We start from the raw sequence: 55,404 nt of genomic DNA on the forward strand, positions 1-55,404 counted from the left end.
GTTCGGTGGCTCTGTCACGCTCGCCCCAGTACCCACCTGGCACCGAAGCATTCAGCCCCGCCCAGGTCGCCCCCCGATTCGGCGGCGAGCCGGTGCTTCCCCAAGCAGGCGGGTGGCCGTCAGGCGGACCGAGCCGTCAGGCGAGCTGGACGGTGGCGCGGGCCCGGGACAGGACGCGCGAGTCGCCGGACCTGGCGGTGAGCGCGATGACCACGCGGTCGCCGTCCAGCTTCTCCTCCACGAGGCCGCTCACCGTGATCACGGCGCCCTCGTCGTTGTCCGGGACGACCACCATGGACGAGAAGCGGACGCCGTAGTCGACGACCGCGCCGGGGTCGCCGGCCCAGTCGGTGACGAAGCGGCCGGCCTGGGCCATCGTGAACATGCCGTGCGCGATCACGTCGGGCAGGCCCACGGCCTTGGCGTGCCGCTCGTTCCAGTGGATGGGGTTGAAGTCGCCGGAGGCCCCGGCGTACATCACCAGGTTGACGCGGTGGACGGGGTACTCGACGGCCGGGATCTCCTGGCCGACCTCGACCTCGTCGTACTTCACGGTCGCCGTCATCGGTTACGCCGCCCCTCCGCGCTCGATCAGGGTGTTGTAGGTCCTGCACACCGGCTCGCCCTGGACGGTCGTCACCTCGCTGGTCACCGTGAGCAGCTCGTTGCGGCCGACGCTGCGGATCTCGGAGATGGTCGAGGTGCACAGCAGCTCGTCGCCCGCGTAGATCGGCCGGGTGTACTCGAAGCGCTGCTCGCCGTGGACCACCATGGCGAAGTTGAGACCGAGCTCGGGATCGGCGAGGGCCGCACCGACGCCCGTGACACTGAACACGATGGGAAAGGTCGGCGGGGCGACGACGTCGGGGTGGCCGGCGGCCTTCGCGGCCTCGGGGTCGCGGTAGATCAGGTTCTGGTCGCCGATGGCGGCCGCGAACTCCTTGATCTTGACTCGGCCGACCTCGTAGGAGCCGGACGCCGGATAGGTCCGTCCGACGAAATCTCGGTTCAAAGCCATCGTGCCGGTGCCTTTCGACGCGCGCGCGGAGCTGACGGAGGCGGTGCCCACGGACGATTCGCCGGTCCGCCCGCCGAAGGCTGGTGGACATCGCGCCAGCCCGACCGTAACAGAACAACCTTCGGCCGTCGCGAACCACCGGTGCGGCCGGGCGTGCGGGCGTGGGCCGTTTCCGGACGCGACAAACCGGCGCCCTCAGGGAGAACGCCGGTCGTGCGTGATGGTGACCAGGGGTGGCCGAAGGCGCCGGGCCTTCGTGCTCACCATGCCCTGTCGCCGCCCGTCCAGTGAACGGCGGCGTCCGTCGCGGCCCTGCGGCGCGGCGGGCGGTGGGACCCTAGCGGGTCTCGCGGTGCGGGCGGTGGCACCTGCAGTTGGGGCAGTACTTCTTCAGCTCAAGCCGGTCCGGGTCGTTGCGCCGGTTCTTCCGCGTGATGTAGTTGCGGTGCTTGCACTCCTGGCAGGCCAGCGTGATCTTCGGCCTAACGTCGGTGGCAGCCACGTGGGAGTGCCTTTCTACGTTTGGGACACATGGACAACCCGAACCCGGTCACCCTTCACAGGGGACCCGGCAGGGTAGTAGCGGAGGCCGGACTTGAACCGGCGACACAGCGATTATGAGCCGCTTGCTCTGCCTGACTGAGCTACTCCGCCTCAGGCCGGCGAACTGGACCGGCCACGAAAGGATACCCGACCCGTCTGACGATCGCGCACGCCCATCGCGCGCCCGATCGGGACCAGGCGCTCCCAGTATGCCTGATCACGGGACCCCCATACTTCCCCTATTTCAGGCGACCGGCGAGCACTGGTATCCCACAAGCGAAAAGCCCCACCCGGAATTCCGGGAGAGGGCGATTACGCTGTGGAGCCCCTTTACGGAATCGAACCGTAGACCTTCTCCTTACCATGGAGACGCTCTGCCGACTGAGCTAAAGGGGCCGGCCTCGCCGCGTTTCGCGTTACCGCTCCGCGCTTCGGACAGGTGTAACCATACACTCCCCCAGCGGTCGACGCGAATCAGAACGTCCACCGCAGCCGCCTCCGCGACGGCCCGGCGGGGGGCTAGCGCAGGGCCTCGGTGCGGGCGCGCGGGGAGCGGACGCCGAACGGCACGGTGATCACTTCGCACAGGTCGGCGAGGTCCAGATACAGGCGCAGCTCGTCGACCGCGGAGCAGTCGGTGACGAACTCGCCGTACCGCCACAGGCGGAGCACCTGGCACCCGCCGCGCGTCGCGGCGGTGATCTCGTACCCGTCCGGTCCGACCCAGCGCGTCTCCATAGCCGCACAGAGTATGCCTCATGCCCGACAGTTGCCCGAATTATCGGCATTCGCTCTATCACCATCGTCACCGCCGGACACGGTGGTAGTGGCGCCGGTCCACGCCGGCATACGGCCGCGAAGACGGGCCCCGCAGGAGGCTTGTGGAGTTGTTCAACAATACTTACATTTGAGGATACTCCGTACGAGCGCCACCCCCATCTCACAGCGGCTCTACCTTGGAGGCCCTCATGTCCGTGCGCGCCGTATCGGCTTCCGTGGCGGCGGTCGTGGCCGTCATCGCCGCCATCGTCAGCGTCATCGGCCTGCTCAGCGGCTACGAGAGCACCGACGGCGGCGAGGTGGCGGTGGTCCGCGACGGCGGGCCCCTCGACGACAACCGGGTGCGCGGCGTGATCGACCCCGCCTCGAGCCTCACCTGGACCGGCTGGTGGTCCGAAGTGCACCGATATCCGGCGCAGCAGCGCTTCTACACCATCACCGCGGATCCCAAGCGCAGCACCCTGCTCGGCGTCGACGTCGTGACCGTCCCGAGCAGCGACGGCGTCAACATGGGCATCGAGGGCACGCTGTACTTCACCCTCAACCTCGACCATCAGACCCTGCGGCTGTTCGACGACAAGTTCGGCACCCGCAGGTTCCGCGGCCAGGACAACGAGATGCGCTACGCCTACGAGGGCGAGGAGGGCTGGTCCGGCTTCTTCGGCCAGGCCATCAGGCCCGTCGTGGACAACGCCCTGCGCAGCCAGATCGGCGTGTTCCGCTGCGCCGAGCTCGTCTCCTCCTGCGCCTTCGTGGAGAGCGGCGCGGCCCAGAAGGCCGTCCAGCTCACCCCCCGGGACAACAACGCCGCCCTGGTCAAGGTGCAGAACGCCGTGAACAGCACCCTCGCCGGCGACCTGCGCCAGATGCTCGGCGCGGACTTCCTGGTCGACCTGCGGTTCAACCTGGTAAGGATCACCCTGCCCACGCAGGTGCAGTCGGCGGTGGACCGCGCCCAGGCGGCCTTCGCCGGAGTGGCCGAGGCCCAGGCCGCCGTCGCCCAGGCGCGCGCCCAGGCCGACGCCAACAAGGCCCGCCAGGACGGCTACGACCGGTGCCGCACCTGCGCCGAGATCGAGAAGCTCAAGGCCCTCCCCCAGGGCATCACCGTCTACGCCCCCGGCAACGGCGCCGCGCTGTCACTGCCCACCAAGTGACGGGGGACGGCGTCAGACCTGGCCGAGATGGGTGGCGGCGAGGTCGTTGAAGCGGTCGAGCATGCCGGCCAGCAGCTCGACGTCCTCCTGCGGCCAGGCGCCGAGCATGGCGTAGAAGCGCCGCTGGCGGGCCGCCCGGGCCCGGTGGAGCCTGGCCTGGCCCTCGCCGGTGAGGGCCAGGAGCTGGGCGCGGCCGTCCAGCGGGTCAGGCTGCCGACCGACCAGGCCGAACTCCTCCAGCACCTTGATCTGGCGGCTGATCGTCGCCTTGCCGACGCCGAAGTAGGCGGCCAGGTCGCTCGGGCGGGCCGGCGCGGCCTCGTCGATGCGGACGAGCAGGCTGTAGGCGCCCGGTTCGAGCTCGGGGTGCACCTCGCGGGCCACCTCGGCCGACAGCGCCCGGGAGCGCCGGAACAGCAGGCCGAGCTGGCGCTCCAGCGCGCAGTATGCCTCGTACTGCTCGACGGGCACCGCCGTCTGCGTCTCCATCGTGGTCATCTCGGCCTGCCTCCCCTCACGCGCCGCGCACGGCGTCCGCGCCGGAGGTTCGGGCGCCCGCGCCGTTCGGAGACTCATTGTCGCGTACCGCCTGGACGTCGAGCTCCACTTTCAGTGTCGCTCCTATGAGCGCGATGCCGGCCTGCACCACCTGGTTGTAGTTCATCGCGAAGTCCTCCCGGCGCAGCTCGGTGACCGCGTGGAAGGCGGCGCGCAGACCGCCCCACAGGTCCGGCCCGGCGCCGAGGTAGGAGAGCGCGAGGTCCACCGGACGGGTGACGCCAGCGAGGGTGAGCTCGCCGCGCATGGTCCAGCGGTCCGGGCCGGCCGGGGACAGTCCTGTGCTGCGGAAGGAGATCCGCGGGTGCGCGGCCACGTGCAGGAAGTCGGCCGAGCGCAGGTGCTCGTCGCGCGTCCGGTTGCCGGTGTCGATGGACGCGGCGTCGATCTCCGCGACGACCGAGGAGCTCTCGGCCGTCGCGCCGATCTGGATGCGACCCGCGAACTCGGCGAACCTGCCCTGCACGCTGGACAGCCCGAGGTGCTGCGCGGTGGCGGCGACCTTGGAGTGGGCCGGGTCGATCGTCCACAGCCCGGGCGGCGGCAGCTCCACACCACCCTGGCGGGCGAGCTCGATGACCCCGAGGTCGGCCGATCCCGAGGCGGAGACGATGGCCGTCACGGCGGCCGGGGCGTAGCCGACCGCGGTGACCACGACGGTGTGCACGCCGGAGGGCAGCGGCGCGGTCGCGACCGCGCCGTCCGCGTCCACCTCGGCCCGGACCACCTGGTGACCGGACATGTCGGTCACGGTGAGCACCGCGTGCCCTACCGCCCACCCGTCCTTGCCGCGCACCACGGCCCGCAGCCCGTGCGATCCGGTGGCGCCGGCGACGACGCCGGGCCCGGTGGTGTTCCACTCGCCGCTCATTCGGGGTGACCGAGCCAGACGTCGTGGGCGTCCTCGCCCTGCCCGTTGAGGGTGACCGTGCTCGCCACGGGCGGGTACCCGGTGGCGATGACCGTGTACTGGCCGCCGGTGAGGTCGGCGAAGGCGTACTCGCCGTCCTCGCCGGTGGTCGCGGAGCCGACCACGTTCCCCGCCGCGTCGAGCAAGGTCACGCGGGCGTCGGCGAGCGGCCGTCCGTCCTGCTGAACCCGGACGGTGCCCCTGACCCGGGCGCCGTGCAGCAGGACGACGTCCTGCCTGGTCTGGCCGGTGCCGACCGCGACCGGCACCGCCGCCGGGCGGTACCCTTCGGCGCTGACCGCGAGGGTGTAGTCGCCCGCGACGATCCCGGCGAAGCCGAAGTCGCCGCCCTGGCCGGTCAGGCCGGTGGTGACGACCTCGCCGCGCACGTCGGCCACGACGACCATGGCCGCGGGGACGGGGGCGCCGTCCAGGTCGCGGACCGTGCCCGCGAGCCGTCCGGACCCGACGAGCGTCAGGTCGAAGTCCAGCGGCCGTTCCCCGACGGCCAGCGTGGCCACCTGCGGGTCGTGCTCGCCCGCGGAGGCGATGAGGACGTAGGTGCCGGGGCCGGGGGTCCACATGCTGTACCCGCCGTCGGCCTGCGTGACGGCCCGGCCGAGCTGGTGGCCGCGCAGGTCGATCAGGGTGAGCGTCGCCTGGGCCACCGGGGTGCCGTCGCCGCCGCGGATCACGCCGCGGATGCCGCTGCCCTCCTGCGGCTCGGCGCCGACCTCCTCACCGGGGAAGGCCGCGGTGGCCTGCGCCGTCCGGGTGGCCGACAGCGCCGCGCCGGCCTGCGCCATCCCATTGGCGGACAACGCCGCGGTGACCGGCGTCGTGCCGTTGGCCGACAGCCCCGCGGTGACCGGCGTCTCGCCGTTGCGCTGGGCGTGGCGGCCGGGACCGCCGACCGGGGCGGGCATGCCGTCGGCGGTCGCGGCCCGCAGCTCCTCGCCGCTGGCGCTGCGCAGCGGGATCTCCTTGATGAACAGGATGGCGATGAACGCCAGCAGCGCGAACGGCGCGGCATACAGGAACAGGTCGCCGACGCCGTGCCCGTAGGCGTCCTCGACCACCGTGCGGACGGGCGCCGGCAGCTCCGACAGCCGGGGGACGGCGCCCTCGCTCAGCCCGCCGCCGCGGATGCCCAGCCTGCCCAGGCCCTCGGCCATGTAGTCGATGACGCGGTGGGCGAGCACCGCCCCGAGGGCGCCGACGCCGATCGCGCCGCCGAGCGTGCGGAAGAAGGCGACGACCGAGCTGGCCGCGCCGAGCTCCTGCGGACGGACCTGGTTCTGCACCGACAGCACGAGGTTCTGCATGGTCATGCCGAGGCCCACGCCGATGAGGAACATGTAGACGGCCAGCAGCCGGTAGTCGGTGTCGTAGCGCAGCATGCCCATCAGCGCGACGCCCGCGGTGAGGAGCAGCGAGCCGGTGACCAGGAAGATTTTCCACCGGCCGGTGCGGGTGATGACCTGTCCGACGATGGTGGAGGCCAGCGCCAGGCCGAGGATCATCGGCAGGGTCATGACACCCGCCATCGTCGGCGTCTCGCCACGCGCGAGCTGGAAGTACTGGCTGAGGAAGGTCGTCGCGCCGAACATGGCGACGCCGACCAGCAGGCTGGCCACCACGGCGAGGCTGATGGCGGCGTTGCGGAACAGCCGCAGCGGGACGACCGGCTCGGCGGCCCTGGACTCCACCAGCAGGAAGAGCAGGGCGAGCACCACCGCGCCGCCCACCATGGCCCCGGTCTGCCACGACAGCCAGTCGTACTTGTGGCCGGCGAAGGAGACCCACACCAGCAGCAGCGAGACGGCGGCGGTGATCAGCAGCGCGCCGAGCCAGTCCACCTTGACGGCGCGCCTGCGCACCGGGATGTGCAGGGTCTTCTGCAGGACGACCAGGGCGATGAGGGCGAAGGGCACGCCGACGTAGAAGCACCAGCGCCAGCCGAGCCAGGAGGTGTCCACGATCACGCCGCCGATGAGCGGCCCGCCGATGGTGGCCAGGGCGAACACCGCGCCGAGATAGCCGGAGTAGCGGCCGCGCTCGCGGGGCGCGATGATCGCGGCCATGATGACCTGGACCAGGGCGGTGAGGCCGCCGGCGCCGAGTCCCTGGATGACCCGGGCGCCGATCAGCATGCTCGGGTTCTGCGAGACGCCCGCGATCGCCGAGCCGATGATGTAGATCAGCAGGGCGAGCTGGACCAGCGTCTTCTTGCTCACCAGGTCGGAGAGCTTGCCCCAGATGGGGGTGGAGACCGTGGTGGCGAGCAGCGTCGCGGTGATCACCCAGGTGTAGGTGTTCTCGTCCGCGTGCAGGTCGGCGATGATCGTGGGCAACGCGTTGGACACGACCGTGGACGACAGGATCGCCACGAACAGGCCGAGCAACAGGCCCGACAGCGCTTCCAGGATCTCCCTGTGGGACATGGGTGCGGCCGGATCGGGGGCGGCCTCCCGCGTCTCCGCCGGTACTGCGGTGGTCATCGAAGTCCCTTCACTGTCTGAGCTCGGGCCGTGTCCGGCACAGGGGCCGTGTCCGGCATAAGTTGTGGGGGCCGGTCGCGATGGAGCGGCCGGTCGCGGTGGGCGTCGAAGCCGGCGCGGAAGCGGCCGAGCAGTCCCGACAGCTCGGCGACGTCCTCGTCCGTCCAGCCGTCCAGGGCTCCCTCGATGGAGTGCCGCGCGTGGGCGAGCGCCTCGCGCACCACCCGCTCACCGTCCGGGGTCAGGCGGACGTACCATGAACGCCCGTCGCGGGGGTTGGGCACGCGTTCGACCCAGCCCCGCTCCTCCACGTCCGCGACGTGCCTGCTGATCACCGACTGGTCGACCTCCGAGCAGTCGGCCAGCTCGCCCAGGCGCATCGCGCCGCAGCGGTACAGCACGACCAGGAGGCTGAGGCCCGCACGGGGGCCGGGGAACGGCAGGTCGCGCTTGACCGCCTTGATCACCGGCACCAGTTCGGCCAGCCGGACGAGCAGCTCTCCGCGGTCGCCGTCGGACGCCATGACCCTTCCTCCATCTAGTTGCCTTAGGCAAATATATATTATTGCCCTAGGCAACCTTTAGGGGGGTCTGTCCTATTCCCAGCCTCCCGGCGTGCGCCCACCGGCGCGAGCGGCCCGTCCCGGACGCGAAACGGCGCCGCCCCCGCCCCGAAGGGAGGAGACGGCGCCGTGTCAGCGCGCCGGCCGGCCGGTCAACCGGCGGTGGCGATGGTCAAGTGGTGCTCAGTGGCATCAGTGGTGGTCGTGACCGTGGTCGCCGTGGCCGTTGCCGTCGGACGGACGGCGCCACGGGCCGGTGATGGCGAACACGTAACCCGGGGTCTGGATGTTCGCGAACAGGATCCTGCCGTCCTGGCTGAACGTCGGGCCGGTGAACTCGCTGTCGTTCAGCTCGTTGCGGGCCATCGGGTACGGCGTGCCCTGCTTGGTGACGCCGACCAGGTGCGAGACGCCCTCGCCGTCCTCGGCCAGGATGACGCCGCCGTACGGCGAGACCGTGATGTTGTCCGGTCCGTCGTAGTCGGTGTCGGCCTCGGGGTCGGGGTTCACGCCGAAGATGGTCTTCAGCGTGATCGTCTCGGACTCGGGGTCGTAGAACCAGACCTGGCCGTCGTGCTCGTTGACGCTGCCGTCGGCGTGGCGGGCGTAGCTGGCCACGAAGTAGGCGCCGCCGTCGGCGAACCAGGCGCCCTCGAGCTTGCGGCTGCGGGTGATCTGGTCGTCGGTGAACTGCTTGCGCACCGAGACGGTCTTGGCGTCGCGGTCGGGCACCGCCACCCACTTGACCTTGTACCGGGTGCCGGGCTGGGTGGCCTCGGACAGGTCCTTGATGTGCTTGCCGCCCTTGTAGGCGCTCAGCGCCTCCAGCGTGCCCGCGGTGTCGCCGCCGTTGGTCAGGGCCAGCGCCCGCAGCGCGCCCTTGCGGGCGTGGAAGCCGCGCGGCGGGGTCCAGCGGTAGTAGAGCCCGTTCGGGCTACTGGCGTCCTCGGTGAGGTAGATCTCGGAGTTGCGGGGGTTCACGGCGACGGCCTCGTGCGAGTACCGGCCGAGGAACTTCAGCGGGACCGGGTTGTTGTTGGCGTCGCGGTCGAAGGGGTCCACCTCGAACACGTAGCCGTGGTCCTTCTGGAACGCCCCGCCGGCGCGCTGCTCGGTCTCCTCGCAGGTGAGCCAGGTGCCCCACGGGGTGATGCCGCCGGCGCAGTTGTTGTGCGTACCGGCCACGCTGACGTACTCGCGGACGCGGTTGCCCTGCTTGTCGACCTCGATGTTGGTCGTGCCGCCGTGCGCGCCCGGGTCGTAGGTGAGGCCGTCCAGCGTCGGCACGCCGTAGGGCTCGCCGCCGCCGATCTCGTGGTTGTTCACCAGCACGAAGCCGTGCGGCGCGCGGAAGCAGCCGGTGCCGTCGGCGTCGCTCGGGGTCGGCTCACCCGTCTCCAGCAGCGTCTTGCCGGCCTCGGCCACGATCTTGTAGGAGAAGCCGGGCGGGAGTGCCAGCAGGCCGGCCGGGTCGGCGACGACGGCGCCGTAGCCGGTCGCGCCCTTGGCCCCGGTCTGCGCGAAGGCGGCGGGGCCGGCGATCGACTCCAGGCTGCCGGCGATGGCGATGCCCAGACCGCCCACCGCGCCGGCGCGGAACAGGTCACGGCGGGAGAGGCCGCGGCTCGACACGTCGCCGTCGGACACGTCACCGCCGGTCGCGCCGGTCGCCTCGTGGCGTGACATCGAGGAGGTCATGAAAGCACCTTTTCCATTCGCATGGTGTGTAGACCTAATGGACCCAAGCCGCTACATATGAACGCTTCCTCCCCTGATGCGGACTTATTGGTTAAGGAACGGCCAACGTCCCCTACGTCCGATGACCATGACACCAGGGCAGAGCGGGACACGCCGCCGTCCCGCACCAGAGCGGACACGCCTTCGTCCGCATCGGGACGGGACACGCCTTCGTCCGCACCAGGGCGGGACACACCTCAGTCCACACCAGGGCGGGACACGCTTCGTCCCGCACTTCCAGCCAATCAGCTACCTGCCCGAGTCATCAACCCTCCGCCGCGCCGTGTTGCCGCTGCCTTCCGGCGCCGCGAATTTCCCTACCCCGCCGAAGCATCAGAGAGCCTCGTTCGTGCGGCGACAGGTCGTCAATCACGCGCTTTTTATGCAGGTATACGCGCCATAGGCACCCGCCTGGAACCGGCTGTCCACGATGCGCAGGCCGACCGCGGCGATCATGGGTTCGAGCAGCCAGCGGAAGGTGCTGAACTCCGTGCGCACGTGCTCGGCGTACTCCTCCGCGGTGTACCCCTCCGCCGGATCGGACACCGCGCCCGCGAACCAGCCGTCGAACACCCGCCCCGCCTCGGACGGCTGAAAGTCGTAGATCAGGTCGTGCAGGCGCAGCACGCCGCCCGGCCGGAGCAGGCCCGCGATGCGCTCCAGCGCGATCGCCTTGAAGAAGTCGGGCAACTGGTGCAACGCGTTCCTGGTGTAGACGGCGTCGACCGGCGGCCCGGCGTGCTCGTAGGTCAGGAAACCCGCCCGGACGAGCTCGATGTTGGACAACCCGGCGTTCTCCGCACGCCCGCGCAGGGCGTCCTGCATCACGGGAGAGACGTCCACCGCCACCACCCGCCGGAACCGCCGCGCCGCGGCCAGCGTGAACTGCCCGGTGCCCGCGGCGAGATCCACCACGGTGGCGTCCTCGCCCACCCCGTGCTCGGCGAGGACGGCCAGGTCCGCGGAGGGGTCGGGATACCCCTGCTTGCGGTCGTAGCCGGTGATGAACCCGGGGTCGAGATGCTCATGGCCCGCGTAGGCCAGCTCGTCGATCATCCATGCTTCAGCCATGCGCCGATCCTCGCGAACGCCCCCGCCGGGACGCATCTCCTTTTACACAGAGCCAGATCGGGCCTGTCGCGCCGTGGAACGCGATCCGAGCGAACTCATCGGAACGGACGAGCGTCGAACAAGGGCACACAGACAAGACCACAGATGATGAGGCACCTTATGAACCGATACCAGCCGCTCGGCGCCGTCCTCGGCGCCGCGCTCCTCGCCCCCTTGGCCGTCGCCCCGGCCTCGGCGAGCACCACCCCGCTCTCCCCCGCCCGAGCGGCGCCCACCTCTACGACCGCGGCGGCGAAGCCGGCCCCGATCAAGGGCGTCGCCGTCTACGCGCGGTTCAACCGCGGGTACGTCGTCACCCGCTACGAGCCCGGCAAGGGCCCCACCCGCCTGGGCGTCACACCGGAGACCGGCCAGTTCTCCGCCTCCCCCGACGGCAGGAAGATCGCCTGGATCACCGGCCTGGGCAAGGTGCAGGTGAGCGCCGCCGGCAAGGTCACCACCCTCGCCAAGGGCGCCGGAGCCAACGCCCCCTGCCTGACCCCGGTCTGGTCGCCCGACTCCGCCAAGGTGGCCTTCCTGCCCAGCAGTGAGAGCGACGCCTCGCCGGTGGCCGTCGTCAACGCCGCCGGCGGCGGCACGCGCAGGGCCGGCACCACCATGGGGGTCTGCCACCTGGCCTGGTCCTCCGACGGCCGCTACCTGGCCGGGTACGCCGGCACCACCGAGGGCGTCTACCGCCTCGACCTGCGCGCCCGCACGTCGGTCAAGGTCAAGGGCGTCAAGCTCGCCAACCACGTCCAGAGCCTGTCACCGCACGGCGAGCGCGTCGTCGTGGCGCCCCTCTCTCCCAAGGACCCCGGCGGCGACGGCGGCTGGCCCGTGTGGTTCCGTCCGACGATCGTCGACACGACCACCGGCGCCAAGGTCCCGATCGCGGTCCGCGGCCGTCTCATCGGCGCCCTCTACCTGCCCGACGGCCGCCTGGTGGTCCGGGTCGCCGGCTCCGCCCGCAACACCCTGGTCGTCCTGGACGCCTCCGGCAGGCAACTCCAGCGCCTCCCCGAACCCGCGCAGGCCCGGACCCAGGCCCTCCTCCAGATCGTCCGCTGATCTGGCCCGGCCGGCTCATGCCCGACCGTCCGCTGACCGGCCCTGACCGGCCCTGACCTGCTCCTATCGACCGTCTGCTGACCTGGCCCGACCGGCTCGTACCCGACCGGCCCGTGCCCGGCCGTGCGCCGCCCCTGAGCGACCGGGCGCGGACGACGGCCCGGGTGCCGACGGGTACGGGCCGGTACGGGCGGGTCGGTCACCCGCGCGGCGCGTACATGATGACCAGCACGCCGAGGACACAGACGGCGGCCCCGATGACGTCCCATCGATCGGGACGAAAGCCGTCCACCACCACACCCCACAGCAGCGAGCCCACGACGAACACCCCTCCGTAGGCGGCGAGGATGCGGCCGAAATGGGCGTCCGGCTGAAAGGTGGCCACCAGCCCGTACAGCCCGAGGGCGATGAACCCCGCGCCGGCCCACAACAGGCCGCGCTGCTCTCTGACCCCCTGCCACACCAGCCACGCCCCGCCGATCTCCGCGAACGCGGCCAGCACGAACAACGACAACGAACGCGCGACACCCACACCCGCGACTGTAGAACACCCCGTTCCACCACTTGTCGAAAGGAGCGAACGACCATCCGCTTCCCCGCACAAGCCGCCGTCCTCGCGGATGGCCGGACCGTCCAGGTCTCCGGGACGATTTGGCGGGTGGGGGGAGACGCGCGCCGCCGCGGTCAGGCCGGGAGTGCCGTGGCCTGGGAGAGGTGGGAAGGGTTGACCAGGGCGTGCAGGTGCATGTCGTGCCAGCCGTCGGGGTGCAAGATGGAACTGCGTTCGGTGCCCTCCAGGGCGAAGCCGGCCTTGTGCGCGAGACGGCAGGAGGCGTCGTTGAGCGTCGAGTGGTAGAGGTACAGCCGGTGGAGGCCGATGCCGAAGGCCCAGGTGGTGAGCGCCCGCACCGCCGTCGTGGCCGCGCCGCGCCCCCGGGCCGCCGCCCGCGTCCAGTAGGCCACCTCCGCGTGTCCCCAGAAGAGGTCGAAGGTGCGGAACGCGACCCGGCCGAGCACCTCGTCCCGGGGCGTGACCACCGCCCAGTGCGCGCTGGACTCGGCGCGCCAGCCCTGCGCGTAGCCCTCGATCATCTCTTCGGCCTCGGCGAGCGACTCGACGCTGCGCGCGTGCCAGTGCTGGATGTCCGGATCCCGGAAGGCATCGACGATCGCGGGGGCGTCCGCCGCCGTCCAGGGCCGCAGCACCAGATCGTTCTCCGATGACAGCACCGGTTGCGGGGCACGCTTCAGCGATCCTGGCACGACGACCGCGGGCACAAGGCTAGGCATCGCGCTGCGCTCAACCCCAATCAAGGTCCACATCGGTTCGGCGTCCGTCGGCCTGGCCGGCCGCCTCCGGGCCTTCAGGCGGCCCGGAGACTTCCAACGTCCGGTAGGCCTTCAGGCGGCCGGCGGGACGATCAGAAGATCCAGTCCAGCAGGCCGCCGCCGCTCTCGCTCTGGGTCGGGCTCGGCGCCGGCGGCGGGGGCGCCTGCGTGGTCGGCGGGGGCTTCGGGGACGACTCGGGGTCGTCCTCGATCCGCGGGTCCTGCGTCTGCTGCGGGCGACCGCTGGACCTGGGCGACGGCCGGGGCGAGTGGACCCGGGTGCGCGTCGGCGTCGGCCGGGCCGTGGGCGGGCGCGTCTGCCGTCCCTGGCCGGCCGTCGGCGTGGGCGTCCCGCTGGGGGGCTCCGCGGTCTCGCCGGTCCCGGCGGTGGGCTCGGTGGCCGGGTCGCCGATGCTGGGCCCGGCGCTGGGGGTGTCGGTCAGCGCGGGGTCCGACCGCTCGACCGAGGGGCACTTGCCGGGGGTCGAGCAGGCCGCCTCCGGCTTGGAGCCGACCGAGGTGGACACGATCCAGCCGCCCGCCACCGCGAGCAGCACGATCGCGGCGATGGCGACGATGAACCCCTTGTTCTTGCCGCCCTTGTCCTCCGCGTCCGCCTCGCCGGTCCACCCCGAGCCGAGGAAGCCGCGCTCCCCTCCGCCCTCGGTGTCCCACTCCTCACGCCCCGGCCGCTCAGGGTCCTCGGACCGCTCGTCGTCGAGCACCATCTCCTCGCCCTCGCGGCGGTAGAGATAGTCGAATTCTTCGAGACTCTCGAGCCGCTCGTCACCCTCGGCCCACTGATGGCCGGCCCGGTCAGGGTCGGACGCCTCGTCGTCTGAGGCGTGAGCGGGATCGTGTCCGGGCGTCCAGCCGTCGGACAGCACGTCACCGCCCGGGCGCACCGGTTGGTCGTCCCGGTCGATGCCCGTGGGCCCCACCTGCTGGAGAGGATCCTCTTCGTGGGATCTCGGGTGGCCGTCGCGGTCCATGCCGAACCTCTCTGCTGTGAATCCTGGCCGCACAACACTTAGCAGCTCTGACTCCGCCTTGTCCGGAAACTCCACATTATTCCCGGAGGCCGCAATCTTCCCACCGGTCGCAGCCGTCACAGGCCCCCGGTAGATGGCGAAGCCGCAACGATTGGACGGCGACTCGAGATCCGCCCGCCGCTCGCGGCCGGACTCGGTGTCTAAAGGGGTTCGCCGGATCGCCGCACGCGATCGGCGATGATCTCCGCGCACGCCAGGGAGGCGGTCCGCGTGGTGTCCACCTCCAGGTCATAGACCATGCCCTCGTGGACGATCTCCGCCTGCGTCACCGCCATTCCCGGGACCCGGTCCCCCCTGGCCCTCTCACGCTCGGCGGCGACCGCGCTGTCGCACCTGACCCCGACCCACAGGACGTCCAGCCCGTCGAGAGCCGCCTGCCAGCGCCGCTGGGTCGCCGCTCCGCCGAGGAAGACATCGTCGATGATGACCGGGGCTCCGGCCCGGGCCATCGCGGCGATCCCCTCCATCCACGCCGTCTGCAGCGCCATGAACCGGGGCCCGACGTTCACTCCGCCGTCCTGGTCGAACTCGATTCCCGCGTCCGACGCCCGCATGGACGCGGGCATCGCCTCGATGAGCGAGTCGACCCCGAAAGCGAGCCATGGCCGCGGCAGGACGGCCTGCAGGCGCCGGACGATCTCGGACTTGCCCGCGCTGGACCCGCCGTTGAGCACGATCACCTGAGTCGTCACGGCATACACGGTAGAGACCCGGCCTGCGGGCCGTGAAACGGTTTTCGGCCGGCGCCCCGCCCTGCCGCCTCCCGATCACGGCGCTGGGACACGATCTCCCATCGGCCGGCGCCGCCCTGCCGCCACCGATTCGATCACGGCGCTAGGTCACGACCTCCGTGGTCTCGCAGCCGCTGAAGGTGTCCACCGTCTCCAGCAGACCTCGCAGGTCGGAGGTACAACGGTCGGCGCCGGCGCCCCCGTCGAGGGTGCCGCCGCCCCTGCCGGTGAGCCGGTCGTCGCCGCCGAGGCCCTGGATCAGGTCGTGGCCGTTCGACGCGTCGATGACGTTCGGGCCCGCGTCGCCGATGAGCACGTCGTCGGCGTTGGTCCCCTCCAGGTTCTCCACGTCCGCGGCGATGGTGTCCCGGGCGCCCGCGGGCCCGTCCTCCGAGCTGCCGTCGTCGCCGGTCGCACCGTCGAGATCGGCCCGGACGCCGAGCCTGTTCGACACCTCGGAGTAGGCGACGGTGTCGGAGCCGGCGCCGCCCCGCAGCAGGTCGCCGCCGAATCCGCCGACCAGCGTGTCATCGCCCGAGCCGCCGGCGAGCCGGTCGTCACCGTCCCCGCCCATCAGGCGTGCGGCGAGGCCCGTGGAGTTGGTGATCACATCGTCGCCGTCCAGCCCGCGGACGACCATCGACCCGACGTTCGCCGACGCGCAGCGCGCCTCGTGCTGGGTCACCAGCGTGCACCCGGCGCCCACGGTGAGCGTGGCGGTGGGATCGGCGACCGTGAGGAACCCGCCGGCCGCGCTGACGGTGATCTGGTCGTCCACGCCCACGGGGGCGTCGTACTTGAGGACCCCGGCGGACCGCACCACACCCGGTTGGCAGTCGCCGTAGCAGGGCCGCGCCGCCATCGCGGGCCGCACGGACAGAACGGCCGGCATGGCGGCCAGCGCCGCCGCGCCGCCGAGCACCCGCATCACGCGGCGGGAGACGCGGTGGTTTCGATCACGCCCGGACATGCGCTTCTCCTGACGACGGGAACGACGAAAGGCGATCGTGGTTGCGGGAGTTCGGCCTGGGGGTCATCCGTCACCACGGCCTTCCGGGTGACCTGATGGACGTGCCTTCATGTGCGCTCCTCTGATCGTCCTGAAACGGTGCCCGTTCAGCACCCACCCGGTAGGCGTTCCACCGCGTTCCACCACGCTGGTGTCGCCTGCCGCTCCCCGAGATCGCCGTCGTGAGACGCGCAGGGCCGATCCGCGTGAAGCCGGTCATCGGTCTAAAGGACTGCTCGGAAACCGTGCCGACCGCACCTTCGGTCGATACCGGGGCCGTCCTGAACTCGCAAGATCGCTCCATGCCATACGACGATTCCGCTCCGGCCCAGCGCACCGAGCGCCTGACCGAGCACGACGAGAGTCACCCCACCCCCACCGGCCCCGGTCCGGGCAGGAGAAGGCCGCGAGCCGTGGCCGCGCGAGGCGGTTTGGCCGCCGTGGCCGGACTGCTCGCGCTGGTGGCCGCCACCTCCTGGGCGCCCGCGTCCGCCTCTGCCTCCGCCTCCGCCTCTGCCTCCGTCCCTGTCTCCGCCTCTGTCTCCGCCTCCTCCGCCGGTCCTTCGGCCACGCCGAGTGGCGCCCCGTACCTGCCGGCGCCGACCGGCCCCCATCCGGTCGGCACGACATCCCTGTACCTGAAAGACGCCTCCCGCCCCGATCCGTGGGTCCCCGAGGCCGGGGCGAGGGAGCTCATGGTCTCCCTCTGGTACCCGGCGACGTCGCGGAGCGGCCCGCGCGCGCCGTACGTGACGCCCAAGGAGTCGGAGCTCATCCTGCAAGGCAAGGGGGTGACGGGCGTCCCCGCCGACGTGCTGAGCAGAACGCGGACCAACGCCCACACCGACGCGAGACCGGCGGGAGTCCGGCGCACTCTCCCCCTCGTCGTGCTGTCTCCCGGCTTCACCGACCCCCGGAGCTCGCTCACCGCCCTGGCCGAGGAGCTGGCGAGCAGGGGCTACGTGGTGGCAGGCATCGACCACACGTACGAGACCTTCGCCACCACCTTCCCCGGCGGGCGGTTGGCCACCTGCGCCGCCTGCGAACTCGAGATCGACGACTTCGGGAAGAAGGCGGTGGAGAACCGGGCGGTCGACGTCTCCTTCGTGGTCGACGAGTTGACCGGACCGCACCCCGCGTGGCAGGGCGCTTCGCTGATCGACCCGTCCCGGATCGCGATGGCGGGCAGCTCCCTCGGAGGCGCGAGCGCCGCCGAGACCATGCTGAACGACCCCCGGGTGCGCGCCGGGATCAACATGGACGGGACGATGTTCGCCCCGATCTCCGCGAGCGGCGTGGCTCGGCCGTTCCTGTTCCTTGGCCAGACGCTGCACAGCCCGGGCGGCGAGGACACCACGTGGGACCGTGACTGGGAGCACCTGACCGGGTGGAGACGCTGGCTCGTCGTGGCCGGAGCCGTGCACGCGTCCTTCACCGACTATGACCTGCTGGCCCAGCAGATCGGCGTCGACCTCAGCGGCGACCTGTCCGCGACCCGCACCGTGGAGATCACCCGCCGGTACGTCCGCGCCTTCTTCGACCTGCACCTGCGCGGCATCCCGCAACCCCTGCTGAACGAGCCGTCCCCCCGTTATCCCGAGGTCGAGTTCTGCACCCCGGAGACCGCGACCTGCCGGTAACGGCCCGTCCGCCGCGCCGGCGGTCCCGCACGCGCCCACGAACCTGCGCATCGGCTTCGGGGCACCGGCCAACGCGGCGCAAGACCGGCACAGGACGCGGCATCAGACGCGACATCAGACAAAAGACGCGGCACAAGACCTGGCCGGCCGGACGCGTCGCGGCGGCTATGCGCCGACGTCGTCGGCCAGGCGCCGCAGATAGCTCGCGAACCGCCGCCGGTCGTCCTCTGGCCAGGAGGCCGTCAGCTCCTCGAACGCCTTGCGCTGCCATCGCCTGGCGCTCGCCAGCAACTCCTCCCCGCTCTCGGTGAGCCGCAGGCAGGCGCGGCGCCGGTCGCGTTCGGAGGTGGCGCGGGCGAGGTAGCCGGCTTCGACCGCGTCCCTCACCATGCGGCTGGCGCCCGAATGGTCGAGCCCGAGCTGGTGGGCCACGGTGCCCACGGTGACCACCGCGTCCTCCCCGGCGACGGTGCGGGACGCGTTCGTGACCACGGCCTCGACGACCAGGATGTGCTGCACGTGACGCGACTCGCCGGTCAGCTCCTCCGATGCGCGGCCGGCCCACCTGCGCGACCAGAAGCGCACCAGGCGGAACAGCGCGGGTCCTCCGTCGTGCCCCTCTCTCATGCCTTCACCCTACGGGCGGTTGCGTGCGATTCGCACATATGATTATGTGCGAATCGCACGCATCTCCCTCCTGAAGGGCTTCCCATGACCATCGTCATGAACCACCTGATCGTCCCCGCCGCCGACCGGACCGTGGCGGCCGCGTTCTTCGCCGACCTCCTGGGCCTGCGGGTCGGCCCGCCCGCCGGGCCGTTCACGCCCGTCAGCGTCAACGACGACCTCACCCTCGACTTCGACGACCGCCACCGGCCCCAGCCCGGCCACTACGCGTTCCTGGTCGACGACGACACCTTCGACGCGGTCATGGAACGGCTGAGCCGAGCCCCGTCGGTCGACTACGGCTCCGGCCCCGCACACGGCTGGGACCGCGACATCAACCACCTCGCCGGCGGCCGGGGCGTGTACGTCCGCGACCCCAACGGCCACAGCTACGAACTCTTCACCGCCGTACCCGAGTGACCGCCACCGCATGGCCCACCTTCTACCGACCCCCGGCACCTGAGACGGCCCCCTCGGCCGTCACAGGGAACCAACAATGAGGTACGGCGGGGATAATCTCCCCATATTTGGACACCACGCAACTCGATAATCCAGCATGGATATCGGCCACAACGCACAGACGACGCCGGACCGCTTCAGCCACTAAACTGAATATCGTCCCCCTTATCGAGAGCCGACCCGGCGGTCATCCTCCCCGGAGGCAGCGTGCGTCAGCGTGGAATCACCCATCTCAGATGCAACGCGTCGAATATTCTCGCCGCCATCGTCCTCGCCACGACCGGTTGCGCCCCCTCCACCACGCCGCCGAACAGGAACTGCGACGAGGTCACCGTCGGCAACGGGTCCTCGGCGGGCGGCATCGGGATCAGCGGGAAGTTCGACCTGACCATGGCGCTGGCCATCGTCGACCCGCCGGACGGGGGTGGCACACCCGAGATCGAATGGAAACCCGTCTACTCGATCGCGAACCTTACCAAGAACAGGATTTGCATAGTCGACATCAGCACGACATTCCCCACGAACCGCGACAAAGCGGGCGCGCTATTAGCGCTGAAGACGGCCAGAGGGACGCGTCAGGTCGACATCTACCAGAACAACGCGGCGGTCCTTTCCCGGACGCCTTCTGTGACGCAACGGCCGCCTTTCGCGGTTGAACCGGGCGCCACCGTGCTGGTCCGCTTCCACCAGTACCTCACCCTGACCGCCGACGGGCGGGTCGTCTCGTTGAGAACCGACGAAGACCTGTCGGAGCGCCTGGGGCCGCTGTTCCGGCTGAACCGCCTGGACGACGGCAGCTACCACTGTGTCCCGCAGTACCCGTTGAAGGTCACCGTGACATCCGATATCGGCACGTCGACCCAGGAGGTGATCAACGCGATCATGCCGGACGGTTGCGGGCTCATCTTGCCGACCGGCTGACGGCGGGTCCGATGACGAGACGACCGCCACCACGGAAGACCCCACCGCGCCGCGCACCCATTCCCCGCCAGGGCTTACCGGCACCCCGCCCGAAGCCGTCCCCTGACCAGCGCCACCGATCTCCGCTGATCCGCCACCTCCCCCTCGTCGCGGCGGTACTGCTGTTCTCCGCGGCCCGGGCGATCCTGCGGCGGGCGGCCGGCCGGACGCCGAGGCCGAAGACCCCGCCGACGCCGGAGACCCCGCCGCCTCCCGCACCGGCGCCACGTATCCCGGCACCCTCTCTGAAGCCACCCCCTGAACAGCGACAACAGGTCCGTTTTCCCGTGGCCGGCATCCTGCTCCTCACAACCTCGTTGTCGCTGTGCGGGCTGGCCTGGGCCCTGTTCGACGCGGGGCGTCCTGGCGCACCGTTGTCCCCGCACCTGCGCCCGGACTACGGGTTCGACAGCGACGTGACGATCTACCTGCCCCGCGAAGCCAAGCTCACCGAGTCCTCGCTCAACGTCTCCTACGAGAAATCCCAGGAGCCCGGCCACCAGGACGAATGGACGCAGTCTCTGGCGCTCTACTGGGACACCGCGCGCGCGAAACCATTCCCGGTCATCCTGGAGTTCCGCGGCGGCGCCCGTATCGACCGACCTCGCATCGGTGAGACGAAACTCCGATCGGTCGAACTCGGCGACCGTCAACTCGTCCTCCTGGACGACTCCCGCCGGCTCACCGGCGAGATGCGCATACCACCGATCAGCGCCGAGAACTCGCGGATCGCGTTCGCGTCCCCGCAGGTCGGTTCCCAGATGCGGTGCACGGGGCTGGCCGCCGCCACCCATAACGGGAATCTGTCCGGCCTGACCTTCGCCGACTGGGACCGCATCTCCAGCGCGTGCGACTTCACCGACTTCAAGCGGTACACGAAAATGGTGCTGATCCTCGACGAGGCGCCACTGCGGGTGGACTACTTCAGCGTCGAGCCTGTCGAAGCGGGCAATACGCCAGGCTTCAGTTGGAAGAGCGAAGGCGACCTCGCCACCCTGCAGGTCCGCGCCAGCTACGTCGACGTGAACGGCGAAGCGATCGCGCAGCGCATGCTGTTCCTCTCCGGCGTCGTCATCGGCCTCGCCGCAGCCTGCGCTCCCAACGCCATCCACTCCATATCCACATACATCCGCCGCCGCCACGCCTGACCGGCTCCTCGACCTCCGCTCTTCCACCTGTGGCCGCATCAAGTCATCCGACTTCTCGCGTCCCGACGCGAAATGATGGCCCTTCTCTCTACATAGGCACAGATGTCCGTGGATCGCGCCATGAGGAGAGCAGCATGAGGATGCCAAGGAGACCGGAGATGGGTCCAGCCGGTGGGTGGTGAGCGGGCCAGGTTCGAGTCCGTGTACCGGGAGACGTACGGCCGGCTCACGGCGTACGCGGCCCGGCGCTGCGACTCACCACAGGATGCGGCGGACGTCGTGGCCGAGACCTTCGCCATCGCCTGGCGGCGGATGGGCGAAGTGCCGGACGGGGAACAGGCCACGCTGTGGCTGTACGGCGTGGCGCGCAAGGTGCTGGCCAACCACTATCGCGGCGAGGTGCGTCGCCAGGCCCTCAGTGTGCAGCTCGACGCCGAACTGGCCGACGTGTACCAGGCCGCGCCCGACAGCGGGGTCGAGCTGACAGCGATCAAGCAGGTCTTCCTCACCTTGCCGGACGCCGATCGGGAGCTGTTGTCCCTGGTCGCCTGGGAAGGGCTGGACCGAGAGCAGATCGCCACCGTGCTCGGCCTGTCACGCAACGCCGTACGCATCAGACTCCACCGCGCTCGCAGGCGCTTCGCCCGCGCGCTCGCCGAGGCGGACGTGCGGTTCAGACCGGAAGGCCGGCTGATCCCGGCGGAGGAAGGGCAGCTGTGAAGCACATCGACGACATCGACGTGATCACCCGTGCGCTGGCCCGGGTGGAACCGGGCACGCCGGGAGGGGACGCGTCCGATACAGGGGCGCGGGGCCTCCTGACGGCGATCACCGCCGAGCAGCCCGGCCCGTCCTCCGAGCAGCCCGGCCCGTCCTCCGCCCGTCCCCGCCGGCGCCACGCCCCGCAGCTGCTCATGGGGTTGGCGGGCGCGGGCCTGCTCGCCGCGGGCATCGTGGTGGGGCCGAGCCTGCTGGAGGACGGCGGCACCCCCTCCTACGCGGTCACCAAGGAACCCGACGGCGTCGTGTACGTCCAGGTCCGGGATTTCCGCGACCAGGCGGGCCTGGCGAAGCGGTTGAAGGAGCTCGACGTTCCGGCCATCGTCGACTACGCACCGCCCGGCAAGTGGTGCAGGGAACCGCGTGGAGCTCCTGTCCAGGACATTCCCCGCGGCCTGTACTCCGTGCCGGAGAACATCCCCGGCGAAGAGTCCGGCCAGGGCTGGCAGATGCGGATCGACACCCATCTCTTCAAGCCCGGCCAGACGTTCGTCTGGACGATCAGCGACCATTCCACCAGCACGATCCTGATGAGCGGCCCGGTCGCCCCATGCGTTCTCGTGCCCGACACCTCGCATGAGCTGCGGATGAGCAAGTACGAGTACCGGACGGCGACCACGAAGGGCGGCTCGCTCGCCGACTTCCGGGTGGACGAGAAGACCGTCGGGGAGGTTCTGCCCGAACTCAAGAAGCGCGGGCTGAAGGTCACCTACCTGATCATGGCGGTCGCTCCGGACAACCCCGGCGGCTATGGCGAGGTGCGCACGCAGACCAAGCCCGTCGGCGATGACTGGATCGTCTGGGAGGCGGAGCAGCCCAACCGCGATCCGAAAGCGATCCGCCTGCTCGTCACAGAGAAACGCTTCGACAGAAACCCCGTCTACGGCGGCCCCCGGGACCGCGTCATCAAGGAACAGCCCTCTACCGGTCAGCCATGACACATCGCCCGCGCCCTCAGCCGTGGCCGCCTGCGCGTACGAACGCTCTGGGAGGAGCGGCCGGCAGGATCGTCCCGTGCATGTCCCGCACGGCCGTTTTCGCTACCTTGGCAAGGTGTCGAAGGCCGAGCGTACCCTGTCCGCCGTGGAACAAGCCGTCATCCTGGCCCTCCTCGACGCCCCAGCACGTTCTGTACGAGGGTGACGGCCGGCCTGTGACCTGGCCGCGGTGGTCGCCGATGGCGATCTTCATGCGCGGACCGGCGATTTCGGCGATGAGCGCCACGCGCGTGCGCGGCGCTCATGCCCCCGTTGTGCCGTGCTCCCTCCCGCGCCTCAGACGGGCGCCGGGCACGGGGTGGAGATGCAGGTCAGCTTGTTCGTGTACACGTGATCGGCGATCTTCTCGCCGAGTTCCAGCCCGTCCCGGGCGTCCCACGGGTAGTGAACGCCCAGCCATACCCGGCTGTCGGCGTTCTCCCGCGCGGCCTGGCTGAAGCTGGCGAAGTCCTTGGTCCGTACGGGGGCGTGCGGGTCCTCGCTGGTGAGCCGGAGCGGGATGTTGTCGCTGCCGAAGAAGCGCCGCATGATCCCGGCCCAGGCGCCGCCGAACGTGGCATGGCCGGAGGCCCATGCCGGGAAGCACGGCGAGAAGTTGACCCCGTTGCGGTCGGCCGACAGCGGCCGCCAGTCGGGGTCGAGGCCGCCGTCGCGGATGGCGGACTCCGGCCGCCAGAGGTCGATCGGTGTCAGGTATTTCACGTCCCATTCGGCGATGGCGGCGTCGGCCAGGGCCAGCGACACCAGGGCGAACAGGCGGGCGTTCTCGTACTTGCCGGTCAGGCCGCGCTGCCGAGCCACCAGGCGCGTGTGTTCGAGGAGCTGGCCCGGCGGCTTGTAGGTGCCGTCCAGGTCGTTGGACCAGAACCAGGCCGCCGCGGTCTGGTCGACGTCGCGCTGGTTCGGGGTCGCGGCGGTGGAGGTGGCGCCGCCCAGCCTCCGGACCTCGGCGACCTGTGCCCGGTACTCCGGATCGCGGATCAGCGCGGCGTAGTCGGCGTACTTTCCCGGCGTGGCCGGCCGGAACACCGACCCGCTGGATATGGCGAACGGCCTGACCGCGCCCCACCTCGGGTCCACCGCGTCAGCGCCGCTGGCGCACGAGCTGCCCGGCCCGCCGGTGGGCCGCCAGGCGCCCGGCACATTGGCGAGCGTGTACGCCGGGGTGTCTTCGGAGCCGTCCCCGGCCCGGAAGTTGCGCATCCTGTTCACGACCGAGCTGACCACCTGCAGGTCCAGGTAGTCGAAGTCGGTGGGCGAGGTGCCGAACCAGGCCCGGAACCGCTGGTCGAGGAAGGCCGTCTGGTCAGGGCTGTCGGCCAGCTTCCCGGCACCGAAGAGGTCGAGCATGATGTTGTAGGCCGTCCGGCCGATCACCCGCTCCTCCTCGCCGTCGGTCCTGGCCAGAGAGAAGTACGTCCCGGCCTGCAGGTACGGCTGGTACCTCCGCACCCCCCACTTGTCCTGGAACATGGTCTCGGCGTCGAAGATCGACGCGTTGACCATCGCCGCGGCTCTGGCGAGCTTGCCCGGCGTCGCGTCCCTCCCTTTGAGGTTCCGGAACACGTCGATCAGCACGCCGTTCCAGTACTGGGTGGGGTCCTCGCTGTAGTTGGGCGGCGCGGCGGCGGCCGGCGGCGCCGCGACCGTCGCCGTGGACGCGGTCACCGCCAGCGCGGCGGCCACCGTCACCACGGCTCTGCGTAACCTCTGCCCGACTCCCCTGCGATGCGTGGAACTCATGGGTGCTCTCGCTTTCTCCTGAGGGATTCCCTGTGGATGGGCGAACAGCCTTCATGGAAGCGCGCGAACTCTCTTGCGCCATCGAACGAGGAGTCGAATCTCGCCGTGACTTTCGCGGTAAGAGCGATCTGGCTACACCCCTGGGAGTGCGACTTCCGCGGTACACGATTTCCACTTCCGGGTGAATGCGGGCCGGGACCGCGCGGGGTTAGCCTGACGGATGCTCTACGGCGCGCCACCTTCGGTTCAGCGGCTGTCACAGGTCAGACCGGAAATCGCCGACACCGCCCTGGCCCTGTTCATGATCATCACAAGCTGGTTGTGGGCCCTGGCCGAGCCGGGCCAGGGACATCATCCGGCCGACCTGCCATCGCTGGCCCTGACGCTGCTGGTCAACGCCCCTCTCGCGGCCCGCCGTCGCGCGCCCTACCCCGTACTGGTGATCTGCGTGTCGGGGGCGATCGTCTACCACGTGCTCGGCTACCACTACGGGCTCAACAACATGGGCCCCCTGGTGGCGCTCTACACCGTCGCCGCGCACCGGCCCATGCGCGCCGCGCTTGTCTGCTCCATGCCCGTCGTCGCCGAGTGGACGCACTCCTCCGCCCTGCATGAGCCGCGCGTGGCCGTGTGGTCCGCGCTGGGGCAAGCCCTGATGGTGTCCGGCTGTGCCGTGTGCGTCGGCGCGGGCGTGCGGCTGCTGCAGTCGCGAACCAGGCAGCTCGCGGATCTGGCCGACCGGCTGCATCAAGAGCAGGAGGCCGCCGCGCATCGGGCGGTCACGCTGGAGCGCATGCACATCGCCCACGAACTGCACGACGTGGTCGCCCACCACATGTCGGTGATCTCCGTACAGGCCGGGCTCGGCCGCTACGTGGCGTTGTCCGAACCCCAGACCGCGCGACAGGCGCTAGAGGTCATCGCCCACACCAGCAGCGAGGCCCTGACCGAGATGCGGCGGCTGCTGTCGATCCTGCGCGTCGAACCCGACGGCGAGGACGAAGAGCTCTACACCACGGCACCCGGTCTCGAACGCCTGCCGCCGCTGGTCGAGCGGATACGCCGGGCGGGACCGTCCATCGACATGACCGTCAGGGGAACGCCGCGGCCACTGCCCCCGGGCCTGGACTTGTGCGCGTTCCGAATCGTGCAGGAGGCGCTGACCAACGTGCTCAAGCACGCCGGCGACGACGCCCACGTACGGATCGTGGTGACCTACGCCCCGGCCCACCTCGCCCTCCGCGTCACCGACGACGGGCATGGCACGCGGGCGCCCTCCTCCTCAGGAGGGCACGGCTTGCTGGGCATGACCGAACGTGTCAAGCTCTATGGTGGCGTGATCACCGCGGGTCCGCTCCCCGAGGGCGGCTACGAGGTGGCCGCGTCCTTTCCAATGCCCTCGTCCCCGCAGCAGGGAGGGCTTCCGGACACCGATCGGCGATGCGAGTGAACGTCAAGGTAGCCGTGGTGGACGACCAGATCCTGGTCCGTGCGGGCCTGGCGGCGTTGCTGCGGGCCGCCCCGGGCATCGACGTGGTCGGCGAGGCGGGCTCGGGCGAGGAGGCGATCCGGCTCGCCACCACCCAGCGTCCCGACGTCATGCTCATGGACATCCGCATGCCCGGCATGAGCGGCATCACCGCCACCGAGCGCATCCTGACGACGTGCGGCGAGAACACCCCCAAGGTCATCATCCTGACCACGTTCGCCCTCGACGAGTACGTCTACAACGCCCTCCGCGTGGGCGCCAGCGGATTCCTGCTCAAGGACACCCCGCCCGAGCGCCTGATCGCCGCCGTCCAGACGGTCGCGGCCGGTGACATCCTGCTGGCACCCGTCGCCATCAGGCGCCTCATCGAGGCGTACGACGACCCCGCGGTCCAAACGCCGCCGCCCAGCCTGGCCGGGTTGACGCCGCGGGAGACAGAGGTGATGCGACTGGTCGGCCGCGCCCTGTCCAACGGGCAGATCGCCGAGACCCTGCAGGTGAGCGAGGCCACGGTGAAGACCCACCTCAACCGGCTCATGGCCAAGCTGGACCTGTGCAGCCGCGCCCAGGTCGTGGTCCTCGCCTACGACTGCGGCCTGGTCAAACCGGGCATGCGCTGACCCGCCGGCTGCTCCTGGCCTGGTCAGCGAGTGCCGTCGGTGCTGAGACGGGGCCGTTCAAGGCGCAACGCCGGGGCCGACGCCGGGTGGTCGAACGCTACGCGGACTCCCGCCTGGGCGCCATGAACACCTCGGTCATCGCAATCACCCCGCAGCCGGAGCACGCCTCTCGAACACTCTCAAGCAGAGGGAGAAAGGGGTTGATCGTTGGGCACGCATTGGGCACAGCCACCCGCATAGGGCCGGTGACGGCCGGACACGGCCGGACATGACAAGAACGGCCCCTGACCGCGTATTCGCTGGTCAGGGGCCGTTTCTGCTTGTGGTGGCAGGTCCAGGGTTCGAACCTGGGTAGGCTGAGCCGACGGTTTTACAGGGCGTACCCGTTGCGAGCTCCTCCAGTACCCTGACCTGCTCCCCCGCCGTCAGTCAGTCACCTTTCCCTGCACCACATTCCGGAGATGTTCCGGATCTTGGAAAGCTGCGGCGGCGAGCGTACGGACCTCGGAGCCCAACACGTGACCTCCGGATTAAAGCTCGGACGATCATGGTTTCAGACAGTCCAACGCAGGTCAGCGGGCATACGCGGTCCACCCTGAACGGCTCTGGATCACCCTGAACTGCAACCCAAACTGCAACCCGGCTTGGGGGCGGCAGATGCTTCAGGCGAGTCGGCCTCGCCGGTGATCACTTGCAATACCGCGCCTGAACCTGTCGGACGAGCGCGGTATCGGGCCACGATGTTAGTTAGTCAATGATCGCGTGTAGTAGGCCGACTACGGCTAGGCCCACTGGTATGCCAACTGCTGGCGTCTCGGACGCGGAAAGGGTGATGGTGATCGCGCTTGCTGAGCCCAAGATGAGCAACCAGCGCTGTTGGAGTCGGGGAGGCTCCTTGTATTCGGTGGCCTCGGTGTTCTTCTGGGATGGTGGGCGTCTCATAATTCAGCAGCCGCCCGTGCTGCCTTCATCGTGGTACGGAGCACGTGACGTCGGGAACGGATAGTCTCCAACAGGTTCCTCTCGGAGGCATGGATTCGATGGGATGAGCCGTAGGCCCGGTGGAGACGGAGCTAGGACCTCCGTGAGAGCTTCCGCCGGGCCTCTCGTGCGCGATGGACACTACTGCGGGTCTTCCGCACTTTCAAGCGAGATGCACATATTTGGCGAGCACACCGTTATGCTCAAGGCACATATGCATTAAGGTGTGCTGGTGGCGTCTTGGGGGGTTGCATGAGGACACCGTCTGGAGATGACGCGGAGGCCATCCTCGGTGCTCATGTCCGTGAGCTGCGTAAACGTCACGGGTGGACTCAACATGATCTAGCGCAGAAGCTGGAGAGCTTCGGGTTCCCGCTACATCAGTCGGCCATAGCTCGGATCGAAGCCGGTAACCGGCCCGTACGACTGAACGAGGCCGTGGTGCTTGCAACCTTGTTCTCGGTGGACCTGCCTTCGTTGCTGATGCCTCCCCTTAGCGATCAAGCCATGTCTGAGAAGGAACAACAGCTTGCTGAGTTGGCAAAGGAGGAGGCCCAGCTCGCAGCACAGTTAGACGCTGTAGAGGCTGATGTGACACATCTAGCCATGAGTCTTCATAAAGCCCAGATGGACCAAGTTGCGGTCCGTGCTCAACTTGCGATGGCTCGTGGGCGCCGTGCGGCTGTAGAGCACCATTTGGAGGAGCTTCGCGTCCGGTGGGGACGCCTGCCCGAAGTAGACGTATGATTTGCCGCTCGGTGGGCTGGGGCTGAGGAACGAAGTCCCAGACCTTCGATCGCCCCCGGCCTCGTGTGATGGCCGGCCACAGCATGGCGATCGTCGTGCTGCATCTGTGCGGCGGCGGCGCGTGCCTGGTCGGCGGGTGTGGCTTGGTACGGCGGGTGCTGTGTACGGCGGGCGGCCCGCCGCACAGAGCGCTCGCCGACCGAAGCCGCACCGCCGACCCAGGGCGCGCCGTCACCCGCCTACCTGTCCCGTCGAGCTTCAACATGAGCCGGCTCCATTACGGCATGCCCGTGCTCGCACGAGTCAGCTCCACGCCTGGCACTCCAACGGGTGGCCTTCCACACCCTTGGCAAACCCGCTGCTGTCAAATCTCGTGCCGGAAGCCCATCCGACGAGCCACTCTGTCATGGTCTCAGGGATCGGTGATTCCTGATCCGCATGGCGCGGGATCACGATGGTCGGCCACTCTGCGGGCTCTCCAACCGTCAACCAGCCGATCTCATCGCCGTCGATGGTGCTTCCCCAGCCAAAGAACCCACCCGGCTCCGGCCACATGGCCAGTGGAAAGTCTTCAGGGTACTTCTCACGAAGATCTCTGTAATCGTCGCCCCAATGTGCCGCGTGCATACGGCCGTCTTTCCCGATGAAGCGGGGGTCGTAGACGCTGAGCCACTGGGCGAAGTCGCAGTGCCCGTAACGCTCGATGAAAGCGACGTAGTCATCCGGAAGCCGGAGGCCCAGGTCGGAGAACACCTCTTCCCATGCATCCGTCCCGAAGACTGGAACGGAGGGAGGAGGGACAAGGGCGATGAGCCTTTCAAGGGCGGTGTTATCGCGATCCACAGCGCAGACTGTAGAGGCACTCTCGCCCGTGTGCCCGCCCGACCTGTCCGCTGCGGGGACGCTGTCGCCGCCACGACGATCTCACCGCGGATTCGTCTCCGTCTTTATGCCTCCGGCGGGGGCGCTCCGGCTCCAGGATGATCAGGGCTGCAAAGCCGAGGTCTCGGGTGGCTGAGGTGGAAGCCTGATCACCCCATCGCCGTCGCCCAGGACGAGCCGAGCAGACCAGGGCCAGGGGGTCAAGGTCGTTCGTCCAGTGGGGCGCTCCACCTTGACCCCCTGGCCCTGGCCCGCTTCCCTGACGGGTGGGACGACGGCGACGGGATGATCAGGCAGGCGGGAGCCGTGCGCGTCGCGCTAGCGTCATGATCGCGTGCCAGATCCGTGCCAGATCTCACGGGAAACAGGGGGGAATCACGGTCACTGACGGATCATGGAACGAAGAAGCCCCCGACCACATCTCTGCTGGTCAGGGGCTCTTTCTGCTTGGGTGGCAGGTCCAGGGTTCGAACCTGGGTAGGCTGAGCCGACGGTTTTACAGTCCCGCTACGAAAACGCTCTGACCTGCGCAGACATCGAATTTCGCGGACATCTCAGCACGCATTCCGCACGATCAAGGTTCAGAGCCCCCGCAAAGCGATGAAGACCCTGCACATCCAATGGGGCCACCCCTCAGCCGAACGGCCCCCTGCGGTCACCTGAGAGGCCCGTCTTCCGCTGTGATCGCTAATTCGGCCCCGCTTGCCCGTGCTCGCGCCAGTCGGCCATGCGATGCCGCCACAAGAGCACGAAAGCCCAACCCACCAGCACGGCAGGAACTACCCCAATGAATGCGAGGACGCCGCCTCCGACCTCGTAACCGCCCTCCCAACCGACCAGTGCCATGAAGGCGACCGGCAGCCCCATCGCCAGCCAGGCCAGGTACCCCCGCCCGTTACTCAGGTACTTCTTCTGGCTGGCGGAAGCCCAGCTCAGGACGACCGCAACAGCGAGAAGCATCCCCACGAAGAAGGGGGCGACGTAATAGTTCCAGTCAGCACGGTGCACGGCGGTCGCGTAGGCCCAAGGAAGCCAGAACAACCAAGCTGCCCCGACGAGAGCTGTCAGGTACAGACGGGGAACACTGGGCCGCTCTGCCAAAGGGTGCGCCCTACGCCATGCACGAAGTCGTTCGAGCCAGGGGAGCCTCACGAACTCACATTAAACGCACCCCTCTGCCACGTCACGGGTTCCGCGTAGACCTGGGGCTCCAAGGCATGGACAGTTGAGACCGCGGGCCGGTAAGACAGCTACGAAGCCACCGTCCACCCACCAGCGCTCCCGCAGGAGGCCATGATCTCTCCATCCCGGTACATCACCGATGTAACCCGCCGCCGGCTCATTGAGGGACTCACCAAGATGCGAGTCTCATGGAGTGGAGGGCTCGATGAGGTGGAATTCTTGGCTCGACTCTATGACCTCGACGCACTTCCCAGTAGTGACTCCCGCTACACCAAGGCAACCCATGATATCGCCCAACACCGACTATGGAATTACGACTGGGACGACGACTGGATCTTCGAGGATGAACGTTTCGACTTGGCCAACAGCGACGAAATGTTACTTCAATTCCTCGCAGAAATGCTGCATCCAGTCGTGCGGACCGATCCAGCCGACGTCGAACGACTGCACAGTTTCCTGAATGAAGTCTTAAGAAAAGACGGCTATGAACTTGTTCAGATCGACGCGATAAGCGACGCACCGATCTTCGGCCCCCGTCGAATCGGCTCTGGCGTGCGCGGCGCAATGAAAAACCTGATTTTCGCCGCCATCGGGCCCAAGCCTGAGATCGTGCTTGAAGACGCAGTCAACAACGACATACGGATCGTCAAGAATGAGCGAGGCTGTTTGGTATACGACCGGCGCCTGACTGCCCAGGGTCTCACCTGGGCCGATCTCCTTGACTGGTGGGGAGATCGCGAGGGGATGAACGGCGCGCCCACGGAGGACATTTGTCGTAGCCTGCGCGACCGGCTAGACCAGTCCTTAGGCGGCAATGACGCCGAGCGGCGAATCTTGCATGCGTACGCGAAGCGATACAGCAAACTTGGCCCCAACATCCCGGCATTAATCCCTCAGGTATATCTTCATTACGACCCGTACACGCGCAATCGCTACCTACCGGGCACGTCACCCCTTGGACGACAGCGCATGGATTTTCTCCTGCTGCTGCCACATGGAGTTCGTGTCGTCATCGAATGCGACGGCAAACATCACTACGCCGACGATGAAGGGCAGGCCAGCCCACGCCGATACGCCGCGATGATGGCCGAGGACCGCGACCTACGTTTGAAGGGGTACGAGATTTACCGATTCGGTGGCGCCGAACTCATTGGCTCGCCAGCCACCTCGCGGATGCTCAACGACTTCTTCGACCGCCTCGCTACCCGCTACGCCTGATGCGCTTCCCGTTTCGACGCCAGCGATGCGTGACAGCGGTGACAGCATCGGCGGCCTAGGCTGTTTCCGCAGCTCAGAAGTACGTTTGGGGCGTCACCGGCCTGATTGACGGAGGGGTGACAGCGGTGACAGGCAACCGAGAGGCTCCGGGATGGTGTCACCGCTGCCAACGGCTGTCACCGAACCCGGTGACGATGAAGGGATGCTCCCACCTGCGAGAGCCTAGTCTTCTCCAACCGTGTCACCGCTGTCACCGGAGCGGAGGCAGCCCCGCAGGCATCGGCCCCCTTTTGCAGCATCCTCTACGGTCATCTGGGAACCGGTCACCATGGTCAAATTCAGCGGCGGATGCCAAGGCGTGCCGTCGTAGCCTGGAGGGCAATGTTCCTCAGCTTGGGAGCACAATGAGTCAGCGCAACGAGCAACCCGCATACCGCCGGATCGCGGATGACCTCCGCGCCCGGATACAGGCCGGCGATCCACCGCCGGGCGGCATGCTGGGGTCGGACGCCGTCCTTGTGCGCACGTATGGCGTTGCCCGGGGCACCGTTCGACAGGCAGTCGCCGAGCTGGAGCGTCTCGGCCTGGTGGTGAGCGAGATGGGCAAGGGCCGACGTGTCGTCGGTGCAGCATCCGGCGAGCCCGGCCCCCCTTCGACGCGGTATGAGGCCGTAGCCGTGGCTCTGCGCCACGACATAAGCAGCGGCAAGCTTCCGCAGGGCAGCCAGCTCCCGCCAGAGTCAACACTGGCTGAGCAGCATGGGGTATCCAAAGGAACCGCACGCCAGGCCCTCCAACTGCTGGCCGCTGAAGGCCATATCACAGCGGTACACGGTAAAGGTTGGTTCGTGGGCGACGCACAGGGCGCCATGACCCGCACCGATGAGGTTGCGAACTCCATCCGAAAGGCGATTCTCTCAAGAGACTTCCCGGAGGAATCTCGCATTCCAGGAGAATCCACGCTTGCTAAGCAATACGGGGTAGCACGAGTTACCGTAAGACGCGCCATAGCTCTGCTAGAAGCAGAGGGAATCATCACAAGCAGGAGAGGGGTTGGACGAATCGTCACTCCTCCTCACAATCAGCGGTAGACCGTGCATCGACCAACGGACAGGCAGGCCCCATTGAACGAGCTACAAAGCACTCCCCCACCCTTCACTGCCCCCGAGGCACGTGAGACTCTCAATGCGGCATGCCGTAAAGCTGGCCTCCGCGCAGAAAACGCAGCGCTCCTCCGCCTGGGCGAAAACGCCATATTCCAGCTCGCAACGGAAAAGCTCATCGTCAGGATCGCTCGTAACGCCGAAGTGCTTCCCGACGCGACCAAAGAAGTTGCCGTCGCCGAATGGCTACGCGAATCAGGTCTACCAGCGTCAGAGCCCGCGGACTACGAGCAGCCTCTATTGATCAGAGATAGGCCGGTCACTTTCTGGCGTCTTATTGAGAACAACGGAGAGAAAGCGAGCGTCAGAGACCTTGCCCGGATTCTCCGACAGCTACACCATCTCCCCGTCCCCCCAGATCTTCCGCTGCCAAAATTCGACATCTTCGGCCGCGTATCCGAGCGTATTGCCAAGACAGAGGCTCTCTCGGAGAAGGATCATGAGTTCCTTGAGGGCCGTCTCGCTGAGCTGCGCGAGAAATATGAGAGCCTCCGATACCCGCTTACTCCCTGTGCAGTGCATGGAGATGCTCACCAGCAGAATCTCATCGTGACTCTTGACGGCAGGGTCTTGCTCATCGACTTCGAACGGTTCGCCTTTGGCCCGCCGGAAACAGACCTGGCCGTTACCGCGACAGAACGTCTCATCGGCTGGCACAGCACCGAAGAATACGAGAGCTTCACTGACACCTACGGCTTCGACGTGATGAGATGGGAAGGCTTCCCCGTACTCCGCGCTATCAACGAACTCAAAATGACCACCTGGCTCATGCAGAACGTCAACGAGAGCGAACGGGTCGCAGAGGAATTCAGAACGCGCTTCGCTTCGCTCCGCAATGACGATGCACCGCGCTCGTGGACGCCGTTCTAGGCGACCGACGGGTACTTGCCGGCCACTAACTCCCGAAAGCTCTCGACCTCACGATTTCCGCGATACTCCTTCAGGTCGGCACAGAGATCGGAGACGTAGCGGAGATAGCGCATCGACTTGAGAGACCCAGCCAACTCAACAGCTTCGGTCGCCAGGACGGCGGCTTGACACGGCTCACCCTGGTGAACGTATGTAGCCGCCTGCACTAGACGAATGAATGCGAGGGTACGAGCGTAAACGGGATCGGTGAGTTCGAGACACCGCCCGACGAACTCTTGTGCGATGCGCGGTTTCCGCAGGTCTCTGAAGCAGTGCGCACCCTCGCCCGCCAATTCGGCGTCATCAAAGTAGCTGATCCACTCGGGGTCGTCACCGACGTTCCGCCCCTCGAAGAGCTTCTCCGCCTCCCGAAGCGCTCGGGAACACGCCGCATCGTCACCGTTTCCCGCGTGGGCTCTAGCCTCCATGGCAAGAAAGCTCGCCATGGTGGTGGCGCTCGCGACCCCCTTTGATCCTTCCTGCGCTGCCCTGGCAAGCTGAATCGCCTGATGGAAGTTCCCCAGGTAATTCGCCTGGTGGCTCATGTTGCCGAGTAGCCGCCCCCCAAGCATGCGGTCACCCGCAGCCTGAGCTAGACGCAACGCCTGGATCATGTAGCGCTGAGCGAGGCCATGGCGTCCCAGGTCGTAGGCCGTCCAGCCGAGAAGCTGAGCAACTTCGGCAGCGGCAGAGAACAGCTCTCGCCCGACGGACTCCGTGAACTTCCCTTCCAGGAGCGGACTTACGTCGCGAACGTAATACTGCGCCAGGGCCGCGCGAGCGTGCCCGCCACCGAACTGGAAGTCCAGCTTCATGAAGAGCCGCGTGGTCATGCGGACAGCCAGGACATCGGACTCTCCCACGTTGACCTGCACGCCACCCCCTGTCGGCAGCGGTTCGGGCCTCGACAGCAACCAGGTCAGAAGCGGTTGCGTCCACGCGGAGGGCACCACGGCAGCCTCTACGGCAAGCGGATCGTCCGCTAAGTCTCTGCGGGTGAGCCCGACCAACCGGGAACCTACCTCGGGCACAGCATCGGCGTACTCAAGTCCCCGCTCCAAAGTCGTCGGGGTGAACACCCCGCCCATACCGATGTCTTCCAGGGAGAACCTCACGCCGGCTTTGCGGCTGAGCGCTTCGGCTATGAAGTTCGCCGTCGCGGGGCGGGGCCGGACTCCATCAAGCCAGCGCTTGACGTCCACGTGAGTGCACCGGAGGATTACGCCCTCCTCCTGCGCAACGAGCTGGACCCGCGACGCGAGCCCCTTGTTTGAACAGTCCGCCCGGCGCATGGCCTCTGCCAGCGCGAGGTTAGACGTCCGGGACATCCTCACCTCCGATCATGGCCGTCAAGGTCAGGATGACTCTCGTCAAGGCGGTTCGACCAGTTCTTTGGCGAAATCCGTAGATCTTGTTCGTCCAGCTCAGGGATAAATCACCCCCGAAAATCACCCCCAGTGCAACTGAGCACCCCTGCGAGCACTCTGCCCCGCGGCCCTTGGCCTGCGGTTCTCTGGAGTCAGTCACAGAGGCCAAGGCCCCGCACGGCGGAATCCCCCGAAGAAGCCAAGCCGCAAGCCTTGACTCCTCGCGACTGTACATGTTCCATATCTTCTAGAACCTGTACAGAAGGTTCCAGCCGAAGGGACCCACCATGCTCCCCACCCCCACACCCAAGACCAGCCGGTTTCTTCCGCTTCTGCTCGCGGCCCTGGCTCTGTTCTTCATCGTCCGCAACCCGGTCAAGGCCGCGGACGTCGCGACCGCCGCTTTCAACGGCCTGACGACCGTGGCTGACGCGCTGGTCTCCTTCGCCGGTGCCCTCGGCTGACCTTCACGCCGGAGCGGCCACACGGGGCCGCTCCCCCACTCCCGACAAGGAGCAACCCACCATGACCCGCCCTCTGCGGACCTCCCCGCTCGCCTCCCTGCCGGGCGAGGACCCGATCCGGCCCGGCTGGTACCACCTGGCACGGCAGCTTGCCGGTACAGGTGGAATCACCGATCTGCGCAACGCCCTGATCGACGCCGCGCCGACATGCGAACGCGCCGACGCGGATCTCTTCACCGGTCCCGACGCCTTCACTGAGGAGCCGGAGCCCGTTCGACTGGCGCGCGAGGAGCAGGCCAAGGCCCTTTGCGCCGGGTGCCCGGCGCGGCCGGAGTGCCTGGCCTACGCCCTGGCGGTGCGTCCCGAGGAGGGCGTGTGGGCCGGTTTGACCGCCTCCGAGTTGCTGAGCCTCACCGACGACGCCGGCAGCGAGGTGGCGTGATGGCCCGCGCTCGCCTCCGCTGCCCCGAGTGCGGCTCTCGCCGCTGTAAGGCCGCCGGGTGTCACCGCTGCGGCACCGCCGTCAGCCGTACGGCGCAGAGCTGCCCCGTCCACGGCGCTCGCTGTGTCCCGGCCTGCCGCACCTGCCGCCGCCTGGCCCGTTCCTCCGCCTTCTAACCACAGGAGATCCCGCAACCATGACCACCAAGACACGAACCCTGTCCGCCCCCATGGCCGGCCCCGTGGTGCTCGACCTGACCATGCCACACGGTCAGATCAACGTGCAGGTCACCGACACCAACCACACCGAGATCACGCTGACCGGCCCCGCCGAGGCCCTCGACGACGCCACGCTTTCCGCCGAGGCCCGCGTGATCACGGTCAACATCCCCACCCCCGACCAACCCGGCATGACCATCGTCACGAGCAACGGTGGCCGAACGGTCATCGCGAACAACATCAACGGTGGCGTCATCGTGACCGGCGGCACCATGCACATCTCCGGCAGCGTGATCAACGGGCGCGTCGTATCCGGCGCGGTCGTCACATCCGGCGTTCGCGCCGAGGTCCGACTCCCGCACGGTTCCGCTCTCCGCGTCCGGACCAAGTCCGCCGCAGTGAGCGCCCGCGGCGAGCTGGAATGGGTTGACCACACCTCGGTGTCCGGTGACCTGGACATGGACGGCTGCGGCAAACTGACCGCACGCACCACCTCCGGCGACATCCGCGCCGACTACCCCGACCACGCGACCGTACAGACCGTCTCGGGAGACATCCGCCTCGGACGCACCGAGACCGTCACCGCCTCCACCACCTCCGGCGACATCCACATTGAGGACTTCGGCGGATCGGGACAGCTCACCACCGTCTCAGGCGACATCACCGCCTACGCCACCGACGCCGGCCACCTGACGGCCTCGGCGACCTCCGGAGACATCACCGTCAAAGCCCCCGCGGAACTGACCGTCTCCGGCGCGTTCACCGTTGACGCCCGCTCCCTGACCGGTGACGTCCGCACGCCCCGCCCGACGCCCGCCACCACCCGCCCGCGTCGCCCCCGCCGCCCCTACAACGACCGGTGAAGGGAGAGGGAACCGTGATCACCATCCCCACTCAGATCAACTCCAAGGTGGGACAGCGCGACATCCCCAAGCCCGTCCTTTCGAAGGGACACCACCAGTGAGCATCACCACCCCCACCCCCGAACCGACCCCCGACGACGTCGCCCGAGGGCTGGCCGACCTGGAGCGCCACTTGGCCGCGCAGGTACCCCCCGCTCGGCGAACGGCCCCGGACGCCGAGACCCGGCGCGTGCGCCAGCTCCGCGCGGAGGTGGCCGAGGCGCACGCGCTGGCCGCCCTTCAGGACGACGACGCCCCGCTGATGCTGGACACGCCCAAGGTCCGCAAGCGCCGCAAGCAGGCCAACGAGGCGGCCCGGCTGCACGAGCTGGCGCAGGACTCAGCAATGCGTGCCTGGCAGGCCGCCCGCATGCGCCGCGTGCTCGTGACCGCCGCCATGATGTCATTGACCCTCGCGCTCGGCTGGTCAACTGCGGGCGTGCAGTCCTTCGCCGCCGATGGCGCTGCCCCCTGGTCGCCCGGCTGGCTGTTCGCGTGGCTGGTCGAGCCGTTCATGTCCCTGGCTCTGCTGGTAGTCGTCGGTGCCCGCGCCTACCTCGGCACGCGCGGTCAGCCGCTCAGCGATCCCAAGCTGGTCAGAATCGAGTATCTGTTCCTGGGGCTGACGCTCGGCATGAACGCCTGGCCGCACCTGCCGTGGGCGCTGGCCGAGGGAGAGAACTTCTCCCTATCCCGGCTGGTGCTGCACATCCTGGGGCCAGTCGTCGCGGTTGCCATCGTGACCGCCCTACCGATAATCCTGGCCGCGTTCACCGCCCTGGATCACACCGGGACCGAACGGCTTACCGGCCTTACGTACGGCGGAAACACCCATGATCCGGTAAGGACGCCGGGGCCGAACGTGCCCGCTCTGGTCGAGCGTGCGCGTGCCCTCATCGCCTCCGGGGACCTGCCCGCCGCGCCTTCCGCCTACCGGCTTCAGCGCGTGCTCGGCTGCGGCATGGACGACGCCCGCGACGTCCGCGACACCCTCAACCCTCCCACCACCAAGTAGGCCAAGGAGCCGCCCGCCATGTTCACCTTCGCCCTCATCGCCAGCCTGGCGTGCCTGGCCGTTCCGGTGTCCAGCATCATCCGCATGCTCGTCACTCGCCGGCGCACCGTCGCTCAGATCCACGCGGCCATGTCCGAGCACCGCCGGACCTGCTGTGGGCACCGCAGCGACCAGCAGACCGAGATGACCTCATGACCACCACGCCCACCCCGTACATGCGCCCCGACGACACGCAGGGCACGGCCTCATCCGCCAAGACTCCGGCCGCGCCCTGCCACCCCGCCCACAGCAACGCGCACGAGGTGACCCCATCATGACTGACATCCCGACCGAGACCAATGGACACCGCCCGACCGATCCCGTGGATCTGTCCGAGCTGAAGCCGCTCGCCGATGGCGGGGCCGAGGTGGTGGAACTGGACGCCGCCCGCCGCGCCCGCCAGGCCGCTCAACCTGACATCGCCGGTGGTGAGGCCGGAGACGACTTCTTCGACCGGGAGACGGTCGCGGTCGAAGACCTGGTCGTTGGCCCCCCAGTGGACCCGCCCGACGACGACGCGATCCCCTACCAGATGCGCAACGGCCAGCAGCGCGCGCCGATCATCCCGGCCGCACTGCGGACCTGGAACGGCATCAAGGCCATGCTCATCTGGCAGGCCAAGGACGCCGGCTACGTGGTCGGCTACCACGCGGTCCGCTCGCCCAAGTACGTGTTCAAGACAGTGCGATACGCGCTGCCCGGCCTATTCGCCGCCGGGGGTCGCCTGCTGCGTTGGGCCAGCGCGGAGCAGGGCAACTGGGCGTTGCGGCAGTACGCCGCCGACCGCAACGACCCGGAGACGTGGCTGAAGCTGGACAAGCAGCGCCAGCGCCAGTCCCGCTGGCGCTGGACAGTCCTGGTGGCCGGCAGCATCGCCGGCGTCATCGCGCTGCTGGTGGCCTGGCTGACCGACCTGCCCGCCGTCATGCCCGTCTGGGTGCGGCTGGTCGCGGTCGCGGTCGCGACGGTGGCGCTGGCCCGCGCCGGACGCCCGGACGACGCGCGGATCACCGACCGGGTCAGCGAGGGGCCGCGCTACCGCAAGCTGACCGCCGACCTGGTACGACGTGCCCTGCTGTCGTGCGGCATCTCCGGCATCAACCAGGCCGTTGCCAAGGACCCGCACGCCATCAGCTTCCCCCAGGAGATCCACCGCGACGGCCCCGGGCACTTGGCCATCGTGGACCTGCCCTACGGCGTGGAAGCCGCCGACGTGGTCGCCCGGCGTGGCCGGCTGGCCTCCGGGATGCGGCTGCCGCTGGATCAGGTGTGGCCCGAGCCCGGCGACGGTCACCCTGGACGGCTGGCGCTGTGGGTCGGCTACGAACCGGCCTCCAAGATGAAGCAGCCCGCCTGGCCGCTCCTGAAGGACGGCAAGGTGGACATCTTCAAGCCGTTCCCGTTCGCCACCACCCCGCGCATGGACACCGTGAACGCCGGCCTGATCTTCCGTAACTGGCTGGTCGGCGGACAGCCCGGCTCCGGCAAGACCTTCGCCCTGCGCCTGGCCGTGCTCGCCGCGAGCCTGGACCCGCGCGCTGAGCTACGCGTCTACGAACTCAAGGGCGTCGGGGACTTCAAGGTGCTGGAGCCGATCTGCACCGAGTACGGCAACGGCTTCGACGACGAGACCATCGCCCGGTGCGCCGCGATGATCCGCTGGCTGTACAAGGAGTGCGAGCGCCGCTCCAAGCGCATCGCCCACTACGCCGCGCTCGGCAAGGCGCCGGAGAACAAGGTCACCCCGGAGTTGGCCTCACTCAAAGGCTCGGGACTACACCCGCTGATCGTCGCCATTGACGAGATCCAAGAGCTGTTCCTGCACGCCAAGTACGGCAAGGAAGCCGGGGAGATCCTGGAGAAGGTCATCAAGCTGGGCCGCGCGCTGGGCGTGATCCTGCTGATAGGCACCCAGATCCCCGACAAGGACAGCCTGCCGACCGGCATCACCCGCAACGTCAACACCCGCTACTGCATGAGCGTGGCCGACCAGGTCGCCAACGACATGATCCTGGGCACCTCGATGTACAAGCAGGGCTACCGCGCCACCGTCTTCGAGCCGGTCACCGAGGCCGGATGGGGCATCCTGTCCGGCCTCGGCAAGCCCGCCGCCCGCCGCTCCTTCGAGGTGGACAGCGACCAGGCCAAGCAGGTCGTCACCCGCGCCATGCAGCTGCGCGGCCTGGCCGGCACCCTGCCCGAGGAAGGCACCCAGACCCGGCAGGACGCCCCCACGTTCGATCTGCTGGCCGACCTGGCCGAGGTCTGGCCCGCCGGCGAAACCGGCGCCTGGAACGAGACCCTGTGCGCCCGTCTGATCGAACTGCGGCCTGACATCTACACCGGATGGGCCTCCGAACAGCTCACCACCGCGCTCAAGCCGCACGGCGTCACGGTCGCCTCGATCGGCCGGCGCATCGACGGCAAGCCCGTCACCCGGCGCGGCATCCGACTGGACGACCTCACCGACGCCATCGCAGAGCGTAACCGCCGCAACGGGTCCGGCTGACCCCGCGAGGGGTGCTAGCGCTAGCGGCTGCCCCTGCTAGCGCTAGCACCCCCGCTAGCAGCCCCAAACCGCAACTGATCAGGACGCTAGCACGCTAGCGGCCTCGGCTTTCCACGCCCTGAAACCGGCCCTGGAGGCTGTTTTGAACCCCCTCACGCTCCTCGCTATCGCGGTGATCCTCACCACCGCCATGACCACTCTCCGTTACGCCGCAGCGTGCTACGTCAAGCCCTTCGCCCGCTGCCGACGCTGCAAAGGCAAGCGCCGCAAGCCCAACCGCATCGGCCGCGGCTGGCACGACTGCCGCCACTGCAACGGCACCGGCCTCCGCCTCCGCATCGGCCGCCACGCCTGGAACTACGCCCGGCGTCTCCACCGGGACGGCACCCGATGACGTCTCCGCTGCTGACCGCCGGATCGATGTGCAGCGGGTACGGCGGGCTCGACCTGGCCGTCTCCGCTGTGCTCCGGACCCGGCTGCTGTGGGTCGCCGACAACGACCCCAACGCTGCCCGCTGTCTGACCCACCGCTTTCCCGGCATCTCGAATCTCGGCGACATCCGCGCCGCCGACTGGACGAGCGTCCCCGCCCCGGACGTGCTGACAGCCGGGTTCCCTTGCCAGCCCATCTCATCCGCCGGCCTCGGCCTTGGCATGGACGACGAAAGGTGGCTGTTCGATGACATCGCCGACGCTGTTGGCCGAATGGAGCCACGACCCCGGCTGCTCGTGTTCGAGAACGTCGCTCGGCTGCTGTCTGTCAACGACGGGCACGCTATGGCCCGAGTCCTTCACCGCCTGGCCGCGCTCGGCTACGTGGGACGCTACCGGGTTGTTCGAGCCTGCGACATCGGCGCCCCGCACGAACGCGCCCGAATCTTCATCCTTGCCTGGCCTGCCCACCCCCAGAGCCCGGGACGGGAAGGGGCGAACCCGGAGCGGGGAGGGACTGCCGGAGACAGCGTCCTCGCTGTTGCCCACACCGCGTACCTCCGACACCAACGGGACCGGCATCCGGGGGCAGGGCGGTCCGGACCTGCGCACCGTCGTGGTGCTGATGCTTCCCCCGGCACTCGACAACTCGGCCGTCCTGCACGCTCTGACATCCGCTGGGGACGCTACGAACCCGCCATCCGCCGATGGGAGCACCTCACCGGCCGCTCCGCCCCCGACCCCACCGAACCGGCCCCCCGCGGCGGCCGGCGCCTCGCCCCCGCCTTCTCCGAATGGCTCATGGGACTGCCCGCCGGATGGGTCACCGATGTGCCCGACATCAGCCGAAATGGACAGCTCCACCTGATCGGCAACGGCGTGGTCCCCCAACAGGCCACCGCCGCCCTACTCGATCTCCTCCCCGATCACCTCGCTGTCGCCCGGCGGGATGCCGCGTGATCGGCGGGACCTACCTCGAACGCGGAAAGCCCGTCGTGGTCCTCCTTCGCTGGGGACCCGGCGGCGGCCCCCGCAACGTCCTGATCCAACGCGCCGACGGCACCAAGGTCGTACGCCCGTTCCGCGGCCTACGCCGCCCCAAGGAGGACACCAGCGATGCCACCGGTTGACCTGACTCGATACGCCCTGGCCGCCGCCTCCCGCGGCTGGCACGTCTTCCCCCTCACCCCCGGCGACAAGCGCCCACTTCGCGGATTCACCAACTGGGAACGCCACGCCACCACCGACCCCGAACTCATCCGCCGCACCTGGACGCGCGGCCCGTTCAACATCGGCATCGCGTGCGGCCCCTCCCGACTCGTGGTGCTCGACCTGGACACCCCCAAGCCGGGCGAGCACCCACCGCCCACATGGGACCTGCCCGGCGTCGCCGACGGCTTCGACGTGCTCGCCCTGGCCTGCGAACAGACCGGCCAGCCCCTCCCGACCCTGGAGACCTTCCAAGTCCGCACCCGCCGCGGCGGAACGCACCTGTACTACGCCGCCCCGGCCGGCAGCACCCTGGGCAACACCAGCGGGAAACTCGGCTGGCTGATCGACACCCGCGCCACCGGCGGCTACGTGGTCGGCCCCGGCAGCGTCGTCAATCTCGCGGACGGCGCCGGACGATACGAGGTCATCCACCCCGCCGACCCGGCCTCGTTGCCCGGCTGGCTGGCCGAACGACTGGCACCGACCGCACCCGCTCCCACCGCCGGTACGTCCGTGGGGGACGTGCTGGCCACCTCCGGCGGCGACCGCGCCGCCGGGTACGCCCTGGCCGCGCTCCGCGGCGAAGTGGAACGAGTCCTCACCGCGGCCCCCGGCACGCGGAACCACATGCTCAACGCCGCCGCGTTCGCCCTCGGACAGCTCACCGCCGCTCGGCTACTGCCGCGCCACCTCGCCGAATCGGCGCTGCAAACCGCCGCCGAGGCCATCGGACTCACCGCCCAGGAAGCCTTCGCCACCATTCGCTCGGGCCTGAACTCCGGCGAGCGTCAACCACGGAGGGCAGCATGACCGCCAACCGGCCGGACATCAGCGCCGACGCCATCCTCAACCAGGTCGGCGCCGGCCAAGTACTGGCCGACCTGCACGCTCAAGACCGGCCTAGCTGGGAACTCCCGGTGCCGCTCGGACAGCGTGGCCAACTGCCGACCTTCCCCGCCCACGTCTACCCGAGCTGGCTGGCCGACTTCGTGACCGCGCTGGCTGAGGAGACCCAAACCCCACCCGACTTGGCTGGCTGCATCGCCCTGGCTGCCATCAGTACGGCCGCCGGGGGCCGCGCCCTGGTGTGCGCACGCGGGACCTGGAGCGAGCCGGTCAACATCTACACCGTGGTGGCCATGCCACCCGGCTCCCGCAAGAGTCCCGTTTTCCGTGCGATCGTCGGCCCGCTGCTGGCCGCCGAGAAACTCCTACAGGAGCAGATCAAACCGCAGATCATCGAAGCGCGCATCGCCCAGAAGGTCGCCCAAGAAGCCGCCGAGAAAGCCACCCACAAGGCCACCACCGCCCGCGGTGACAGCTCCGCCGACGCGCTGGCCGAAGCTCAGAGCGCTGCCCTGGCCATGGACGCCATCACCGTGCCGGTAGAGCCCCGATTGGTGTCCGACGACGCCACCCCTGAGAGCGCCACCACCCTGCTCACCGAGCAGGGTGGACGCCTGGCCGTACTCAGCGCTGAAGGTGGGATCTTCGCCACACTGGCCGGCCGCTACTCCGGAACCCCGAACCTGGATCTCTTCCTCAAGGGGCACGCCGGAGACCTGCTCATCGTAGACCGGCGCGACCGTCGTGAGCGGGTGGACAATCCTGCCCTGACGCTCGGGCTCGCCGTCCAACCGGAGATCGTTACCGAGATCGCCAAGTCGCCGGGGTTCCGCGGCAAGGGACTGTTGGGCCGCATTCTCTACAGCCTGCCGGCCTCCAACGTCGGCTACCGCAACACCGAGCCCGACCCCATCCCGGAACTGGTCACCGCCGCCTACGCCGCGAACCTGGAACGGCTCGTGCTGACCATGCACGGCTGGACCGACCCTGCCCGGCTCATCTTGTCGCCGGAGGCCGCCGCGCTGTTCGCCGAGCAGCGCCGCAACACCGAACCGCGGCTGCGTCCCGAGAGCGGTGATCTGGGGCACATCGCCGACTGGGCCGCCAAGTTCGACGGCGCGGTTGCCCGCCTGGCCGGATTGCTCCACCTGGCCGGCCACATTGACGACGGCTGGCGTCGCCCGATCGACGGCGCCACCATGGCCGCCGCGATGGAACTGGGCGAGTACTTCATCGCTCACGCACTGGCCGCCTTTGACGCCATGGGCGCCGACCCCGACCAGGAAGCCGCTCGCGCCGTCCAGGAATGGCTCAGTCGGGCACGGCCCGAACGCTTCACCCGCCGTGAGGCCCACCGCGCGATGCAGCGCCGATTCAGAAGAGCCGCCGACCTTGACCCGGCTCTCGATCTGTTGGAGCACCTCGGCTGGATTCGCCGAGAGCCCGACCCGCCTGGTGCGCGCGGCAATCCCTCGCCGCGCTACGCCGTCCACCCCGAACTGTGGCAGCCCACCGCCTGACCGCGAAAAAGGAGACATCACCCGTGGCTACGGCCAAACCGCGAGGGACGCTCACCCTCGCCGAGGTCTGCGAGGAACTCCAGATCTCCCGATCAACCTTCTATGACTGGCGGACCAAGGGGCGTGCCCCTCGCTGCCTGAAGCTGCCTAATGGCGATCTCCGTATCCGCCGCGTCGACTTCGAGCAATGGCTCAAGGCCCTGGAGGACGCCGCCTGATGAAGGACATCACCTATGACGTCCGCGTCTATAAGACCGAGGTCTACAAGGGCGCGAAGGTCACTACCTACACCGTCCGCTGGAAGACCGCGACCAAACCGCGGCGGAAGGCGTTCCGGACCAGCGCACAGGCGGAGTCTTTCCGATCAGATTTGGTGTCCGCCGCCCGCAAGGGTGAGGCGTTCAGCCTGGCAACGGGGCTTCCGATTTCATGGAAGCGGAAGGAATCCGCACTCACCTGGTACGGCTTCGCGCTGGCCTATGCGGACGCGAAATGGCCGTACGCGTCGCCGAACCACCGCCGGGGAATCGCGGAGGCTCTGACCGACGCGACGGAAGCCCTGCTCTCTACGACTGCCACGGCACCCAAACGGGAGGAGATCCGGCAAGTTCTCCGAAGCTGGGCATTCAGCGCCCGCATCCGTGACGGCATCGAGCCACCAGAAGAACTGCGTTCCGTCGTGCAGTGGCTTGAGCGCAACACGGTCCCTTTCGCGGAACTGGTGGAGGAGAGCCGCGGCCCGGCGCTCGTTCGAGGCATTCTCGACAGGGTCAGCAAGACGAAGGAGGGGACGCCGGCCGCGGCGAACACGGCCAACCGCAAGCGCATGGTCCTCAACAACGCGATGGAGTACGCCTGCGAGATCCGCGCCCTGCCGGCGAACCCGCTCAAGAGCGTGAAGTGGACCAAGCCGAAGACGCTCACCACCGTAGACCGGCGCGTCGTGGTGAACGCGGAGCAGGCTCGCCGCCTGCTCATGGCCGTACGCCGGCAGGGACAGCGCGGGGCACGCATGGTGGCGTTCTTCGGCTGCATGTACTACGCCGCTCTACGGCCCGAGGAGGTTGTGGACCTTCGTACGGACCACCTGGTCAGCCTCCCGGAGGAGGGGTGGGGAGAGATGCTGCTGACCAACGCTGAGCCGCGTTCCGGCACCCAGTGGACCGACAGCGGGAGGTCTCGCCAGCGCCGCCAGCTCAAGCACCGGGCGCAGGGAGACACCCGCCCCGTACCGATCCATCCCGAGCTGGTCACTCTCCTCCGGAGGCACCTGAAGGAGTTTGGCGCGGCTCCGGATGGGCGGGTGTTCGTCGGCCCCCGCGGAGGGGCCATGACGGACCGCGCCTACCTGAAGGTGTTCCACCAGGCACGCGCGGAGGCGTTCACCGAGCGCGAGGCCGCCTCCCCGCTCGCCAGCGTGCCCTACGCTCTCCGGCACGCCGCCGTGTCCACGTGGCTCAACGCCGGCGTCCCCGCTCCCCAGGTGGCGGAGTGGGCAGGGCACAGCGTGGACGTTCTTCTCCGCGTCTACGCCAAGTGCATCGATGGCCAGGACGCCGACGCCAAGCGCCGCATCCTGGAGGCGACCAGACGCACCACGGAGACCGCTCCCGACGCCCCGGAAACTTCAGCACGTATTCAGCACGGACAGCCGTAGGACACCGATATCAGCCGGACACAACCGGACACGAACAAAAGAGCCCCTGACCGCATCTCTGCTGGTCAGGGGCCTCTTTAGGCTTGTGTGGCAGGTCCAGGGTTCGAACCTGGGTAGGCTGAGCCGACGGTTTTACAGACCGCTCCCTTTGGCCACTCGGGCAACCTGCCGTGTCTTCGCTCTCGCGGCGACAGGTAGAAGAATAGCGGACTTCCGGGGCGGCTGTGACAACGGCCGCCGACGCCCTGATCCACACGCGACACCTCCCGGGTCGCTAGGGTCGGAGGGACGAGAGAGGACACCTATACCGATGGCCGACAGCAGTTTCGACGTGGTGAGCAAGATCGACCGTCAGGAGGTCGACAACGCGCTGAACCAGACGGTCAAGGAGGTCGGGCACCGCTTCGACTTCAAGGGCACGGGCGCGGGCATCGCCTGGTCGGGTCAGAACAACATCGAGATCAAGGCCAACAGCGAGGAACGCGCGAGCGCCGTCCTTGACGTGTTCAAGGAGAAGATCATCAAGCGCGGGCTGTCGCTGAAGGTGCTGGACGCGGGCGAGCCGAAGCTGTCCGGCAAGGAGTACCACCTGGTCGTCGGCCTCAAGGAAGGCATCGACCAGGAGCATGCGAAGAAGATCTCGAAGATCATCCGAGACGAGGGGCCCAAGGGGGTCAAGGCGCAGATCCAGGGGGAGGAGCTGCGGGTCAGCTCGAAGAAGAAGGACGAGCTCCAGGATGTCATCGCGCTGCTGAAGGGCAAGGACCTCGACATCGCCCTGCAGTTCACGAATTACCGCTAGCCAGCCGAGTTTCACGGCTCTGACCTGCCGGCTCATCGGGCGGAGCCCGCGGGGGGCACATCCGGGGCACATGGCCGAGCGCGCCGCCCACAAGGGCACGCGCTCTCTCCTGTGCCTCGGGCCCCTCCCCACGTACGTGTCCGGTGTGACCATGGGCGCCGCGCCAAGGCGGAGCTGTACGGTGTTGACGCTTGCTCCCCGGCGGATCACGTTTCCGAGGTGACGATATGAGCTCCGCTGATGCGCGGTACTCGGAGCTACTGCACGCCGGCTTGTCGAGGCAGCTGTGCCTGACCTGGTGTCAGGAGCGTGACCTGGACGAGGTGGCGCGCAGGTTCGGCGCGGACGTGGAGACCGGGCTGTGGGCCACGGAAGACGATATCGAGGAACTCGAAGAAGACGACACAGCTGAACTGGTGCAGCTCGCCACGATCGGCGATTGGACGATCGCGTACGAACCAGGTGGATATCAGGGCTCGAGGAACGTCATCCTGGAGTCGCTCTCCGTAGGGGGCCGAGCTTTCAACGTCCACTGGAACGTCGAGCTGGACAGCTCCATCGGTTACGCCGTAGACGGCGTGACCGAAACCGCCTTCGACCTTCTCGACCTCGAGCGACGGTCGGGAGCTCATCCAGCCGCATTGGACGGCGTTCTGGCCGGAGTGGGCCTGCACCGAGGTCTTACGACCGAGCAACTCAAGGCGCGCGTCCTCGCGCTGGGAGAGAAGATCAGCGGGCAGCCCCTGACTCCCCAGTGGTTGCGATCCCCCCGATACGTCTTCAAAATCACCGATGCGCTCCCGGACCCTCTCGTTCCAGCCGCATACCGGTACCCCCGAGCGCCCTTTCTGGACGAGCCGGAGTTCGCGCGGATCCTCGACGATCCGTCCCCGGCGATGGCCTCTGCCGTCCTCAGACAGGTCGTCTCCGTCGTCATCGCGGCTGCCGCACTCGAAGGTCCGCTTCCCGGTCAGGTCCTGCGAATACTTGATCACGGCGAGCAGGTCCAGGGAGAACGAGACGCCCTACGCTCGGAATTGAGCCGGCAGGCCGGTGATATACGGGCGAAGATGCTCCGAGACGCACCTGACGTGAGTGAGAAGGACCGGCTGGATCTGGCAGGTCAGACGCTGGTCGTCCTGCGGAGCGCCCTGTACGCCTCACCGGTCGAGGCGGCGAGCGCCGCATCCCGCGCCGCCCTCGCGCTCAGCGAGCTGCCCAGGGAGGACTTCATGCGCCTGCTCGTGCTGAGCAACGTGAGCACACGTATCGAACGCGACCTCCACCGTTCGTCACAGTGAGGCGACGGCAGAAGATCTGATCAGCCGGCCCGGCCACCGATCCGCCCCGCAGTCGTGGCGGATCGTGGCCACCGCCCCGAGCTCGGTCCCGGGGTGGCGAAAGCGTGGGGCCAGGGGGACAGAAGATGGGTGGCGGATGACCGAATTGCGTCGATTGACGGGGCATAACGCATCGACATAGCGCGACATATCGCGATTGATAGCTGATAGTGGCTGCTGTTGTTTTGTGGTCGCCGGTCGGGGGTCGGCCGACGCTGAATCGTGACTCAACTTTTCGTCGGAGACCTGCATCTATTGAGGGTGACGAGAGGACCACGCATGAAGCGGACGCGCACAATGGCACTGCTGGCGATGGCCGCCATGGCCACCGCCACCGCCCTCACCGGCCCGGCGGAGGCGTTCACGGGAGCCGCCTCCACCACGAAGGCCCAGAGCACCAGGCACACCACGTACACAGCGAGCGGCAAGGCGGTCAGGTACGCCTGGGTGGCGAGCTGCGGCAAAGGCGACTACGTCATCCCGTGCGGCTCATGGACGCTGAGCCTGCGCGACGGGAAGACCGTGAAGGTGCCCGAGGCCACCGTCTACCCGCGCGGCGCCGACGGCAGACCGGACAAGGAGTCGAGCGCCCCGTTCGCGGTCAGCGGCGACGGCTCGCGGGTGGTGTACTTCCGCAGGTCCGACCACAAGCTGGTGTGGAAGGACGTGGCGAGCGGCCGCAGCCACGGCCTCCCCGGCTCCTCGGCCAAGCTGCCGAAGAGGTTGGGCATGGAGGACGTCGCGGCCACGCTCTCCCACGACGGAGACACCGTCGTGGTCGACTACGGCGACGCGAGCGGCAAGCTGCCGACGCTCGTCGTGCACCTGAGGTCGGGCGAGGTCGTGAAGCTGCCCGGTAAGGACGATGTGCAGGGCTTCAGCCCCGACGGCCGGCGCGTTCTGCTGTCGCGCACGACCGCGGACAACACCACCGAGTTCACGGTGTACGACACCGACGGCCAGGCCGGCGAGAGCCGGGAGGTACCGCAGGTGGTGTCGAACAACTCGCCCATCGCGCTCGCCGACGACGGCGTCACGGTGGGGGTCGTGATCGTCCCGACGTCCGGCAGGCCGCGCCTGCGGCTGTACGACCTGTCCACGGACGCGGTCTCACCGGCCGTCGACCTGAACGTCCCCTCCTCCGAGAGCCCCTACCGGCTCGACTGGGACGAGTCCGGCAAGCTGACGCTCTGGCGGCTGCGCTCCAGCGACGACGGCACGCTGACGCGGGTGACGGCCAGCAGGGTCGACCCGTCCGACGGCGCGCTGAAGAAGATCGACTCGTTCGGGGTACGCGGCAGGATCTACACCTGGTGGCTCCCCGGAGAATGACCGATCTCCCCGGGGAATGACCGATGCCTCCTCCTATAAAGTCCGATATATCGGGTCTTAGGAGGGCTAAATGGCCAAGGTCTACGACGCGTTGAACGACCGGCTGCGCACGTTCATCTCCGAGCAGCCGGTCTACTTCGTCGCCACCGCACCCGAGAGCGGCGGGCACGTCAATGTGTCCCCCAAGGGGTACGCCGACACCTTCACCGTGCTGGACGACACCACCGTCGCCTACCTCGACCTCGACGGCAGCGGCGTCGAGACCATCGCGCACCTCCGCGAGAACGGGCGCATCACCATCATGTTCGCCGCGTTCTCCGGCGCCCCGAACATCGTGCGCCTGTCCGGCCGGGGCCGCGTCCTCACAAGCGGCGACCCGGAGTTCGCCCGGCTGCTCGGGCGCTTCGGGCCGCACCCGGGCGTGCGGTCGATCATCGTCGTGGAATGCGACCGCATCGCCGACTCCTGCGGCTTCGCCGTGCCGCACATGTCCTTCGACGAGGATCGCACCCTGCTCGACGAGTGGGGAGAGCGGAAAGACGTGCGGCAGCGGCGCGCCTACCGCGCCAAGCACAACCGGGAGAGCATCGACGGCCTGCCCGCCCTCAAGGCCGAGGAGACCGACCCCGCGCACGACCGCTCCTAGACCCCGTCCCGATCGAGATCCTCAACTCCCCCGCGGAACATCGCGATCTGATGACCGGACCCGGCCTGCCGTGCCCTCATCTGCGTTCGTGACGGATGGAGGAGTGCATGAATCGCTGCGGAAAGCCGGGAAGGCGTACGAACCCGCCGGGACGAGCGGGCGGGACGACGTGCAAGGTGCGGTGATGGGACGGGTCAAAGCGGGGGTCAGCGGCGGTAGCCGGCCATGCGTTCGAGGCGGGCCACCCGGGCGGCCGTGGAGGGGTGGGTGGAGAACAGCCTGCCCACCCCTGCCCCGCGGAACGGGTTGGCGATCATGAGGTGGGAGGCGGAGGTCAGCCGGCTCTCCTCGGGGAGGGGCAGATCGCGCGCGCCCATCTCGATCTTGCGCAGCGCCGAGGCCAGCCCGAGCGGGTCGCCGGTGAGCAGGGCGCCCGACTCGTCGGCCTGGAACTCGCGGGACCGGGAGATCGCCATCTGAATCATCCCGGCGGCGACCGGGCCGAGGAACATCATCAGCAGCGCGCCGATGAACCCCGGCCCCTCGTCGTCGTCCGCGGAGCCGCCGAAGAAGACCGCGAGATAGCTGCAGTAGGTGATGATCGTGGCCAGCGCCGCGGCCACCGAGGAGATCAGGATGTCGCGGTTGTACACATGGGAGAGCTCGTGGGCGATCACTCCCCGTAGCTCGCGCTCGTCCAGCAATCGCACGATGCCGTAGGTGAGACAGATGGATGCGTTGCGCGGGTTCCTGCCGGTGGCGAAGGCGTTGGGGTGCACGGTGGGCGACAGGTACAGGCGCGGCATCGGCTGGCGGGCGTCGGTCGACAGCTCGCGGACGATGCGGTAGAGGCCGGGCTGCTCGACCTCGCCGACCGGGCGGGCCCGCATGGCCGACAGGGCGATGCGGTCGGAGAAGAAGTAGGCGACCGCGTTGGCGGCCAGGGCGACGAGCACGGCGACCTGCACGCCCCGGCCGCCTCCCAGCCATGATCCCGCGATCAGGATCAGAGCCGACAAGGCGCCCATGAGCACTGCGGTACGCAGGCCGTTGTTGTGCACGCTTCCCCCTCTCGGAACGCTGCGCTCACTACTGGCAACGTTCGCGGCCTGCCCCAACGTTCCCAGCTGCGCGACCGGGGCAGGCGGGCGCGCGATGTCAGCACGCTGGGAAAAGGCCGTTGCCGGCACGCTGGGACAAGGGACAGGGCGGGTGGGGCGTGCGCGGGAGGGGCCCGGACGGCGGGGTCAGCCGGCCACGGAGAGGACCAGTTGCGGTGCGATCGAGAAGGCCACGGAGGCCGCCAGCCCGAGCGCGATCGCGACCGTGACCGCCGGGGAGGGGGCACGCCCGGCGAGCCGGTCGACGCGGTGACCCTCGTCCGGGCCGGTGGCGGGGCCGGTGACCGGGACAGGGACGAAGAGCCGGGCGGTCCAGCCGATGTAGTAGTAGAGCCCGATCACGGTGTTGACGGCCATGACGACGGCCAGCCAGCCCGCGCCGCCCTGGACGATCTCGCGGAACACCACGATCTTGGCGAACATGCCCGCGAGTCCCGGTGGCAGTCCGGCCAGGCAGATCAGGAAGAACGCCAGCGCGAGCGCCGGCACCGGGGCGCGGAAGGCCAGGCCGCGGTAGTCGTCCAGCTCGTTGCGTTCCGCCGTTCTGCTGACCGCCATGACCACGGCGAACGCGCCGATGTTCATGGCCGCGTAGATCGCCAGGTAGGCGATGGACGCGGACACGGCCGCCTTTCCTGCCACGCCCAGCGGGGCGAGGATGTACCCGGACTGGGCGACCGACGACCACGCCAGCAGCCGCACGGCGTGGCGCTGCCGCAGGGCCAGCAGGTTGCCGGCGGTCATGGTGAGCGCGGCCAGCACCGCCACGAGCGGCCTCCACATCCCCGCCTGGCCGGCCAGCGCCGTAGTGAGGACGAGGATCAGCCCGGCGAACCCGGCGGACTTGGAGATGACCGACAGCAGCGCCGCCACGGGCACCGGGGCGCCCTGGTAGACATCCCCGGCCCAGAAGTGGAACGGCACCGCCGCGACCTTGAACGCGAACCCGGCGAGCACCAGCACGACGCCCACGGTGAGGACGCCGGCGGGCACCTGGCCGGGCCCGTCCGCCGCCGCCGCCCCGCCCGACGCGACGAAGTCGACGTACATGCGGGGGAAGGCGGAGGCCGAGACGGGGAGCCGGGCGGCGATGCGGTCGAGGTGGACCGACCCGGTCACGCCGTACAGCAGCGAGACGCCGAAGAGCATCACGGCCGTCGAGATCACCGAGACCAGGAACAGCTTGAGCGCGGCCTCGGAGCCCCGCGCGTCGTACCGCTTGAGCGCGGCGAGCGCGAAGACCGGCAGCGAGACCAGTTCCAGCGAGACCACCAGCATGATGAGGTCGCGGGACGCCGGCAGGGTGACCGCGCCGGTGAGGGTGCACAGCAGCAGGAAGTACCACTCGCCGGGCGGGATCGTCCGGTCGGCGAGCTGCGCCATGGACAGCAGAACGACCACGACGGCGGCGCAGAGCACGACGGCGCCGAAGACGAGGGTGACGCCGTCGACCACGAAGGAGCAGGAGGAGGCGGCGCCCCCTGTACCCCCGGTGCCCCCTGTGCCCGCTGTGCCCCGGTCCAGGCCCGCGGGCACGCAGAAGGTCGCCAGGCGCCCGCTCCGCAGGGCCTGCGCGACGACCACGGCGAGCGCGGCGAGGACGCCGGCCAGCGTGAGGAGTCCGAGTGCCGTGGTCGTGCGCCCGCCGCGGGGCAGGAACGCGTCGAGCAGCAGCACCGCCCCGGCCACCACCGCGAGGATCAGCGGCGGCGCGATGGCCGCGTAGTCGATGGACTGGATCATCGTGCCCCCAGGAACGCCTGGACCGCCGGGTCGGTGACGGCGAGCAGCGCCTTGGGCCACAGCCCGAGCGCCACGGTGAGGACCACCAGGGGCGTCCACGCCGCCAGCTCGTACGCGCTCACATCCGGCATCGGCCCGCGAGGCGCGGGCACGCCGCCCGCCACCGCCACCGGAACACCGCCCGAAACCTCCGAGGGCGCGGCGCCCTGAACCTTCGCAGGCGCGCCGCCCGGAGCCCCTGCGGGGACCTCGCCCCAGGTCTCCTCGGGGACGCCGCCCGGGGTTTCCTCGGACGCAGGTTCGCCGAAGGACGCGGGTTCGCCGAAGGACGCGGGTTCGCCGAAGGACGCGGGTTCGCCGGGTGGCGCCTCCGCCAGGGGCTCTCCCGGCACCGGCCCGGCGTCGGGCGACCGGCCGTGGGTGACGCGGGAGAGCATGCGCAGGAAGTACGCCGCGGTGAGGACGGTGCCGAGGCCGCCGACGGCCATGAAGACCAGGAACAGCGGCCGGGAGAGTCCCTGCGCCGGTTGGAAGGCGCCGAGCAGCGCGAGCATCTCGCCCCAGAACCCGGCCAGACCGGGCAGCCCGAGGGAGGCCACGCAGGCGAAGGTCAGCAGCGAGGCGACGTAGGGCATCCGGGCCAGCATGCCGCCGCCGAGCCGGGACATGTCGGCCGTCCCGTACCGCTCCTTGATCCCGCCCGCGACGAAGAACAGCAGGCCGGTGATCAGACCGTGGGCGATGTTGCCGAACAGGGCCGCGTTCATCCCGACGGGGGTCAGCGTCGCCAGGCCGAGCAGCACGAACCCCATGTGCCCGACGGAGGAGTAGGCGATCATGCGTTTGAGGTCGCGCTGGGCCAGGCAGGCCAGCGAGCCGTACACGATGCCGGCGACCGCGAACGCGCCGAGCCAGGGGGCGAGCGCGGCGGCCCCCTCCGGCACGATGGGGATGGCGATGCGGGCGAACCCGTAGGTGCCCATCTTCAGCAGCACGCCGGCGAGCAGCACCGACCCGACGGTCGGGGCCTCGGTGTGCGCCGCGGGCAGCCAGGTGTGCAGCGGCCACATCGGCGCCTTGACGGCCAGGCCGAGGCCGATGGCGAGGAAGGCGAGGACCTGCACGCCGTGGGACATCCCGGCGCCGTGCCGCCGGGCGAGAAGTGCCATGTCCAGCGTGCCGGTGTGCGCCCAGACCAGCAGCAGGCCGAGGAGCAGGACGGCCGAGCCGAGCAGCGTGTAGAGGATGAACTTCACCGCCGCCGCCCGGCGTCCCCCGCCGCCCCACACGGCGATGACGAAGTACATCGGGACGAGCACGACCTCGAAGAACACGAAGAACAGCAGCAGGTCGAGCGCGAGGAATGTCCCGATCATCCCGACTTCGAGCACCAGCAGCGTGATCACGAGGGAGCGGACGCGGCCCTCTTCCGGCCGGTGGCGCACCAGGTACACGAAGCACAGGAAGGTCAGCAGCGCGGTGAGCACGACCAGGGGAAGCGAGATGCCGTCGATGCCGAGGTGGAAGCGCAGGTCCAGGCCCGGAATCCAGGCGGCGTCGATCTCGAACTGCGGCCGCGCGGCCCGCGCGTAGTCGAACCGGGCCAGGGGCACCAGGGCGAGCACCAGCGTCACCCCGGACACCACGGCCCCGTACCAGGGCCACCGCCCGGGGCCGGGGAACAGCACCAGGAGCAGCGCCCCCACCAGGGGAACGGCGAGCAGCCCGACGACGACCGCGCTCATCACGACACCACCGCCCCGGCGAAGACCACGCTCATCACGACACCACCGCCCCGGCGGCGACCGCCCTCGGCTCTGACGACGACCGCGCTCATCGCGACACCACCACACTGACGCCGACCGCGCTCATCCCAGCACCACCGCTCCGATGACGATGATCAGGACGCCGGCGAGGACGCCCGTCAGGTACAGCTGCGCGTTGCCCGTCTGGCCGCGCCGCAGCAGGCCCGAGACGCCGACCGCGAGCCTTCCCGACCCTTGGACGGCCCCGTCCACGACCGTGTCGTCGGCCCGGGCGACGGCTCTCGCCAGCCACAGGACAGGGGCGACGAACAGCCGGTGGTACACCGCGTCCACGTAGAAGGCCCGCTCGCACGGCGTCCGCAGCGGCCCGAGCACGC

The 55,404-nt window shown here is 69.0% G+C and carries 58 protein-coding genes and 3 tRNA genes (2 of these 61 cut by a window edge); 32 read left to right on the top strand and 29 right to left on the bottom strand.

The features are described from left to right. From ACWEN6_RS05645 to ACWEN6_RS05675, 7 genes are all read right to left on the bottom strand, one after another. Nucleotides 1–18 carry the beginning of a CysS/YqeB C-terminal domain-containing protein gene (locus ACWEN6_RS05645; RefSeq protein ID WP_452569129.1) on the bottom strand. 1,122 nt of this gene lie to the left of the window's left edge, so 18 of the gene's 1,140 nt are visible here — the first part of the coding sequence; its start codon is at nt 16–18; its stop codon lies beyond the left edge, outside the window. Nucleotides 19–136: 118 nt separating this feature from the next. Next, entirely contained in the window at nt 137–565 is a 429-nt protein-coding gene (locus ACWEN6_RS05650; protein WP_354838167.1) for a MaoC family dehydratase, read from the bottom strand. Between the two features lie 3 nt (nt 566–568). After that, on the bottom strand, nt 569–1,018 hold the full coding sequence (locus ACWEN6_RS05655; protein ID WP_452569130.1) for a MaoC family dehydratase N-terminal domain-containing protein: 450 nt from the start codon (nt 1,016–1,018) through the stop codon (nt 569–571). Between the two features lie 337 nt (nt 1,019–1,355). Next, nucleotides 1,356–1,520 (bottom strand): 50S ribosomal protein L33, encoded by a 165-nt coding sequence (gene rpmG / locus ACWEN6_RS05660; RefSeq protein ID WP_089324515.1) that lies wholly within the window; start codon nt 1,518–1,520, stop codon nt 1,356–1,358. 78 nt (nt 1,521–1,598) lie between these two features. Continuing rightward, nucleotides 1,599–1,672: transfer RNA gene (locus ACWEN6_RS05665), tRNA-Met, on the bottom strand. A 209-nt stretch (nt 1,673–1,881) separates the two neighbouring features. Then, nucleotides 1,882–1,957, bottom strand: a tRNA-Thr gene (locus tag ACWEN6_RS05670). Between the two features lie 123 nt (nt 1,958–2,080). Further along, entirely contained in the window at nt 2,081–2,299 is a 219-nt protein-coding gene (locus ACWEN6_RS05675; protein ID WP_380824665.1) for a transposase, read from the bottom strand. A gap of 230 nt (nt 2,300–2,529) precedes the next feature. On the opposite strand from ACWEN6_RS05675, the gene ACWEN6_RS05680 reads away from it, so the two are divergent. Continuing rightward, complete coding sequence (locus ACWEN6_RS05680) at nt 2,530–3,498, top strand: SPFH domain-containing protein (protein ID WP_452569131.1); 969 nt, start codon at nt 2,530–2,532, stop codon at nt 3,496–3,498. Between the two features lie 12 nt (nt 3,499–3,510). Here ACWEN6_RS05680 and ACWEN6_RS05685 read toward each other — a convergent pair whose 3' ends face one another. From ACWEN6_RS05685 to ACWEN6_RS05710, 6 genes are all read right to left on the bottom strand, one after another. Further along, a complete protein-coding gene (locus ACWEN6_RS05685; RefSeq protein ID WP_452569132.1) occupies nt 3,511–3,996 on the bottom strand; it encodes a MarR family winged helix-turn-helix transcriptional regulator in 486 nt (161 codons plus the stop codon). A 16-nt stretch (nt 3,997–4,012) separates the two neighbouring features. Continuing rightward, the gene (locus ACWEN6_RS05690; RefSeq protein ID WP_452569133.1) at nt 4,013–4,927 is read right to left on the bottom strand and encodes a YceI family protein; all 915 of its coding nucleotides are present in this window, start codon (nt 4,925–4,927) and stop codon (nt 4,013–4,015) included. Next, nucleotides 4,924–7,467, bottom strand: a complete 2,544-nt coding sequence (locus ACWEN6_RS05695) for an MFS transporter (RefSeq protein WP_452569134.1) — start codon at nt 7,465–7,467, stop codon at nt 4,924–4,926. Before ACWEN6_RS05695 ends, ACWEN6_RS05690 begins: the two co-directional genes overlap by 4 nt. Continuing rightward, nucleotides 7,464–7,991: a MarR family winged helix-turn-helix transcriptional regulator gene (locus tag ACWEN6_RS05700; RefSeq protein WP_452569135.1), complete on the bottom strand. Its 528-nt coding sequence runs from the start codon at nt 7,989–7,991 to the stop codon at nt 7,464–7,466. Before ACWEN6_RS05700 ends, ACWEN6_RS05695 begins: the two co-directional genes overlap by 4 nt. Before the next feature lie 231 nt (nt 7,992–8,222). Continuing rightward, on the bottom strand, nt 8,223–9,728 hold the full coding sequence (locus ACWEN6_RS05705; protein WP_452569136.1) for an alkaline phosphatase PhoX: 1,506 nt from the start codon (nt 9,726–9,728) through the stop codon (nt 8,223–8,225). A 408-nt stretch (nt 9,729–10,136) separates the two neighbouring features. Then, complete coding sequence (locus ACWEN6_RS05710) at nt 10,137–10,838, bottom strand: class I SAM-dependent methyltransferase (RefSeq protein ID WP_452569137.1); 702 nt, start codon at nt 10,836–10,838, stop codon at nt 10,137–10,139. 159 nt (nt 10,839–10,997) lie between these two features. Between ACWEN6_RS05710 and ACWEN6_RS05715 the strand changes: the two genes are divergently transcribed. Next, nucleotides 10,998–11,948, top strand: a complete 951-nt coding sequence (locus ACWEN6_RS05715) for a hypothetical protein (RefSeq protein WP_452569138.1) — start codon at nt 10,998–11,000, stop codon at nt 11,946–11,948. A 199-nt stretch (nt 11,949–12,147) separates the two neighbouring features. Here ACWEN6_RS05715 and ACWEN6_RS05720 read toward each other — a convergent pair whose 3' ends face one another. The 5 genes from ACWEN6_RS05720 to ACWEN6_RS05740 all read right to left on the bottom strand — a co-directional run bounded on the left by ACWEN6_RS05720 (nt 12,148) and on the right by ACWEN6_RS05740 (nt 16,030). Next, nucleotides 12,148–12,480, bottom strand: coding sequence for a YnfA family protein (locus ACWEN6_RS05720; protein WP_452569139.1), 333 nt, complete (start codon nt 12,478–12,480; stop codon nt 12,148–12,150). Nucleotides 12,481–12,632: 152 nt separating this feature from the next. Then, nucleotides 12,633–13,238, bottom strand: a complete 606-nt coding sequence (locus ACWEN6_RS05725; protein WP_452569140.1) for a GNAT family N-acetyltransferase — start codon at nt 13,236–13,238, stop codon at nt 12,633–12,635. A gap of 131 nt (nt 13,239–13,369) precedes the next feature. Beyond that, a complete protein-coding gene (locus ACWEN6_RS05730; protein ID WP_452569141.1) occupies nt 13,370–14,269 on the bottom strand; it encodes a hypothetical protein in 900 nt (299 codons plus the stop codon). Between the two features lie 200 nt (nt 14,270–14,469). After that, nucleotides 14,470–15,021 (bottom strand): chloramphenicol phosphotransferase CPT, encoded by a 552-nt coding sequence (gene cpt / locus ACWEN6_RS05735; RefSeq protein ID WP_452569142.1) that lies wholly within the window; start codon nt 15,019–15,021, stop codon nt 14,470–14,472. A 142-nt stretch (nt 15,022–15,163) separates the two neighbouring features. Next, the gene (locus ACWEN6_RS05740; RefSeq protein ID WP_452569143.1) at nt 15,164–16,030 is read right to left on the bottom strand and encodes a calcium-binding protein; all 867 of its coding nucleotides are present in this window, start codon (nt 16,028–16,030) and stop codon (nt 15,164–15,166) included. 341 nt (nt 16,031–16,371) lie between these two features. On the opposite strand from ACWEN6_RS05740, the gene ACWEN6_RS05745 reads away from it, so the two are divergent. Continuing rightward, nucleotides 16,372–17,709: an alpha/beta hydrolase family protein gene (locus ACWEN6_RS05745; RefSeq protein ID WP_452569144.1), complete on the top strand. Its 1,338-nt coding sequence runs from the start codon at nt 16,372–16,374 to the stop codon at nt 17,707–17,709. A gap of 165 nt (nt 17,710–17,874) precedes the next feature. Here the strand turns inward: ACWEN6_RS05745 and ACWEN6_RS05750 are convergent, their stop codons facing one another. Beyond that, the gene (locus tag ACWEN6_RS05750) at nt 17,875–18,336 is read right to left on the bottom strand and encodes a MarR family winged helix-turn-helix transcriptional regulator (protein WP_452569145.1); all 462 of its coding nucleotides are present in this window, start codon (nt 18,334–18,336) and stop codon (nt 17,875–17,877) included. Nucleotides 18,337–18,420: 84 nt separating this feature from the next. On the opposite strand from ACWEN6_RS05750, the gene ACWEN6_RS05755 reads away from it, so the two are divergent. The 5 genes from ACWEN6_RS05755 to ACWEN6_RS05775 all read left to right on the top strand — a co-directional run bounded on the left by ACWEN6_RS05755 (nt 18,421) and on the right by ACWEN6_RS05775 (nt 22,660). Beyond that, nucleotides 18,421–18,795 carry a VOC family protein gene (locus ACWEN6_RS05755; protein ID WP_452569146.1) on the top strand — a complete coding sequence of 125 codons (375 nt, stop codon included), beginning with the start codon at nt 18,421–18,423 and terminating at the stop codon, nt 18,793–18,795. 246 nt (nt 18,796–19,041) lie between these two features. Further along, nucleotides 19,042–19,755 carry a hypothetical protein gene (locus ACWEN6_RS05760; protein ID WP_452569147.1) on the top strand — a complete coding sequence of 238 codons (714 nt, stop codon included), beginning with the start codon at nt 19,042–19,044 and terminating at the stop codon, nt 19,753–19,755. 326 nt (nt 19,756–20,081) lie between these two features. Further along, nucleotides 20,082–20,942, top strand: a complete 861-nt coding sequence (locus tag ACWEN6_RS05765; RefSeq protein WP_452569148.1) for a hypothetical protein — start codon at nt 20,082–20,084, stop codon at nt 20,940–20,942. 201 nt (nt 20,943–21,143) lie between these two features. Continuing rightward, a complete protein-coding gene (locus tag ACWEN6_RS05770) occupies nt 21,144–21,662 on the top strand; it encodes an RNA polymerase sigma factor (protein ID WP_452569149.1) in 519 nt (172 codons plus the stop codon). Further along, nucleotides 21,659–22,660, top strand: coding sequence for a hypothetical protein (locus ACWEN6_RS05775; protein WP_452569150.1), 1,002 nt, complete (start codon nt 21,659–21,661; stop codon nt 22,658–22,660). Before ACWEN6_RS05770 ends, ACWEN6_RS05775 begins: the two co-directional genes overlap by 4 nt. Nucleotides 22,661–22,676: 16 nt before the next feature. Here the strand turns inward: ACWEN6_RS05775 and ACWEN6_RS05780 are convergent, their stop codons facing one another. Next, a complete protein-coding gene (locus tag ACWEN6_RS05780; protein WP_452569151.1) occupies nt 22,677–22,946 on the bottom strand; it encodes a hypothetical protein in 270 nt (89 codons plus the stop codon). A gap of 50 nt (nt 22,947–22,996) precedes the next feature. Continuing rightward, complete coding sequence (locus ACWEN6_RS05785) at nt 22,997–24,463, bottom strand: vanadium-dependent haloperoxidase (protein WP_452569152.1); 1,467 nt, start codon at nt 24,461–24,463, stop codon at nt 22,997–22,999. A 220-nt stretch (nt 24,464–24,683) separates the two neighbouring features. Between ACWEN6_RS05785 and ACWEN6_RS05790 the strand changes: the two genes are divergently transcribed. The 3 genes from ACWEN6_RS05790 to ACWEN6_RS05800 all read left to right on the top strand — a co-directional run bounded on the left by ACWEN6_RS05790 (nt 24,684) and on the right by ACWEN6_RS05800 (nt 28,300). Beyond that, a complete protein-coding gene (locus ACWEN6_RS05790; protein WP_452569153.1) occupies nt 24,684–25,913 on the top strand; it encodes a sensor histidine kinase in 1,230 nt (409 codons plus the stop codon). Beyond that, nucleotides 25,904–26,572: a response regulator gene (locus ACWEN6_RS05795; RefSeq protein WP_452569154.1), complete on the top strand. Its 669-nt coding sequence runs from the start codon at nt 25,904–25,906 to the stop codon at nt 26,570–26,572. The genes ACWEN6_RS05790 and ACWEN6_RS05795 overlap by 10 nt, the downstream gene beginning before the upstream one ends. 1,233 nt (nt 26,573–27,805) lie before the next feature. Next, nucleotides 27,806–28,300 carry a helix-turn-helix domain-containing protein gene (locus tag ACWEN6_RS05800; protein WP_452569155.1) on the top strand — a complete coding sequence of 165 codons (495 nt, stop codon included), beginning with the start codon at nt 27,806–27,808 and terminating at the stop codon, nt 28,298–28,300. A 303-nt stretch (nt 28,301–28,603) separates the two neighbouring features. Here ACWEN6_RS05800 and ACWEN6_RS05805 read toward each other — a convergent pair whose 3' ends face one another. Both ACWEN6_RS05805 and ACWEN6_RS05810 read right to left on the bottom strand, forming a co-directional pair. Beyond that, nucleotides 28,604–29,143, bottom strand: coding sequence for an SMI1/KNR4 family protein (locus ACWEN6_RS05805; RefSeq protein WP_452569156.1), 540 nt, complete (start codon nt 29,141–29,143; stop codon nt 28,604–28,606). Nucleotides 29,144–29,869: 726 nt separating this feature from the next. Continuing rightward, nucleotides 29,870–30,223, bottom strand: a complete 354-nt coding sequence (locus tag ACWEN6_RS05810; RefSeq protein WP_452569157.1) for a hypothetical protein — start codon at nt 30,221–30,223, stop codon at nt 29,870–29,872. A gap of 252 nt (nt 30,224–30,475) precedes the next feature. Between ACWEN6_RS05810 and ACWEN6_RS05815 the strand changes: the two genes are divergently transcribed. The 3 genes from ACWEN6_RS05815 to ACWEN6_RS05825 all read left to right on the top strand — a co-directional run bounded on the left by ACWEN6_RS05815 (nt 30,476) and on the right by ACWEN6_RS05825 (nt 33,615). Beyond that, nucleotides 30,476–31,582 carry an AbiJ-related protein gene (locus ACWEN6_RS05815; RefSeq protein WP_452569158.1) on the top strand — a complete coding sequence of 369 codons (1,107 nt, stop codon included), beginning with the start codon at nt 30,476–30,478 and terminating at the stop codon, nt 31,580–31,582. A gap of 404 nt (nt 31,583–31,986) precedes the next feature. After that, nucleotides 31,987–32,673, top strand: a complete 687-nt coding sequence (locus ACWEN6_RS05820; protein ID WP_452569159.1) for a GntR family transcriptional regulator — start codon at nt 31,987–31,989, stop codon at nt 32,671–32,673. Between the two features lie 33 nt (nt 32,674–32,706). Further along, nucleotides 32,707–33,615, top strand: a complete 909-nt coding sequence (locus ACWEN6_RS05825; RefSeq protein ID WP_452569160.1) for a phosphotransferase — start codon at nt 32,707–32,709, stop codon at nt 33,613–33,615. On the opposite strand, the gene ACWEN6_RS05830 is transcribed toward ACWEN6_RS05825, so the two are convergent. Continuing rightward, nucleotides 33,612–34,982, bottom strand: a complete 1,371-nt coding sequence (locus tag ACWEN6_RS05830) for a hypothetical protein (RefSeq protein ID WP_452569161.1) — start codon at nt 34,980–34,982, stop codon at nt 33,612–33,614. The two genes, ACWEN6_RS05825 and ACWEN6_RS05830, sit on opposite strands and share 4 nt — an antisense overlap. A 326-nt stretch (nt 34,983–35,308) precedes the next feature. Here ACWEN6_RS05830 and ACWEN6_RS05835 point away from each other — a divergent pair, with 326 nt between their 5' ends. From ACWEN6_RS05835 to ACWEN6_RS05900, 14 genes are all read left to right on the top strand, one after another. Next, a complete protein-coding gene (locus tag ACWEN6_RS05835) occupies nt 35,309–35,485 on the top strand; it encodes a hypothetical protein (RefSeq protein ID WP_452569162.1) in 177 nt (58 codons plus the stop codon). A gap of 61 nt (nt 35,486–35,546) precedes the next feature. Continuing rightward, a complete protein-coding gene (locus ACWEN6_RS05840) occupies nt 35,547–35,927 on the top strand; it encodes a WhiB family transcriptional regulator (RefSeq protein WP_452569163.1) in 381 nt (126 codons plus the stop codon). A gap of 196 nt (nt 35,928–36,123) precedes the next feature. Next, nucleotides 36,124–37,008, top strand: coding sequence for a DUF4097 family beta strand repeat-containing protein (locus tag ACWEN6_RS05845; RefSeq protein ID WP_452569164.1), 885 nt, complete (start codon nt 36,124–36,126; stop codon nt 37,006–37,008). Between the two features lie 97 nt (nt 37,009–37,105). Then, complete coding sequence (locus ACWEN6_RS05850) at nt 37,106–38,062, top strand: hypothetical protein (RefSeq protein ID WP_452569165.1); 957 nt, start codon at nt 37,106–37,108, stop codon at nt 38,060–38,062. Nucleotides 38,063–38,080: 18 nt separating this feature from the next. After that, the gene (locus tag ACWEN6_RS05855) at nt 38,081–38,257 is read left to right on the top strand and encodes a hypothetical protein (protein ID WP_452569166.1); all 177 of its coding nucleotides are present in this window, start codon (nt 38,081–38,083) and stop codon (nt 38,255–38,257) included. Next, nucleotides 38,254–38,379 carry a hypothetical protein gene (locus ACWEN6_RS05860; protein WP_452569167.1) on the top strand — a complete coding sequence of 42 codons (126 nt, stop codon included), beginning with the start codon at nt 38,254–38,256 and terminating at the stop codon, nt 38,377–38,379. Before ACWEN6_RS05855 ends, ACWEN6_RS05860 begins: the two co-directional genes overlap by 4 nt. Next, the gene (locus ACWEN6_RS05865) at nt 38,376–40,610 is read left to right on the top strand and encodes a cell division protein FtsK (protein ID WP_452569168.1); all 2,235 of its coding nucleotides are present in this window, start codon (nt 38,376–38,378) and stop codon (nt 40,608–40,610) included. The genes ACWEN6_RS05860 and ACWEN6_RS05865 overlap by 4 nt, the downstream gene beginning before the upstream one ends. Nucleotides 40,611–40,800: 190 nt before the next feature. Then, complete coding sequence (locus ACWEN6_RS05870; RefSeq protein WP_452569169.1) at nt 40,801–41,004, top strand: hypothetical protein; 204 nt, start codon at nt 40,801–40,803, stop codon at nt 41,002–41,004. After that, entirely contained in the window at nt 41,001–42,002 is a 1,002-nt protein-coding gene (locus tag ACWEN6_RS05875; protein WP_452569170.1) for a DNA cytosine methyltransferase, read from the top strand. Before ACWEN6_RS05870 ends, ACWEN6_RS05875 begins: the two co-directional genes overlap by 4 nt. Further along, complete coding sequence (locus tag ACWEN6_RS05880) at nt 41,999–42,172, top strand: hypothetical protein (RefSeq protein ID WP_452569171.1); 174 nt, start codon at nt 41,999–42,001, stop codon at nt 42,170–42,172. The genes ACWEN6_RS05875 and ACWEN6_RS05880 overlap by 4 nt, the downstream gene beginning before the upstream one ends. Further along, entirely contained in the window at nt 42,159–43,064 is a 906-nt protein-coding gene (locus ACWEN6_RS05885) for a bifunctional DNA primase/polymerase (RefSeq protein ID WP_452569172.1), read from the top strand. The genes ACWEN6_RS05880 and ACWEN6_RS05885 overlap by 14 nt, the downstream gene beginning before the upstream one ends. Continuing rightward, entirely contained in the window at nt 43,061–44,620 is a 1,560-nt protein-coding gene (locus tag ACWEN6_RS05890) for a YfjI family protein (protein WP_452569173.1), read from the top strand. The genes ACWEN6_RS05885 and ACWEN6_RS05890 overlap by 4 nt, the downstream gene beginning before the upstream one ends. A 23-nt stretch (nt 44,621–44,643) precedes the next feature. Beyond that, nucleotides 44,644–44,838 carry a helix-turn-helix transcriptional regulator gene (locus ACWEN6_RS05895; RefSeq protein ID WP_452569174.1) on the top strand — a complete coding sequence of 65 codons (195 nt, stop codon included), beginning with the start codon at nt 44,644–44,646 and terminating at the stop codon, nt 44,836–44,838. Then, nucleotides 44,838–46,277 (top strand): tyrosine-type recombinase/integrase, encoded by a 1,440-nt coding sequence (locus tag ACWEN6_RS05900; protein WP_452569175.1) that lies wholly within the window; start codon nt 44,838–44,840, stop codon nt 46,275–46,277. Before ACWEN6_RS05895 ends, ACWEN6_RS05900 begins: the two co-directional genes overlap by 1 nt. A gap of 88 nt (nt 46,278–46,365) precedes the next feature. On the opposite strand, the gene ACWEN6_RS05905 is transcribed toward ACWEN6_RS05900, so the two are convergent. After that, a tRNA-Tyr gene (locus ACWEN6_RS05905) sits at nt 46,366–46,447 on the bottom strand. Nucleotides 46,448–46,587: 140 nt separating this feature from the next. Between ACWEN6_RS05905 and ACWEN6_RS05910 the strand changes: the two genes are divergently transcribed. The 4 genes from ACWEN6_RS05910 (at nt 46,588) to ACWEN6_RS05925 (ending at nt 50,397) form a co-directional block, all read left to right on the top strand. Beyond that, complete coding sequence (locus ACWEN6_RS05910; protein ID WP_354838109.1) at nt 46,588–47,079, top strand: YajQ family cyclic di-GMP-binding protein; 492 nt, start codon at nt 46,588–46,590, stop codon at nt 47,077–47,079. Between the two features lie 227 nt (nt 47,080–47,306). After that, nucleotides 47,307–48,380 carry a DUF6461 domain-containing protein gene (locus ACWEN6_RS05915; RefSeq protein WP_452569176.1) on the top strand — a complete coding sequence of 358 codons (1,074 nt, stop codon included), beginning with the start codon at nt 47,307–47,309 and terminating at the stop codon, nt 48,378–48,380. 318 nt (nt 48,381–48,698) lie between these two features. Beyond that, nucleotides 48,699–49,751, top strand: coding sequence for a hypothetical protein (locus tag ACWEN6_RS05920; protein WP_452569177.1), 1,053 nt, complete (start codon nt 48,699–48,701; stop codon nt 49,749–49,751). Nucleotides 49,752–49,821: 70 nt separating this feature from the next. Then, nucleotides 49,822–50,397 carry a pyridoxamine 5'-phosphate oxidase family protein gene (locus ACWEN6_RS05925; RefSeq protein ID WP_452569178.1) on the top strand — a complete coding sequence of 192 codons (576 nt, stop codon included), beginning with the start codon at nt 49,822–49,824 and terminating at the stop codon, nt 50,395–50,397. A 206-nt stretch (nt 50,398–50,603) separates the two neighbouring features. Here the strand turns inward: ACWEN6_RS05925 and htpX are convergent, their stop codons facing one another. From htpX to ACWEN6_RS05945, 4 genes are all read right to left on the bottom strand, one after another. Further along, nucleotides 50,604–51,458 (bottom strand): zinc metalloprotease HtpX, encoded by an 855-nt coding sequence (gene htpX / locus ACWEN6_RS05930; protein ID WP_354838095.1) that lies wholly within the window; start codon nt 51,456–51,458, stop codon nt 50,604–50,606. Between the two features lie 186 nt (nt 51,459–51,644). Then, on the bottom strand, nt 51,645–53,261 hold the full coding sequence (locus ACWEN6_RS05935; RefSeq protein WP_452569179.1) for an NADH-quinone oxidoreductase subunit N: 1,617 nt from the start codon (nt 53,259–53,261) through the stop codon (nt 51,645–51,647). Continuing rightward, nucleotides 53,258–55,006, bottom strand: a complete 1,749-nt coding sequence (locus ACWEN6_RS05940) for an NADH-quinone oxidoreductase subunit M (RefSeq protein WP_452569180.1) — start codon at nt 55,004–55,006, stop codon at nt 53,258–53,260. The genes ACWEN6_RS05935 and ACWEN6_RS05940 overlap by 4 nt, the downstream gene beginning before the upstream one ends. Before the next feature lie 123 nt (nt 55,007–55,129). Next, nucleotides 55,130–55,404: the 3' end of an NADH-quinone oxidoreductase subunit 5 family protein gene (locus ACWEN6_RS05945; RefSeq protein WP_452569181.1), read on the bottom strand. 1,678 nt of this gene lie beyond the right edge of the window; only the last 275 of its 1,953 coding nucleotides appear in the window; its start codon lies beyond the right edge, outside the window; the stop codon is at nt 55,130–55,132.

Source organism: Sphaerisporangium sp. NPDC004334, from assembly GCF_053602655.1.

Coding starts and splice junctions, on each gene's coding strand:
- ACWEN6_RS05650 (WP_354838167.1), bottom strand. CDS start 565: ATGACGGCGACCGTGAAGTACGACGAGGTCGAGGTCGGCCAGGAGATC.
- ACWEN6_RS05655 (WP_452569130.1), bottom strand. CDS start 1,018: ATGGCTTTGAACCGAGATTTCGTCGGACGGACCTATCCGGCGTCCGGC.
- ACWEN6_RS05675 (WP_380824665.1), bottom strand. CDS start 2,299: ATGGAGACGCGCTGGGTCGGACCGGACGGGTACGAGATCACCGCCGCG.
- ACWEN6_RS05680 (WP_452569131.1), top strand. CDS start 2,530: ATGTCCGTGCGCGCCGTATCGGCTTCCGTGGCGGCGGTCGTGGCCGTC.
- ACWEN6_RS05685 (WP_452569132.1), bottom strand. CDS start 3,996: ATGACCACGATGGAGACGCAGACGGCGGTGCCCGTCGAGCAGTACGAG.
- ACWEN6_RS05690 (WP_452569133.1), bottom strand. CDS start 4,927: ATGAGCGGCGAGTGGAACACCACCGGGCCCGGCGTCGTCGCCGGCGCC.
- ACWEN6_RS05695 (WP_452569134.1), bottom strand. CDS start 7,467: ATGACCACCGCAGTACCGGCGGAGACGCGGGAGGCCGCCCCCGATCCG.
- ACWEN6_RS05700 (WP_452569135.1), bottom strand. CDS start 7,991: ATGGCGTCCGACGGCGACCGCGGAGAGCTGCTCGTCCGGCTGGCCGAA.
- ACWEN6_RS05705 (WP_452569136.1), bottom strand. CDS start 9,728: ATGACCTCCTCGATGTCACGCCACGAGGCGACCGGCGCGACCGGCGGT.
- ACWEN6_RS05710 (WP_452569137.1), bottom strand. CDS start 10,838: ATGGCTGAAGCATGGATGATCGACGAGCTGGCCTACGCGGGCCATGAG.
- ACWEN6_RS05715 (WP_452569138.1), top strand. CDS start 10,998: ATGAACCGATACCAGCCGCTCGGCGCCGTCCTCGGCGCCGCGCTCCTC.
- ACWEN6_RS05725 (WP_452569140.1), bottom strand. CDS start 13,238: ATGCCTAGCCTTGTGCCCGCGGTCGTCGTGCCAGGATCGCTGAAGCGT.
- ACWEN6_RS05730 (WP_452569141.1), bottom strand. CDS start 14,269: ATGGACCGCGACGGCCACCCGAGATCCCACGAAGAGGATCCTCTCCAG.
- ACWEN6_RS05740 (WP_452569143.1), bottom strand. CDS start 16,030: ATGTCCGGGCGTGATCGAAACCACCGCGTCTCCCGCCGCGTGATGCGG.
- ACWEN6_RS05745 (WP_452569144.1), top strand. CDS start 16,372: ATGCCATACGACGATTCCGCTCCGGCCCAGCGCACCGAGCGCCTGACC.
- ACWEN6_RS05750 (WP_452569145.1), bottom strand. CDS start 18,336: ATGAGAGAGGGGCACGACGGAGGACCCGCGCTGTTCCGCCTGGTGCGC.
- ACWEN6_RS05755 (WP_452569146.1), top strand. CDS start 18,421: ATGACCATCGTCATGAACCACCTGATCGTCCCCGCCGCCGACCGGACC.
- ACWEN6_RS05785 (WP_452569152.1), bottom strand. CDS start 24,463: ATGAGTTCCACGCATCGCAGGGGAGTCGGGCAGAGGTTACGCAGAGCC.
- ACWEN6_RS05790 (WP_452569153.1), top strand. CDS start 24,684: ATGCTCTACGGCGCGCCACCTTCGGTTCAGCGGCTGTCACAGGTCAGA.
- ACWEN6_RS05795 (WP_452569154.1), top strand. CDS start 25,904: ATGCGAGTGAACGTCAAGGTAGCCGTGGTGGACGACCAGATCCTGGTC.
- ACWEN6_RS05800 (WP_452569155.1), top strand. CDS start 27,806: ATGAGGACACCGTCTGGAGATGACGCGGAGGCCATCCTCGGTGCTCAT.
- ACWEN6_RS05815 (WP_452569158.1), top strand. CDS start 30,476: ATGATCTCTCCATCCCGGTACATCACCGATGTAACCCGCCGCCGGCTC.
- ACWEN6_RS05820 (WP_452569159.1), top strand. CDS start 31,987: ATGAGTCAGCGCAACGAGCAACCCGCATACCGCCGGATCGCGGATGAC.
- ACWEN6_RS05830 (WP_452569161.1), bottom strand. CDS start 34,982: ATGTCCCGGACGTCTAACCTCGCGCTGGCAGAGGCCATGCGCCGGGCG.
- ACWEN6_RS05835 (WP_452569162.1), top strand. CDS start 35,309: ATGCTCCCCACCCCCACACCCAAGACCAGCCGGTTTCTTCCGCTTCTG.
- ACWEN6_RS05840 (WP_452569163.1), top strand. CDS start 35,547: ATGACCCGCCCTCTGCGGACCTCCCCGCTCGCCTCCCTGCCGGGCGAG.
- ACWEN6_RS05845 (WP_452569164.1), top strand. CDS start 36,124: ATGACCACCAAGACACGAACCCTGTCCGCCCCCATGGCCGGCCCCGTG.
- ACWEN6_RS05855 (WP_452569166.1), top strand. CDS start 38,081: ATGTTCACCTTCGCCCTCATCGCCAGCCTGGCGTGCCTGGCCGTTCCG.
- ACWEN6_RS05860 (WP_452569167.1), top strand. CDS start 38,254: ATGACCACCACGCCCACCCCGTACATGCGCCCCGACGACACGCAGGGC.
- ACWEN6_RS05865 (WP_452569168.1), top strand. CDS start 38,376: ATGACTGACATCCCGACCGAGACCAATGGACACCGCCCGACCGATCCC.
- ACWEN6_RS05870 (WP_452569169.1), top strand. CDS start 40,801: ATGACCACTCTCCGTTACGCCGCAGCGTGCTACGTCAAGCCCTTCGCC.
- ACWEN6_RS05875 (WP_452569170.1), top strand. CDS start 41,001: ATGACGTCTCCGCTGCTGACCGCCGGATCGATGTGCAGCGGGTACGGC.
- ACWEN6_RS05885 (WP_452569172.1), top strand. CDS start 42,159: ATGCCACCGGTTGACCTGACTCGATACGCCCTGGCCGCCGCCTCCCGC.
- ACWEN6_RS05890 (WP_452569173.1), top strand. CDS start 43,061: ATGACCGCCAACCGGCCGGACATCAGCGCCGACGCCATCCTCAACCAG.
- ACWEN6_RS05900 (WP_452569175.1), top strand. CDS start 44,838: ATGAAGGACATCACCTATGACGTCCGCGTCTATAAGACCGAGGTCTAC.
- ACWEN6_RS05910 (WP_354838109.1), top strand. CDS start 46,588: ATGGCCGACAGCAGTTTCGACGTGGTGAGCAAGATCGACCGTCAGGAG.
- ACWEN6_RS05915 (WP_452569176.1), top strand. CDS start 47,307: ATGAGCTCCGCTGATGCGCGGTACTCGGAGCTACTGCACGCCGGCTTG.
- ACWEN6_RS05920 (WP_452569177.1), top strand. CDS start 48,699: ATGAAGCGGACGCGCACAATGGCACTGCTGGCGATGGCCGCCATGGCC.
- ACWEN6_RS05925 (WP_452569178.1), top strand. CDS start 49,822: ATGGCCAAGGTCTACGACGCGTTGAACGACCGGCTGCGCACGTTCATC.
- ACWEN6_RS05935 (WP_452569179.1), bottom strand. CDS start 53,261: ATGATCCAGTCCATCGACTACGCGGCCATCGCGCCGCCGCTGATCCTC.
- ACWEN6_RS05940 (WP_452569180.1), bottom strand. CDS start 55,006: ATGAGCGCGGTCGTCGTCGGGCTGCTCGCCGTTCCCCTGGTGGGGGCG.